This window comes from Pirellulales bacterium, from assembly GCA_035533075.1.
Taxonomy (GTDB): domain Bacteria; phylum Planctomycetota; class Planctomycetia; order Pirellulales; family JAICIG01; genus DASSFG01.
The window spans coordinates 1-42,268 of the sequence record DATLUO010000184.1 but is presented as its reverse complement, the minus strand read 5'-3'; the positions used below and the strand labels follow the sequence as shown (position 1 = coordinate 42,268).

35 protein-coding genes are annotated in these 42,268 nt (G+C 63.8%); 8 read left to right on the top strand and 27 right to left on the bottom strand.

Going from position 1 to position 42,268, the window contains the following annotated elements:
• Nucleotides 1–265: 265 nt before the first annotated feature.
• The gene (locus VNH11_22785) at nt 266–1,570 is read right to left on the bottom strand and encodes a DEAD/DEAH box helicase (protein HVA49208.1); all 1,305 of its coding nucleotides are present in this window, start codon (nt 1,568–1,570) and stop codon (nt 266–268) included.
• Between the two features lie 274 nt (nt 1,571–1,844).
• The gene (locus VNH11_22780) at nt 1,845–2,057 is read right to left on the bottom strand and encodes a hypothetical protein (protein HVA49207.1); all 213 of its coding nucleotides are present in this window, start codon (nt 2,055–2,057) and stop codon (nt 1,845–1,847) included.
• Nucleotides 2,058–2,358: 301 nt separating this feature from the next.
• On the opposite strand from VNH11_22780, the gene VNH11_22775 reads away from it, so the two are divergent.
• The 3 genes from VNH11_22775 (at nt 2,359) to VNH11_22765 (ending at nt 8,009) form a co-directional block, all read left to right on the top strand.
• Nucleotides 2,359–4,893: a hypothetical protein gene (locus VNH11_22775; GenBank protein ID HVA49206.1), complete on the top strand. Its 2,535-nt coding sequence runs from the start codon at nt 2,359–2,361 to the stop codon at nt 4,891–4,893.
• 301 nt (nt 4,894–5,194) lie between these two features.
• A complete protein-coding gene (locus VNH11_22770) occupies nt 5,195–6,646 on the top strand; it encodes a hypothetical protein (protein ID HVA49205.1) in 1,452 nt (483 codons plus the stop codon).
• A gap of 628 nt (nt 6,647–7,274) precedes the next feature.
• Nucleotides 7,275–8,009, top strand: coding sequence for a hypothetical protein (locus VNH11_22765; protein HVA49204.1), 735 nt, complete (start codon nt 7,275–7,277; stop codon nt 8,007–8,009).
• Between the two features lie 17 nt (nt 8,010–8,026).
• Here the strand turns inward: VNH11_22765 and VNH11_22760 are convergent, their stop codons facing one another.
• The 6 genes from VNH11_22760 to VNH11_22735 all read right to left on the bottom strand — a co-directional run bounded on the left by VNH11_22760 (nt 8,027) and on the right by VNH11_22735 (nt 18,825).
• Nucleotides 8,027–10,912: a PPC domain-containing protein gene (locus VNH11_22760; protein HVA49203.1), complete on the bottom strand. Its 2,886-nt coding sequence runs from the start codon at nt 10,910–10,912 to the stop codon at nt 8,027–8,029.
• Between the two features lie 206 nt (nt 10,913–11,118).
• Nucleotides 11,119–11,340 carry a hypothetical protein gene (locus VNH11_22755; GenBank protein ID HVA49202.1) on the bottom strand — a complete coding sequence of 74 codons (222 nt, stop codon included), beginning with the start codon at nt 11,338–11,340 and terminating at the stop codon, nt 11,119–11,121.
• A gap of 7 nt (nt 11,341–11,347) precedes the next feature.
• Entirely contained in the window at nt 11,348–13,855 is a 2,508-nt protein-coding gene (locus tag VNH11_22750) for a DUF1549 domain-containing protein (GenBank protein ID HVA49201.1), read from the bottom strand.
• A gap of 108 nt (nt 13,856–13,963) precedes the next feature.
• Nucleotides 13,964–15,625, bottom strand: coding sequence for a HEAT repeat domain-containing protein (locus VNH11_22745; GenBank protein HVA49200.1), 1,662 nt, complete (start codon nt 15,623–15,625; stop codon nt 13,964–13,966).
• Between the two features lie 15 nt (nt 15,626–15,640).
• On the bottom strand, nt 15,641–16,396 hold the full coding sequence (locus tag VNH11_22740) for a hypothetical protein (GenBank protein HVA49199.1): 756 nt from the start codon (nt 16,394–16,396) through the stop codon (nt 15,641–15,643).
• A 53-nt stretch (nt 16,397–16,449) separates the two neighbouring features.
• Nucleotides 16,450–18,825, bottom strand: a complete 2,376-nt coding sequence (locus VNH11_22735; GenBank protein HVA49198.1) for a dienelactone hydrolase family protein — start codon at nt 18,823–18,825, stop codon at nt 16,450–16,452.
• A 97-nt stretch (nt 18,826–18,922) separates the two neighbouring features.
• Between VNH11_22735 and VNH11_22730 the strand changes: the two genes are divergently transcribed.
• Entirely contained in the window at nt 18,923–19,840 is a 918-nt protein-coding gene (locus tag VNH11_22730) for a sugar phosphate isomerase/epimerase family protein (protein HVA49197.1), read from the top strand.
• A 195-nt stretch (nt 19,841–20,035) separates the two neighbouring features.
• Here the strand turns inward: VNH11_22730 and VNH11_22725 are convergent, their stop codons facing one another.
• The 3 genes from VNH11_22725 to VNH11_22715 all read right to left on the bottom strand — a co-directional run bounded on the left by VNH11_22725 (nt 20,036) and on the right by VNH11_22715 (nt 21,981).
• Nucleotides 20,036–20,536 carry a hypothetical protein gene (locus tag VNH11_22725; GenBank protein ID HVA49196.1) on the bottom strand — a complete coding sequence of 167 codons (501 nt, stop codon included), beginning with the start codon at nt 20,534–20,536 and terminating at the stop codon, nt 20,036–20,038.
• Complete coding sequence (locus tag VNH11_22720; GenBank protein HVA49195.1) at nt 20,533–21,207, bottom strand: hypothetical protein; 675 nt, start codon at nt 21,205–21,207, stop codon at nt 20,533–20,535. The genes VNH11_22725 and VNH11_22720 overlap by 4 nt, the downstream gene beginning before the upstream one ends.
• Nucleotides 21,208–21,312: 105 nt before the next feature.
• Complete coding sequence (locus VNH11_22715; GenBank protein ID HVA49194.1) at nt 21,313–21,981, bottom strand: redoxin domain-containing protein; 669 nt, start codon at nt 21,979–21,981, stop codon at nt 21,313–21,315.
• Between the two features lie 536 nt (nt 21,982–22,517).
• Here VNH11_22715 and VNH11_22710 point away from each other — a divergent pair.
• Complete coding sequence (locus VNH11_22710) at nt 22,518–24,266, top strand: ATP-binding cassette domain-containing protein (GenBank protein HVA49193.1); 1,749 nt, start codon at nt 22,518–22,520, stop codon at nt 24,264–24,266.
• 469 nt (nt 24,267–24,735) lie between these two features.
• Nucleotides 24,736–24,897, top strand: a complete 162-nt coding sequence (locus VNH11_22705) for a sigma factor-like helix-turn-helix DNA-binding protein (protein HVA49192.1) — start codon at nt 24,736–24,738, stop codon at nt 24,895–24,897.
• 38 nt (nt 24,898–24,935) lie between these two features.
• On the opposite strand, the gene VNH11_22700 is transcribed toward VNH11_22705, so the two are convergent.
• From VNH11_22700 to VNH11_22655, 10 genes are all read right to left on the bottom strand, one after another.
• Nucleotides 24,936–26,939 carry a UvrD-helicase domain-containing protein gene (locus VNH11_22700; protein HVA49191.1) on the bottom strand — a complete coding sequence of 668 codons (2,004 nt, stop codon included), beginning with the start codon at nt 26,937–26,939 and terminating at the stop codon, nt 24,936–24,938.
• A 366-nt stretch (nt 26,940–27,305) separates the two neighbouring features.
• Nucleotides 27,306–28,265, bottom strand: coding sequence for a lysylphosphatidylglycerol synthase domain-containing protein (locus VNH11_22695; GenBank protein HVA49190.1), 960 nt, complete (start codon nt 28,263–28,265; stop codon nt 27,306–27,308).
• Nucleotides 28,262–29,221 carry a metallophosphoesterase gene (locus VNH11_22690; GenBank protein ID HVA49189.1) on the bottom strand — a complete coding sequence of 320 codons (960 nt, stop codon included), beginning with the start codon at nt 29,219–29,221 and terminating at the stop codon, nt 28,262–28,264. The genes VNH11_22695 and VNH11_22690 overlap by 4 nt, the downstream gene beginning before the upstream one ends.
• 185 nt (nt 29,222–29,406) lie before the next feature.
• Nucleotides 29,407–29,604: a hypothetical protein gene (locus VNH11_22685; protein HVA49188.1), complete on the bottom strand. Its 198-nt coding sequence runs from the start codon at nt 29,602–29,604 to the stop codon at nt 29,407–29,409.
• Nucleotides 29,605–29,740: 136 nt separating this feature from the next.
• Nucleotides 29,741–29,986 (bottom strand): MoaD/ThiS family protein, encoded by a 246-nt coding sequence (locus VNH11_22680; GenBank protein HVA49187.1) that lies wholly within the window; start codon nt 29,984–29,986, stop codon nt 29,741–29,743.
• Nucleotides 29,983–32,943: an anaerobic glycerol-3-phosphate dehydrogenase subunit C gene (locus VNH11_22675; protein HVA49186.1), complete on the bottom strand. Its 2,961-nt coding sequence runs from the start codon at nt 32,941–32,943 to the stop codon at nt 29,983–29,985. The genes VNH11_22680 and VNH11_22675 overlap by 4 nt, the downstream gene beginning before the upstream one ends.
• 215 nt (nt 32,944–33,158) lie before the next feature.
• Nucleotides 33,159–33,578: a hypothetical protein gene (locus tag VNH11_22670; GenBank protein HVA49185.1), complete on the bottom strand. Its 420-nt coding sequence runs from the start codon at nt 33,576–33,578 to the stop codon at nt 33,159–33,161.
• A 106-nt stretch (nt 33,579–33,684) separates the two neighbouring features.
• On the bottom strand, nt 33,685–34,449 hold the full coding sequence (locus VNH11_22665; GenBank protein ID HVA49184.1) for a hypothetical protein: 765 nt from the start codon (nt 34,447–34,449) through the stop codon (nt 33,685–33,687).
• Complete coding sequence (gene folE, locus VNH11_22660; protein HVA49183.1) at nt 34,449–35,093, bottom strand: GTP cyclohydrolase I FolE; 645 nt, start codon at nt 35,091–35,093, stop codon at nt 34,449–34,451. Before folE ends, VNH11_22665 begins: the two co-directional genes overlap by 1 nt.
• Before the next feature lie 207 nt (nt 35,094–35,300).
• Nucleotides 35,301–36,908 carry an AAA family ATPase gene (locus VNH11_22655; GenBank protein ID HVA49182.1) on the bottom strand — a complete coding sequence of 536 codons (1,608 nt, stop codon included), beginning with the start codon at nt 36,906–36,908 and terminating at the stop codon, nt 35,301–35,303.
• A 453-nt stretch (nt 36,909–37,361) separates the two neighbouring features.
• On the opposite strand from VNH11_22655, the gene VNH11_22650 reads away from it, so the two are divergent.
• Both VNH11_22650 and VNH11_22645 read left to right on the top strand, forming a co-directional pair.
• Nucleotides 37,362–37,910, top strand: a complete 549-nt coding sequence (locus tag VNH11_22650) for a hypothetical protein (GenBank protein ID HVA49181.1) — start codon at nt 37,362–37,364, stop codon at nt 37,908–37,910.
• A gap of 140 nt (nt 37,911–38,050) precedes the next feature.
• Entirely contained in the window at nt 38,051–39,094 is a 1,044-nt protein-coding gene (locus VNH11_22645; protein HVA49180.1) for a cytochrome c peroxidase, read from the top strand.
• Nucleotides 39,095–39,661: 567 nt separating this feature from the next.
• On the opposite strand, the gene VNH11_22640 is transcribed toward VNH11_22645, so the two are convergent.
• From VNH11_22640 to VNH11_22615, 6 genes are all read right to left on the bottom strand, one after another.
• On the bottom strand, nt 39,662–39,865 hold the full coding sequence (locus tag VNH11_22640) for a hypothetical protein (GenBank protein HVA49179.1): 204 nt from the start codon (nt 39,863–39,865) through the stop codon (nt 39,662–39,664).
• Between the two features lie 331 nt (nt 39,866–40,196).
• Nucleotides 40,197–40,334 carry a hypothetical protein gene (locus VNH11_22635; GenBank protein HVA49178.1) on the bottom strand — a complete coding sequence of 46 codons (138 nt, stop codon included), beginning with the start codon at nt 40,332–40,334 and terminating at the stop codon, nt 40,197–40,199.
• A gap of 48 nt (nt 40,335–40,382) precedes the next feature.
• On the bottom strand, nt 40,383–40,595 hold the full coding sequence (locus VNH11_22630; protein HVA49177.1) for a hypothetical protein: 213 nt from the start codon (nt 40,593–40,595) through the stop codon (nt 40,383–40,385).
• Between the two features lie 99 nt (nt 40,596–40,694).
• Nucleotides 40,695–40,889: a type II toxin-antitoxin system PemK/MazF family toxin gene (locus tag VNH11_22625; protein HVA49176.1), complete on the bottom strand. Its 195-nt coding sequence runs from the start codon at nt 40,887–40,889 to the stop codon at nt 40,695–40,697.
• Nucleotides 40,890–40,901: 12 nt separating this feature from the next.
• Nucleotides 40,902–41,144 carry a hypothetical protein gene (locus VNH11_22620; GenBank protein ID HVA49175.1) on the bottom strand — a complete coding sequence of 81 codons (243 nt, stop codon included), beginning with the start codon at nt 41,142–41,144 and terminating at the stop codon, nt 40,902–40,904.
• Between the two features lie 502 nt (nt 41,145–41,646).
• The coding region (locus tag VNH11_22615; protein HVA49174.1) for a hypothetical protein at nt 41,647–42,268 on the bottom strand (622 nt) is incomplete at its 5' end.

Genomic DNA, 42,268 nt, shown 5'->3' with positions numbered 1-42,268 from the left:
CTTTCGCCGCCCTGCGTGGGCCGCGTCAGGACGTAACCAACGCAGCGGCAGGTACTTCCGGCAGGAGGTGCTGGCAGAACTCCAACGGGAAGTGTTACCCTGCTTTGAACCACGCCTATTTTTCACAAGTGTTTTAGATCGCGACGGTCTTCGCTTGGCTTGCCGGCGGGGACGGGGAACAGCCGATCAACTGTCAGAATCTGACAGTTGGCCCATTGGTGGGGTTAGCTCCGCGCGAGGTATACCATCGCCGGCGCCATGCCGATCAGGGGCTGATACGTGGGCGGTTTCGGCGGCGACGTTGGCCCGATGAGGATGGCGTTGCGGCCGTCACAGACTCTTGCGAGCGCCGCTTGCCGAAACCACGACGCTGGTCGCGGCCGCGTGATTCGGCCGGCTCGGGGGCGCGGATCACCGGCTCGGCACGCGTCGGGTATTGCGGCTGGTCTTTCTCGATCCGCAACGATTGCCGAATCAACCGCTCGATCGCCTTCAACTGCGAACGCTCCGCGCGGTCGCAGAACGAAACGGCCTCGCCCGAAGCACCGGCGCGGGCTGTGCGGCCGATGCGATGCACGTAGGCTTCGGCCACCAGCGGCATGTCGAAATTGACCACGTGCGAAACATCGTCGATGTCCAGGCCGCGAGAGGCGATGTCGGTGGCCACCAGCACGGGCGGCTGCTGCGACTTGAAGAGCCGCAAGGCGCGCTCGCGGGCCGACTGGCTCTTGTTGCCGTGAATCGCTTCCGCGCGAATGCCCGATTTCGCCAGGTGCCGAACGACCTTGTCGGCGCCGTGCTTGGTGCGCGTGAACACCAGCGTGCGCGCCGAGCCGCTGCTCTTGAGCCAATGCACGAGCAGGTGCGGCTTGTGCCGCTGATCGACCAGGTACACCGACTGGCTGATCCGCTCGGCCGGGGCCGACACGGCGGCCACCTGCACCGTCACCGGGTCGCGCAGCCAGCTTGCGGCGAGCTGCCGGATTTCCGGCGGCATCGTGGCCGAAAACAAGAGAGTCTGCCGGCTGGCGGGCACCTTGGCCACGATCCGACGCAGGTCGTGAATGAACCCCATGTCGAGCATCTGATCGGCCTCGTCGAGCACGAGCGACTCGACCTTCGAGAGGTCGACAAACCCCTGGTTCATCAGGTCGAGCAGCCGGCCGGGCGTGGCCACCAGGATATCGACCCCCTGGTTGAGCGCCCGCACTTGCGGGTTCTGGCTGACGCCGCCATACACCAACGAACAGCGCAGATGCAGATGACGGCCATAGGTGTTGAAGCTTTCGCCGATTTGGCTGGAGAGCTCGCGGGTGGGGGCCAGCACGAGCACGCGAATTTTGCGGCCGCGGCCGTTGACGTTCGATGGCTTCTGGGCCAGACGGTGCAGCAACGGCAGGGCAAAGGCGGCGGTTTTGCCGGTGCCGGTCTGGGCGCAGCCGATCAGGTCGCGGCCTTCGCGCACGGGACCGATGGCCTGGGCCTGAATGGGGGTGGGAGTGTGGTAGCCTTCGTCGCGGACAGCGCGAAGAAGGTGCTCGGCGAGGCCGAGATCGGAAAACTGAGTCATTAGTTCCTCAAAGTGAAGTCAGCTACGGCCGGCCGAATGATCCGGTGTGGCTGGAAACGCGGGCCCGTTCGGCTCATTGCCGAATTTACGGGGCCGAACTGGGGCGGGGGGGGCGAAGAGCAAAGTAACCTTGCCGAAGCCTGGGACTCGCAAGGGTTACCGCAGCGGAAGAAGCTGTTTTTCAGCACGCCGGGCGGAAAGCCTCACGGCGCTCTCGCATTCGCTGAGACAATTAAACGTTACGGCCGGCGCCGCGTCAAGACGAAATCCGAAGCTACGCTCCGCCGCGGGCCTGAGCGAGTGCCTCGACTTGAGCTTTTAGCCCCGTAAACGCGGCCACGGCTTCCGCGGTCTCACGCTCGAGCGCCGCTTTGTCGGCCAGCAGCGATTCGTGCTCGGCGACCAGCGCTTCCTGCTTTTCTCGTAGCTCGTCGCTTTTCGCTTGAATTGCGGCTGCACGCTGCCCAAGCAGTTGTATTCGCTCCATCGTGGTCCTGATACCTTCGAGAAGGTGGCTCGCTTCATCCATCGGAACCGGTGTCCTATATCGCGGAAGTAACGCTTGATGAGATCGTCCGCATTGTAACGGATGACGCCGACTTTCGGGCACTGCCCCAAAAACAGCGAGACAGCCCCTTTTTGCTGGCATAACGTGAGTCAGCCGGTTAGAATAACGCATGTTGTCCAGACGACGCATATTACCCATTGGCTCGGTGGACTTCGTCAACGCACGACAGCCGAGCGAACTGGCCGCGCGTGGTGGAAGTCCTCTTTTTCGGGAGCAACGCATGTCCAAGGTTTGTTGGTCGCGATCGGCATGGTGGGCCTGCCTGGTGCTCGGTGTGAGTTTGCACCAAGACAGCTTGCAAGGCACGTTCGCCGTAGAATCCAACGGCTCGCCGACGCCGGGAATCGTTTTTGAGACCTACGTCAAACCCGATGGGCCAGCTTATTTTGCAATCAAACTTTCGCCCCAGTTGGCGCAGCCGAAGACGCAGCCGCACGACGTCGTGGTGCTGTTCGATACGTCGGCCAGCCAGGTTGGTGCGTACCGCACGAAAGCGCTCGGCGTGCTGCGGGCCATGCTGGCCGGGCTGGCCGCCGACGACCGCGTGATGCTGCTGGCAGTCGACGTGACCGCCGCGCGACTGACGCCAACCTTCGTGCCGCCCAACGGCGACGCTTTGCGTCAGGCCCTGTCTGCGCTCGAGCGTCGCGTGCCGCTCGGCTCGACCGATATGCGCGAAGCGCTGGAGGCGGCGCTGGCCACATGGCCTGGCCCGAACGACGCGCGAAGTGCGAGGTCGGTTGTCTATCTCGGCGACGGCCTCAGCACCGCCGGTCCCGTGCCGGTCGAAGCGCTGGCGCGCATCGTCGGCCAATGTGCGGATCGCCGCGTCGCGTGTACCAGCTATGCCATCGGGCCCGTGGTCGAAGGCGGGCTGCTCGGCGCTTTGGCGAACCAGACCGGCGGCATGCTGATTGCCGATGACGTTCGCGCCGCGGACCGCCAGGTCGGCAGCTTGCTGGCGGCGATGGCGCGGGCCGCCGTCATTTGGCCGACCGGCACGAAATGGCCCGCGGCCTTCAAAGACATCTTTCCGCGCCGCATGCCGCCCCTGCGGTTCGACCGCGACAGCCTGCTGCTGGGAACGCTCGATCCGAAGGCGGCCGAAGCTGGCCAGCCGCTTTCCCTCAACGTAGCAGCCGAGCTGGCGGGCAAGCCGGTAACGCTCACATGGCAGGCCGTGCCCGAACGGCCCCTGGCCGAAAACGCGTATCTGGGCCAGGTGGTGGAACTGGCGGCGCTGACCGGCGGCGTGGCCCTGCCGACGGTGGGCAGCGCCGGCCTGAACGAGCTGCGCCGGCTGGTCACTTTCGGAGCGCAGCAGTTGGCCCGGCTTGGAGAACAGGCCCTGGCCATGGGCCGCACGGACGAGGCCGAGCAGCTTGCCCACGAAGCCGAACGCCTCGATCCCGCCAACGCCGAGGCCAATCTGCTTCACGCGGCCACGGCACGCCGAGGGGCATCGGCCGCTGACGACTTGCGCATGGCCCGCGACACCGCTTCCGCCGCACCGCCCGCCGCGGAGAACGGTGCCGCCGACGGCGCCCTGCTCGACAATCTGGAACGGCAACGGGGCATTGTCGAAGGCTTCTTGCAGGCCGAAGTGAAGGACACGCTCAGCCAGGCGAGCGCCACGATGAGCAACGACCCCGAGCTCTCGTGCAACCAGTTGAAGCTGCTGTTGGAAAAAGTGTCGCAGTCGGCCGAGCTCCGTCCTGAAGTCCGCTCGCAAATGATGGAGAGGATTGAAGGCGGTTTGCGGGCAGCCAGCCGCATGTCGAACGACAAAATCGAGCGCGATTTGCAACGGCAGCAGGCCGACGCCGCCGGCGAGTCGCGCGAACGGGCCAATCGCCAGCTCTTCGTGCAGGAGCAAAAGATCGATCAGCTCATGTCGCGGTTCGAGGCCCTGATGGACGAAGAACGCTATCGCGACGCGGAAGCCCTGGCCGTCATCGCCGAAGACGTCGAACCGGGCACGTCCGGTCTACGCGTCGCCGAGCTTTCCGCCCGCACGGTGGGCTATACGGCTTCGATCAACGCGGCGCGCGACATGCGCTACAAAGGTTTCACCGACAACTTGTTGCAGGTGGAGCTGTCGCACGTGCCGTTTCCCGACGATCCGCCGATCGTCTATCCCGGCCCCGAAGTATGGCAGTTGATCACCGAGCGCCGCAAAAAGTTCAAGGCGGTCGATTTGAAGGAGAACGGGCCGAGCGAGGTCAAAATTCTGGCGGCGCTGGACGACAAGACCGAGCTCGACTTCGCCGAGCAGCCGCTTTCCGACGTGATCGACTATCTCAAGAATCGCCACAACATCGAGATCCAGTTAGACAAGAAGGCGCTCGCCGACGCGGGCGTCGGCAGCGAAGTGCCGGTCACGCGGACCATCAAGGGCATCACGTTGAAATCGGCGCTCAAGCTGCTGCTGGGCGAGTTCGATCTCAGCTATGTGCTCCGCGACGAAGTGCTGATGATCACCAGCAAGACCGAGGCCGAGCAGATGCTCAGCAACCGCGTTTACCCGGTGGCCGACCTGGTGGTTCCCATCGCTCCTCCGCGCAACATGTCCGGGCCGGGCGGCGGTGGCATGGGCGGCGGCCTTTTGGGAATGCCGGGCGGCGGCAGCTACGGCATGGGCATGGGCGGCGGCATGGGAGGCATGGGCGGCGGCATGGGCGGGATGGGAGGCATGGGCATGGGCGGCATGGGTATGGGTGGCATGGGCATGGGCGGCGGCATGGGGTTCTTTTAACGGTCCGCAACGACGCGCACCGTCTGGCATCACACCTCGAACGGGACGCACCGCGCGTCTTTACGTGACGCGCCGGCGTGTTCAAGCGGGGCATCGCTTGGCCCCATCGCGATCTTGAACAGTCAGGCGGGGCCAGCCACCTCATCAGTGCTTGTGCGCGGCGCCTGCCGGAAAGCGGCGTTGTGGCGAGGCCACGGGCCACGATATAAACTTCTAGTGTGGGCAAAGCGGCCGCGCCGCGGCGAGTTCGCTGGCACGTGGCGACAAGAACTAGCGAAAAGAAAGTCGATCTAACCGCCGCATGACTGAACCGTCTCATAAAAGAGCGTCGCGGCTGGCGGTCTGGATCTCCAGGCTGGCGTCGTTCGCGGTCTTCGTGTTCGCGCTGGGCTACCTGCTGCACACCTCGCTCGATCCCGTCGTCTTCGGCAAATATGACCTGCCGTACGCGGCGTTTCTCGGTTTCCTGTTTCTCATCGCCCTGCCCGCGTTTCATGTTCTTGCCAGGTTCTGCGCCGTCACGCACGAGTTGAAACTGCCCTCCGGACGGACCTTGGCCGTGCGGCCGTGGCAGAAACTCGCGGCCATCTTCGTTGCCTCCCTGACTGCCTACGCGGCCACCGGCGCACTCGGCACGGGGCCGGCGATCAATCGGGTGATGACGTTTAACCTCGATATTTATCATCCCTATCTCCAGAACACGCACCTGCCGAACGATCCGATCGAACACGTGAATCGCTGGGGCTTTCGAGGCGACGACCTCACGCAGGCGAAAGGAGACGATGCTTTTCGGGTGTTCGTTCTCGGAGGCTCGACCGTCTATTGCGGCACGGTACTCTACGAGCAATCGCATTGCCGGCTGCTGGAAATGCGGCTGCAAGCGGCGTACCCGCAATACCACATCGAGGTCCAGAACCTCGGCGCCGACTGGCATGCCACCGAGCACGATACGATCAAGCTTCTGTTTCTCGGCCAGGACTTCTCGCCGGACCTGGTGATCACGTTTCACGGCATCAACGATCTGGTGCGAAGTCTCTCGCCGGACGCTCTCGGCGACGGACCCTACTGCTCGGATTACCGACATTATCTAGGCGCGACCGCCCACATGGCCGCCCGTTGGCAAAAGGTGTCCGCCTCGATGACCACCGGTCCCTGGTGCTCTGACTTGCGCTTCGATCAGGTCCGCCTTACCGGTCCTTACGGGCAAGGGCTGGGCGGTGTCAAGAGTTTTTTCGTTCCCAAGGCCCGGCCGGTCGAGATTAACGAGTGGCAGAGCCTGCCGGCCTTCGAGCGCAACCTCCGCGACTTCGTCGCCATCGCCCGCTCCAAGGGAATGCAGGTGCTGCTGGCCACTCAACCCTCGCTCTATCGCGACGACCTGACGGAAAGCCAGCAGCAATCGCTCGTCTTTCCGCTGACGCATTACTATGACGGCAAGCGTCCCTCGCTGCACTCGATGGTGGAGGGCATGCGCCTGTTCAACGATGCGACGCGGCGACTGGCGTCCGAGGCGGGCGTCGGCTTCGTCGATTTGGAGCGGCAAATGCCTAAGACGACGGACTATCTTTACGACGACGTACACTACACGCCCGCCGGGAATGAGCTGATCGCCAACGCCTTCGCCGACGACATTATCGAATCGAAGATGATCGACCGCGTGATGCAGGAGCGTCTCAACGGAACCGGACCCGTCGACAACGCCGAGCAAACGTCGGCTGCCCATTTGACCGACGGCCTGCGCCAAGCAAAGTAGAGCCGCGGAAACGACGTGACGCCGATATGCCGAGGATCAGGAGGTAGTTTCTGTGGAGACGTTCTGCCTTTCAGAAGAAGCTATGAGCTATCGTCTGCGCAGTCCGCGCCGTGGTAAGGTGGACCAAAGGGAGATTTTCCTGACGTGACAATCCATTTGCCAAACGATGTCCGCTATTGCGCTCGAGGAAGTGCTCGACTTCGACAGAACAAATGGATCCACCACCCAGAGGCGCTGCTTCGAGGGTCAGCCGCTGGGATGTTGCCCTAGCGATTCAAAGTTTTAATTATCTGACTTCTGCGACGGCTTTCAAGGCTTGCCGATAGCGCGCATTTGGCCGCGCAGCGCGTAAGATCCTTCGAGTGTCATCCCATTGTGCCTTTGGTGCCTTAGTGGAGTCAACCCTCGTAGTCGGTGATGCCTATCGTAGCCCCACCTCGATATGCGGGTCAACGCGCGCATCGCCCGACTGGCTCCGCCTCGTGTCACTCGCCCGGCTGTAGCAGGCGGCTATTGAACTTTTTCCGAATCGCGTCATGCTTCTATTGGGACCGCTGGCGCGGGCCTTCCCGTCGACGGTTGCTCGGCCGCGGCTCGAAAGACAAAACTCGCAAGTAAGGCAAGAACGATGGCCTCGACGAACGATTCGGTGCAGACGACGCTTCGCATTCCCGGCGCCTGGTCGCATCCGCGCGAGCTGCTGGCGCGCCTGCCGGCAGGCTTCAAGCTGACGGCCGAAAGTTTGGTGCTGCCGGACGGCAGCGCGATTGAATTCGTGCCGATTTCGCCCGACGAGCAGTTTGCGGAGATTTTCAAGTCGTCCTGCCGGCGGCCCGCGACGGACGAAGAACTGGCCATCGTGAGCCGCTATACGGCCAACATCGCCTTGAGCGGCCCCGGCGGTTCGCTGGATGCGGCGCGGACCATGATGCAGGCGGGCGCTTCAATCATCCGAGCGGGCGGGGCCGGGGTGTTTATCGATAACAGCGGCCTGGCCCATGGCGGCGGCGATTGGATCGCAATGGCCGACGACGGTTCTGCCGACGCCCTGAGCTTCGCCTTCGTTTCCATCGTCCGCGGCGAACGTGAAATAGGGACGATGGGCATGCACGTGTTGGGGTTTCCGGATCTCGTCATGCGCCGCGCGGCGGGCGACGCCGAAGCGATTGTCGACGTCATCCGCTATGTGGCGGCCGGCGAGAAGCCGATCGGCGACGGACACGTGCTGGCCGACGGCCGTGGTATGCCGCGCTTTCGGGTCGCGACGACATCCGGCGACGAGCTGACGGCCCGAAGCCCGATGGACAACCCGTTGGGCCGCTTGCGACTGACGAGCGTGAAGGAGATTGTGGAAAACAACTGAAAACGTCACGACGCTATCTACTTTTCAATCAGCACCATCACCGGCTGCTCGACGGCGAGCTGTTGGCCGTTGAAAGGGGCGATCGCTTTGATGGTAATCGCGTGCGTGCCCGGTGTCGCGTTGGCCGCGGCCTGCACGATCAGTTTCACCTCGGCCTGTCCGGCAGGCACGGGCAGCGGCGCGATCGTGACGCCCTGCACACCGCCGGGCAACACCGCCTGTACCTGCACCGCCTCGCCGAAGCCATACAGTCGCTCGATCTTGACCGGCACTTCGCCCTGCGCGCCCAGTTTGATGGCGGCCGCCGGCGCCGTGGCGGTCATGGTGATCGGCGCCGCCGTGATCTTGATGGCTGTGCTCGTCGAGGGCCAGAACAAGGCCACGTCTTTGGGCGCCGCGGCGTTGGCGGTGTCGGCCGCCCGTTTGTCGGCGGCCGGTTTCAACTCGGCGGCGGCCTTGGCCAACGCCGCCGCGTCGTCGGCGGCCTTTTCAGCGGCGGCCCTGGCATCGTTGGCGGCTTTCAATTTGGCTTCGGCCTCGGCCAGCGCCTTGTCGGCGGCTTCCTGCGTTTCGGCCGTCGCTTGCTGCTTGACGACCTGGGCCGCTTTGAGGGCCGCGTCGGCCTCGGCGGCGGCCTTGACGGCCGCTTGCTTGGCGGTTTCGGCCACTTGAGAGGCGGCTGCCAGATCGGCGGCCAGCTTTTCGATCTCCGCCTTGGTCTTGGCGGCGGCTTCCGCGGCGGCCACGTCGCGCCGGTATGACGCGGTCGTTTGCGCCTGTAAATAGAGCGAGAACTCGCCCAGCGGCGCCTGCGGGTTGATCTGCAACGCGAGCTTGCCTTCGTTGGTGTTGCCGTCGAGCGTCAACGGCTGCGGCTGCACGTTCGGCGGCATGCCCTGCGCGGTCAGCGTGATGTTGCCCTTGATCGTCCCGCGACGCGTGACCTTCACTGGGATTTCCAGCTTGCCGGCCCGCGACATCTCCCAGGTCTTGCCTTCGCCCAGCTCGACCGTCAGCGGCGCCGTGTCCGCGGCGGTGACCGCCAGCACCATGCTGCGGGCCAGCCGGGCATGCGCCGGAATGTTCTGCGGTGCGGCGTACAACACGGTGCCCGGCCGCGCGGCACGGGCCACGTCGGTCGCTCCCACTTTCGCCCGGCCGACGATCTGAATTGGCCCGGTCCAATCGGCCGCTTGATCGGATGCCGTGAGCGTGAGCGTGGTGGCATTCTGACCCTGCCCGATGATGGCCGGAGCAGCGGTCACACCGGCAGGCAGACCTTCGGCGGCCAGTTTCATCTCACCCGCGAAACCGTCGCGGCGGAAGGCCACCACGTCGATCCGCTCGGTGCTGCCGCGCCGCAAGAGCGGGTTCCAAGGCCGGGCTTCCGTCTTGTTGTTGGCCGGAAAGATCGGCACGGCGGCCAGGCGGAAGTCGGGCTGTTCGCGGTGGATCGACAAGCGATAGATACGCCGCGGATCGTTGCGCGGGTTGAGGGCCAAATCGCGAATCATTGCGCGGTAAGTGCCCTCGGCCGGCACGGCAAAGCGGAAGCTGCCGTCGTCGCTGGTGGTGTTGAACGACAGCCCGCCGACGTTCGCGCCGTGGTCGTCGAAATCGGTGATGTCGGCGGCTTGCTCTTCGCCTTTGTCGTTCTTGGTCACACGCTGGATGAGCACGGCGGGATCGGTGGGCAGCCCCAGCCGCTCCGAAATTGCTTCCAACCAATAGACCTCGCCCGCCTTGGCCTCGAACTGCAGCCAATCGGGATTGCCGCGCGGCCCAAACTCGCCGACGAACTCGCAGGGGAGCGTGACCACGTTGGCCTTGGCCGGCTCGTCGTTCGGTTCTTGCTCCAGCACGACGGGCGCCGCGGCGTAACCGATGAAGCAGGCATTGGAGGTGCCTTGCGGACTCACGAAGCGATATTCGAAACCGTCGAGCTCTGCTTCGTCGGGCTTGGCCAAGGTGCCGGGCGGGACGCGTTCGGTTGGCTTGTCGCCCGGCACGTCCATCTCCACCGCCAGTTTTTCCAGGGGGCGGCCTTCGATGGCGAGTCCATCGGCCGGCACGCCACCCGGCAGGTTGCGGCCATAAAGCGTGAAAGTGCCCTTCGTGCCCGGCAGTCCGCACGGCGGCAGAAGGTAGTCGACGTACGGACCGGTACTCACGGCAAAGCGATAGAAATGCTCGCCGCCGCCGCCGTAGACAAAGTCGAAGAGCTTAAGGAAATAATCGCCGTCGGCGGGCACGGAAAAGTCGATCAGCGGGTCGCGGCGATTGAAGTCGCGGCTGCGAGCAAGCTGTTTGCCCGCCGCGTCGTAAAGCTCCATCGTGGCGTCCATCCGCGAGTCGATGCGCTGGGCCCAGCAGTCGACGATCAGCCGCTGGCCGGCTTTGCCCGCGAACCTATACCAATCGGAATTGTTTCCGTCGGCCGTGCTGTTCACGGTCGTATTGAGTTCGATCGCCTGGGCCTTCTCGCGAACGTTGTTGCCGCTCTGCTCCTTCACTTCGGGCAGCGTGCCCACGACGAACGACCGTGGATTGGAGACGCCGAAGGTGCCAATTGCCCGCACGTCGTACACGCCGGGCGGCACGTCGGCCGGAATCGTCACGGTGAACTGATTGGCGATCGGCTCCGCGGCAAGCTGCGGCAGCTTGGGCGGAGACATTTTTTGAACGGCGGTGATGCCGGGATGCGAAAAGTAGAGTGCCTTCACGCCGTCGAGATCGGTGCCCGACGAGATGGCAACGTCGACCGTGCTGGCTTGCTTGCCGCCCGGTGGCGAGAGCGCGAAAAGCTGCGTGACGGGCAGTTGGGCGGAGGCGCTATCAGCTAGCGCGAGGCAGCTTAGCAGTCCGAAAAAGGGAACAAACGAGCGTGGCGAGGTATGCGGCATAGTGAAAGCTCCTGGGGCTGGAGCGGATGTTCTATTTGGTGGGCGGGGTCGTCGGCGAGCGACGGGCGGGGCAGCAAACGTAGGGTGGGACCAGCGAGCTTGCGAGCGCCGGCCCACCATCGGCGACGTCGTTTACGGTGGGCCGGCGCTCGCAAGCTCGCTGGTCCCACCCTACGGTTCTATAATAAATGCACGGCAGGCGTCCATCAAGCGTTTGCGAGCGTCGAATACCCTTCTACCGATTGGTCCTTGTCGACCTGGTATTCGTCGATGTGAAATCCAGCCGTAGCTTCAGAAAAGCCCGCACGCCGGCTGAGGCGCGTTATTGCCGCCTCGGCGTTTTCTCGTGAGGAATACGCGCCAATCATCTTCACATCTTCCGCACCACCTTCTAAACAATGCACGTGTTGCAAAAGATAAACTTTCATTTATCGCTTAGTGGTTGAACAAGAACTCCTTGGTATTCACCAGCGCCCACAAAATGTCTTCGTAGGCCTGCTGCTTGTTCTCCACTTTGTTGATGTGGGCCAAGGCCACCGACATCTCGTCGGCCACCGGCGGACGCGAAAACACCGACAGGTAAAGCCAACGCACCTTTTCTTCGGGCGGTTGTTTCGGGTCTTGCCCGAATTGGGCCGCACGGCCTTGCCCACCGGATAGTTTGGCCTGAATCTCCGACGAGTTCAACAAGTGCAGGCTCTGGGCCAGGTTGGCCTCCTGCGACCGCTCGCACTCGCAAGCGCTCGATCCTTCCGGACGGCCGAACACGGTCAAAAAGTAATTGTTCGCCCCGTTGTCGGGCAACTCGATGGCGTGCGTTCCCACCGGCAAGCCGGAAAACGACGTGCTCGAAGCCGTCACCGAGTCGATCGCGTCGAGCAGCACCTCGGCCGTCAGCCGCTTCGGGTAATAACGCGAAAAGTTCTGCTTGTCGTTCACGTTGTACTGGTTCGGATCGGCCGCGAGTTGATAGGTGCTCGACGTGCAGATCGTCCGCAGAAGGTCCTTCAGGTCGAATTTGTGAGCGATGAAGTGTTCCGACAACGCCGACAGCAACTCGGGGTTCGAGGCCGGATTGGTCACGCGCATGTCGTCTTCCGGTTCGACGATGCCTCGGCTGAAGCAGTGCTTCCAGTAACGATTGACCAGGGCCTTGGCAAAGAACGGATTCGAGGGGTCCGACAGCCAGTCGGCCAGCGATTGCCGCGGGTCGCGTTCCGGCGCGCCCTTGACCGGCTCAGCCCCCAGACCGGTCGGCAGCAGCCGCTCGCCCGTCTTGGGGTTCGTCGCGGCTGCTTCGCCGCGGCGATGGAAGATGCGCTGCTCGTCCGGTTCGTAGCCCGGCTTGCGGCCGACCTGCGAGAAGAAGGCCGCCATGCCGTAATAGTCGCGCTGGCTCCATTTCTCGAAGGGATGATGATGGCAGCGGGCGCACTGAATCCGCAGTCCCAGGAAAAGCTGGGCGGTGTCTTCGACTTGCTGATCGATTTCCTTCACCTCGCGATACCAGACGACGGGCGGATTGTCGCCCAACTCGCCGCTGGCCGCCACGATCTCTCGCACGAACTGGTCGTAGGGCTTGTTCTCATACAAGCTATCGCGGATCCAGCCGTGGAAGGCGTAGGAGCCGCGCATGTAGTTCGGTGTGCGCCGCTTGTTGCGAAGAATCGCGCCCCACTTGTTGGCGAAATAGTCGGCATACGACGGGCTATCGAGCAGCCGGCCGACCAGCTTGTTGCGTTTGGCCGGATCCTGATCGGCCACGAACGCCAGCGTCTCGTCCGGCGCCGGCAGCCGCCCGGAAAGGTCGATCGACACGCGGCGGATGAACGTGGCGTCATCGCAGACGGCCGACGGCGGCACGCCCAGCGTCTTCAGCTTCTTGAAGACCAACTCGTCGATAAAGTTCTTCGCCGCCGGGAGATTGTCCACGGCGATACCCAGCGGAATCGTGGCCCGAAACACGCCGACCTGACCCTGATAGCGGGCCATGATCGCCACGTCACCGGTCAGCTCGCGGGTGTTGACCAGCCCCGTCGGAAAGCATTCGGCCATCTCGCCGTCGTTGGAGTCGTAGGTGGCGACGCGGGTCACGTCTTCGATCGAGCCGTCGCTGTAGTGGGCCAGCGTGACGATCTGTTGCGAGCCGCCGCGCTGCATCGAGCGCTCACCGGGGATGACTTCGATTCGGACGACCTTGGGATCGTTGTCGCTGCCGTAGGGCATGCCCTGCACGATCCAGCGGCGAATGAGCTTGTACTCGTGCGAGTCGGCGTCGAGCCGCTGGCCGCCGCCGTGTGGGGCCGCGTTGATCGGCTTGAGCAACAGCAGGCTGCGGTCGGGATCGCCGGGGAACAAACGCCGTCCGCGGCCTTCTTTCACCAAGTGCTCGTAGTCTTCGCCCGGTTCGAAGCCGAGCAGCGAAAGCTTGAAGCCGTTCTGGCCGCTCGCCTTGCCGTGGCAGCCGCCGCTGTTGCAACCGAGCTTGGTGAAGATCGGCACAATCTGGTTGGGAAAGTTGATGGGCGTGTCGTGGATGGTGTTGGTCACCGCCAGATTGACGCTGGCCCGCACGCCTCCGGGGCCGACCGCCGTGACGGTCACCTGGCCATCGGTGATCGGCAGTACGAGGCCCGTGGCATCGACGGTGACGATGCCCGGCGGAGCGACTTCGTAGGCCACGTCGCGGGTCAAATCGCGGACCTGCCCGGAGCTGAATTGAGCGGCAACCAGCAGTTGCTGCTGCGAGTCTTGGCCGCGCAGGGTGGTGATTTTTCCATCGGGAAAGCCGGTTTCGACGACGAGCTTCGTCATCGTACCGGGGTCGCCCAGTCCGGGCGCTTCGATCTTGGCGGGCGTCGAGTCGGCGAACGACTCCAGCGGGTAGCATAACAACAACAGAACCGCAGCGGCCAAGGCCGAACGGCTGACGGGCAGGATCATGCGTGGCTCCTTCCGGGCAGGAAAGTTTAAGGAACCTAAAGGTGGGTTATGCTCGGATTATCGCATCAACGTCCGTGGATTGCAACTAGCCGAGCTTGGTTAGGCAGGTTAGCCCTTGCCGCCGTTGATCCGCTCGATGGCCTGCCTGGCCGCGTCGCTCACCGGTTGCTCGGGGTCTTCCGCCGCCTTCTTCAGTTCGGGCAGGGCCGATTTGGCCGCCGGCCCCAACTCGCCCAGTGTGGCGGCGGATTCCGCCCGAACCAGCGGACGCTCGTCTGAGAGGCCCTTGACGAGCGCCGGCACCGCGGCCGCCACCATCTTCGGATCCTTGGGGTCGATCCGCACCAACGCCCAAGTGGCGCCGAAACGGGCGAAGTCGTCGTCGCCGGCCAGCAGTTTGCGCAGCTCCGGCGAAGCGGCCTTGGCGGCGGGGCCGATCTTGCCCAAGGCATAGATCGCGCTGTTGCGGACGCGATCGTCGTCGCTGGAGAGCGACTTGATCAGTTCGGGCACGGCGGGGGCCGAATCAGCGCCAAACAGGCCCAGAACGTATTGTGCTTCGCGGCGGTAGTCGCCCGTGGCGTCCGCAAGCGTTTCGGCCAATGCCGGCGCGGCTTCCTTGGCGTCGGGGCCGATCTTGGCCAGCACGCGCACCGCATAGAGCCGCAGGTCTTTGTTCTTCAGCGCGTTGTTCGCCAGACGCGGCACGATCTTCGTCCCCAGCGAGGCCAAGGCGTCGACGGCGTTGCCGATGACCGAGGGGTCATTGTCGTGAATCGCCTTGATGAGCACCGGAGCAACCATTTCCGGCGGCGGGTTGATCTCGGCCAGCGCGCGGGCCGCCGCGCGACGCACGTCGACCTTCTCGGACTTCAGGCCCTCCAGAATCAATTTGGTCGCCTTGTCGTGCAGCGGCTGGTCGTCTTTGGCTACGCGGGCCAACGCCCAGGCCGAGACGATCTGCAAAAATGCGTCATCACTCTCAATTCCTTTGGCCAGCGCGGCGCGGGTCCGCTTGTCGCCGGCGCCGATTTGCCCCAGCGCGAAGGCGGCCGCGTAACGCACGCCCGCGTTTTTGTCGGTCTCCAGGCTTTTGACGATCATGGGCACCGCCGACTTCGCGGCCGGACCGATCTCGCCCAGGGCCACGAACGCTTGCAACCGCACGGTCGGCTCCTCGCGGTCGCGGAGTTTGGCCAGCTCCGGTACGGCGCTCTTGGCGGCCGGCCCGATGTCGGCCAGCGCCAGGCAGGCCCAATAGCAGGCCTCTTTATCGGCGAGGCACTCGGTGAGGAAGGGCACCGCCTCTTCGCCCGCCTCGGCTAGGGTCGATAGGATGGCGGCCGCGTCGGCCGGAGCGGCGCTCTTAAGCGCCTTGACCATCTTGGGCAGCACCACGTTGCGCGGCAGCTTGAGGCTTCGCAACGCGCGGATGGCCGTGCGACGCACGAGCGGATCACGGTCGCCGGCCAGCGAGAACAGCCCGGTGACCACCGCCGCGCGTTGGTCGCCGATCTGCCCCAGGGCGTAGGCGGCATGACCGCGGACGTTGGCGTCTTTGTCTGCCAGTGCTGCGACGAGGGCGGGAACGGCCGATTTGGCCTTGGGGCCGAGATCGGCCAGTCCGTCGGCGGCTTTGGCACGCTCGTGGGGGCTGGCGCCGGCCAGCGCTTTGCCGAGCGAAGCGGCGTCGTCGGCCGCCAGGGCCGCGGCCGCCCACAGCAGGGCGGCCACCGCCGGCAGCAGAGTCTTAAAAGGTTGGGGCGTCATCGATGGTTCCTCACATTACAGTTGTTGAGCCGCGTAGGTGAGGCTCTCGACGAAGTTCTTGGCCTGAATGTAATCGTTGGGGCGGTACTCTTTGATCCGCGACTTCAATAAGGCCAGGCACTCGCCGCTGGTTTCTTGAAGTTGGCTGTAGGCGTCGTAGGTGAAGGTTTGCGGATTCGCCACGGCATCGCGAAAGAACTTTTGGGACGTTTCACGATACGAGTCGAACGATTCGTCTCTCAGCACCAGCGGCCAGGAAATCGCCCCGGTGACGGGATCGAGCTGGCTGGGAGAGAGCGCCTTGGGCAGCCGCTGCTGCGAGATCCGATAGAGCTGCTCGGCCGAAGGCGGCGGCCGGCGCCGGGCCTCGCGTTGCGATTGCAAAAACCTTTGCCGCTCGGTGTAGACCTGCGTGTATTTGATTTGGTTGTCCATATACTTCGACCGGGCGTCTTCGAACGTGCTGGCGGCCTGGGCGGTCGCCTCGGCGCCCTTGCCGGCGGCCATGGTGGCCATGCCGGCCGAGCGGACCATGGCGGCCATGCCCAGGGCGGCGCCTTCGCCGGGCGTGGAGGCATAGCCGCCGTACGGCCAGAAGCCATACTGGCCGGAGGCGGAAGAAACGTGGCCGACGGAAACCGTCAGCGTCAATAAGAGCAGTGCGGCCAATCGCATGGTCGTCTCGCGGAGAAAGTAATCGGCGTCGTGCGTCCGGCGACTCGCCGCACGGGACGATGTACGCCGTAAGGGCTGAAACGTGGCAGGAGTCATTATCATTGCTCGCCCGGCGGGGTCAAGCGTTTGGCAGTAGAAACTCCGAGGCGCTATTTCGCGGCTGCCGGGACAGCCGGCTCCGGCCAGTTCAGATGCTGGTGCAAAAAGGCGAACGTCCCCACGCCGTGGATCGTGTGCGGGCCGTCGAAGAACTCGATCGTCGTCCGCTCGGGTATCTTCAAGTCGGAATAGAGCAGCCGCACTTTCGCGAACTCATAGGCCACCCACTCGTCGGGCGCCACGCCGTCGTGATGGCCGCGTTCGACCATGAAGGGCCGCGGGCAAATCAGCCCGGCCATCTCCGCGTAGTTGAAGGTGTTGCCCAAGTCGAACTCGAAGATTTCGTACTCCATCGTGCCCACGTAGCTGTAGGGCGAGCGGATCGACGTGTTCTTCCAGATCCATTCGTTGAAATCGGCCGAGCAGATCGACAACGCGTAGCGATCGACCAGCGCCGGAATGCGCATCGCCGACTTGCCGCCGTACGACAGCCCATAGAAGCCGATCCGCTTGGCATCGACCATCGGCAGCGAGGCCAGCCAGTCGGTGATCTGCTGGTGTTGCGGCACGATCGTCGAGAACAGCGTCTTGCGCAAGGGGTTGCTCTTGCGCTGCAAGGTGCGGAAGCGGTCCTTGAAGATATACGGGTTCTGAGGCGAGAAGGTGATGAAGCCCCGCTCGGCCAATCGAATGGCGAACTGGTTATAGGCGGGATTGTTGATCTTGGGATCGGCCACGTCTTGCGGGCGACCTTCCAGCCCATGCTGGCAAACCACCACCGGCCGCTGTTCACCCTGCTTGATGTCCTTGGGCACCAGCAGGATGCCGTAGGCGAAGACTTCCGGGAAAACGTCGAGCACCACGTCGTAGCCCGTGTATTTGGCCTCGTCGTACACTTTGCGGCTGCGGGGGTTCGGCGGCAGGCGGTCGAGTTCGAAGCGGCCGACGACCTCGTCGGCGAACATCTTGCGGTATTGGGCCGTGGTCTCGCGCCACGAATCGACCGACGAGCGGTTGGCTTTCGCCCAGAGCGCCTTTCGCGTGTATTCGCCTTCACGCATTAGCTGCTGCGTGTATTCGGTCATTTCGTCGAGCTGCCGCTTGAGGCGTCCTTGTGGATTGAAGCCGGGGCGATCGTAGGTGGGCACCTGGCCGGGTGAGGCAGCTTTTGCCCCAGCCAGTGTCTTCAAAAAGCCGCCAAGTGCCGCACCTAGCTCCACGCCGGGTTTTCCCTGCGCACTTAGCAGTGAAAGGTGCGATAACGCAGGATGTCGCTTTGCGACCCATTGCCGCACGCGGTCCCACTCCGCCTTCACGGCATCCGTGCTTGGGGATTCCCACCTGCCCGGCGCCGCGCCGCTTCGGCCGTCATGAGGTGCGCGCGGACCATCGATCCTCGGTGCAAGACTGGCCTCAATGATTAAAGCTCGTGGCGCGACCAGGCTGGCGATCTCCGCGTCACCGAATTCATCGAGCAGACCGAAGACGTTACGATAGATTGGTTCGCCCCACACCTGCTCACGCGGCCCAAAGTAGCCGCTCACGCAGGTCACGTCGATCCGCGTGTCAAGTGCCCCAGCGTAGAGCGCCAACAGCCCGCCTTCGGCGTAACCGTAGACGCCGATCTTGGCGTCGCCCCCTTTGGCCTCATTCGTGAACCAGTCGACGACCGCCAGAATCTTTTGCACCTCGTAGCCGATGATGTGCCGACCCATCTCGAATGCCTGGCGATAGATGAATTCACGGTGCGGCTGGTTGGTTGGCCGGGCACCGCCGCCGGCAATCGAAAACGTGTCGGCCCGGTCGATGAGCGTCGGCACCACCACACGGCAGCCGCTTTCGGCCAACCGCCGGGCAAACTGCGCCTCCGGCTCGACACCCGGCAGGAGGCCCACGATCATCTCTGGCGTCTGATCGGCGTCGGGCACCGCCACCACGTCGGCCACCGGCTTCTTGTCGACCGGCACGAGCAGCAGTCCTTCGCCCTTCATGCCGCGCAGCACCGGCCAACGGACGGCATAGACCTCGTATCCGTCGCCGCGGCCCACCAGCGCCTTGTGGCTGGTCGTTTCGATGTATTCCAGGGCCGTGACCGGTTCGCGCGGATCGAACGCGCCGATGATCTTGGCCAGGTGCCGGCGGTTCTCGGCCACCGATTCGTTGTATTTTTCGGCCGACGAGAAATCGCGTTTCCAGTAGCGCGAGCGGCGTTCGACCGAGGCGTCGATCTGGTTGAGTAATAAGCGGTCGATGCCTTGCACCATCAGGTCGGCCAGGTCGCCTTCGATCTCCAGCGGCTTCGTGCCGGCGAAGGGCTCGGCAGCGAAAAGCGGGGTCGTGAAGATTGCGACGCAGAGAAAAGTCCACAGTCCGAAGTCCAAAATCCAAAGTCGGGCCAGTGAGATTCCGCGTTGGGTCCGGGTCATGGCAGGCTTCTCCAGATGGTCGTCAAAAGGTTGAAACGGCGCAGCGCGTAGCTATACTCGACTCATCACTATAACTGCACCCCATCCTGGAACAACCATGCCGTCGCCTCGACCACTCGATCGTCGTAGTTTTTTGCACACCGCCGGCGCGACGCTGGCCGCGGCGGGGGCATTGTCTTCGGGCGCAAACTCGCTGGCCGACGGCACTGCCAAGACCATGAAAAAGGCTGTGAAGTGGGGCATGATCCAGATCGATGGCTCGGTGCTCGACAAGTTCAAGTTGATGAAAGAACTCGGCTTCGACGGAATGGAGCTCGACGCCCCCAACTCGCTCGACAAAAGCGAAGTGCTTCGTGCCCGTGACGAGACCGGGCTGCCGATCCACGGCGTGGTCGACTCGGTGCATTGGAACGACACGCTCTCGCATCCCGACGCCGCCGTGCGGGCCAAAGGCGTGAAGGCCCTGGAGCAGGCCCTGCGCGATTCCAAAACCTACGGCGGCACGACGGTGCTGCTGGTGGCCGGCAAGGTCGAGCGGGGCCGCGTTTCCTACGCCGACGTCTACAAACGCTCGCAGGAAGAGATTCGCAAGGCGCTGCCGCTGGCCGGCGAATTGAACATCAAGATCGCCATCGAAAACGTGTGGAACGATTTTCTGCTCAGCCCGATCGAAGAGGCACGTTATATCGACGAGTTCGAATCGCCCTACGTGGGGGCCTATTTCGACGTGGGCAACGTGATGCGCTACGGCTATCCGGAGGACTGGATTCGCGTGCTGGGCAAGCGCATTCTGAAGGTCGACATCAAGGAATTCAGCCTCAAGAAGATGCGCGAAGAGGGGCTGGGCAAAGGTTTTGGCGTAGAGCTGCTGGAAGGCGACAACGACTGGCACGCCGTGATGACGGCGTTTCGCGAGATCGGCTACCACGGTTGGGCCACGGCGGAAATACCCGGCGGCGGCCGCGAGCGGCTGCAGAAGATCGCCCTGCTGATGGATAAGATTTTCGCGAGCTGAGAGTCCTGGACCGGCTGAAAAAATTTTTTCCGGGGGGCTTGCAATCTTTGCGGCATCGGTTATTCTTAGGGCGTCGATCAGCAATGGTTGACGAGCCGCCCAGGTACCTGCCCCGCCTGCGACGGCTTTTTTTGTGCGCGCACTTCGGCATCGGATCCGCCCCACAGGCGTTTTCCGGCAGCGACTGACTTGTGCTTAGCGCAAATCCTTTTTTAACACCGCCGCGACCATTGCGCGGAACTTGGGATTGATTCTGGCGGCCAGCCCCAGCAAGTGGGCGACCACTTCGCCTTCACCCATGTCCGATGTGGTCCTGATTTGCGGTCCGGCGTCGGCCGAACGGTGGCCGTTTCCGCCGGCGCGGTCCGCCGGCCAAGTCGCGACAAGTGCCTTTTGTCCCTTGTCTTCCAGCCACTCCAGCACGATGTCGAGTTCCTCTTCCAGGGTAAGCTGCTTGCCTTGCCTTTCGCGGAGGTACTTGCGAACGACCAGGGCCAAGTCGGCGTCGAGCAGCGTCGATGCGCCGACAACGGACTTCCGGACGTCGTCCGCGGACATGTTCAGGGAGGCGCGAATGTCAAAGCTGTCGTCCAGCGGATTGCCGTCTTCGTCCCATCGCCCCCAGAGCACGACGGCGAATCGGCCATCTTCCTCTAAACGAGCCAGCAAGGGATCGATCTCGTGGGGTTGGGTCATAGCACGTCAAGCAGTAGGGCGCAAGTGTTGCTCATGGGAACGCGGCCGTCGGGCGATTGGGGATGCATGGTTCCCAAAAGCCGCACGTGGGCCACGATCGGGCCGGACCAATCTTTCGCGGCGCCTTGGCTCGTCGCCACCGAGTTGAAAGTGAAATCCATGTTGCCTTTGGGCGACAGGCGCAGCGGAGGGAAAGGGTAATGATAGCGGGTGGTGAGACAGCGGTCGCCCAACGCGAATGCCATCGACAAGCAGACCGTCCCTGAGAAATCGAACTCTTCGCGCAGCTCATATTCGACGCGCCCTTGAATCGGCTGATCGGGGCTGAGCCGGTCGGCGTGGTCAATGTGCAGTTCGCCGATGTCGATCGGCGGGCGAGCGCCTGGCGGAATCTCCAAGCTTGGCCCGCATTCGACGCATTCCATGGTATGATCGAGGGCATTGAAGCTCTGGGCCTGACGCTGGCTCAACTCGAACACGAAGAGTTCCCCAGAATAGCAGGAGAGCAGGCGAGGCTTTCTCGCCTTCGTCAGCTCTCGACCGATGGCAAACGTGCAATTCACCCCGCGCTGGACCGCATGGTCGAAGCTGGACAGCAAGTCGGCTTCGACGATCGGCGCGTTGGCCCGCGCCCATTCGGCCGCCAATGTTCGCAGTCTGCTTTGCAACATGAGTTTACTCCTTTCCTAGTAAGACCAGGGGATTCGCCGCCCCCCACTCTCTTCTGTCTTCTCTTAGCTTTCGCAGGTCGGCGTTTTGGACCTGTCGATTGCGCGTCAGTCTTGGCTCGTGCCACCGTGAGAACCCGTTGGCGCATTCTCATTCGCCTCCTTCTCCGCCGCTCCGATCGCTTGTATGCGGATCAACGGCACCCGTTCGTTGGCCTTCGCCAGCGACTCCAATTCATGCCGCTCCGCCTCGGTGAATCGACGTCCCTCCGGCCGGTCGAGGAGTTCGTCCAAACGGGATTCGTCCAGAAGCAGCCGCTCGATCGCCGACCGCATCTGTTCGTAGTCCGCGTCGCCTTTCACATACCGTCCGACCCGATGCACATGCCGGACGAAGCCCCGACGGTCGAGCAAAAAGGTCACGCTCCGGTAGGGGTCGCTGTATCCGCAGTCGTCGCCTCCCAGAGTCCACTGGCGGCGCGTGACGGTCTCCCGGTCGATGGCGACCGGGAATGCGTAGCCGTATTGTTTGACGATTTCTCGAACTTCATCGAGCGGCCGTTCGGAGTTGTGGAACATGCCCGCAACCACCAGCCCGGCGTCTCGGTAAAGCTCGTCGAATTCGCGCAACGCCGGCGCGGTGGCGGAGCAATCGGGGCAGGAGGGATCCATGAACCAGCGAACCAGCACCACCTTGCCCCGCAGATCGTCCAGCCGCAAAGGCCCACTGTTGATCCATTCGGTGACCTGCCATTCCCCTGGCCGAGTGCCGATCAAATCGGGCGCGGGCCCAAGTGAGCCACAGCCCTCACCAAAGGTTATTGTAAACGAAGGCCGGTCGACCGCGGCATTTTGGTGTTCGCCGCAACCGGGTAACGTCGACGCCACGAGAAAGGCGACGAGAGACTTCGAGATGGCATGTCGAGCGAGACTCACGTTCATCTGAGCGGCTCCCAATGGCTGGCCGCCGCGCCATGTCGTCAAGGCAAAGCGGTCATGGTTTTTGCGGTTGTGAAGGCATCCGATGCTCTTGTCCGGCCGTTGGCATTCACCATAAGCGTTCTCGCGGGCGATGGCAATGGTTCCCGTTGAAGATAATCTGACCGCCGGCCCGCCTTCTTGGCCAAGGCGGAAAGGCTCTTCCTGCAAGTCGTTCCTGCACCGGCGATTTTTTTTCGGGGGGCCATAAAAGTGCAGCACGAGGGTACGATAGAGTGCGTCGACTCCGAAACCGGCGCACGATTTCGGATTGAGTTGCCCGTTTGAGGGTTCATCCCTCATCCCTCATCCCTCATCCCAACCTGAACCCTCACGTGCCCGCTGCCGCCACCTACCTTGTCGAGGCCACGGCCCTCACCAAACGCTTTGCCGACCAGGCGAGGCCGGCCGTCGATCGGCTCGACCTGCGCGTGGCCGCGGGCGAAGTCACCGGGCTGGTCGGACCCGATGGCGCGGGCAAGACCACCCTCATGCGGCTCTTGGCCGGTCTGCTGCTGGCCGACGAAGGAACGCTCACCGTGTGCGGCTGCGACCCGCGAGCGGAAACTTGCGAGCTGCGGGAGACGATCAGCTACATGCCGCAGCGATTCGGGCTGTACGAAGACCTGACGGTCGAGGAGAACCTCAATCTCTACGCCGATCTGCGCGGCGTGACCGGCGCCGAGCGCGAGGAAACGTTCGCTCGGCTGCTCGACTTCACCACGCTCGAGCCGTTCACCGACCGCTTGGCCGGCAGACTGTCGGGCGGCATGAAGCAGAAGCTCGGTCTGGCCTGCGCCCTGATCCATCGGCCGCGGCTGATGCTGCTCGACGAGCCGAGCGTGGGCGTCGACCCGATTTCGCGTCGCGAGCTGTGGCGGATGGTGTACGACCTGGTCGAGGAAGGAATCGGCGTGGTCTGGAGCACGGCCTATCTCGATGAGGCCGAACGCTGCGCCTCCGTGCTGCTGCTCAACGAAGGCCAGGCACTCTACCACGGCCCGCCGAACGAGCTTACCCGTCGCGTGGAAGGCCGCAGCTTTCTGGTGAGCGATCATAGCCAAGGGCGGCGGGCCATTCTGACCGAGGCGCTGAAGCGGCCCGACGTGATCGACGGCGTCATTCAAGGCAGCAGCGCGCGTCTGGTCGTCAAAGAAGGCGCCCGCCCGCCTGACGCAAACGAGCTGGGCACGCCGGGTCTGCAAGTCCATCCGACGCCGCCGCGGTTCGAAGACGCCTTCGTCGATCTGCTGGGCGGAGCGCACAAAATCGAGTCGCCGTTAGGCAGCACCGTAAATCATCGCGACGAACGCCGGGCAGCCAACGGCCGGCAAATCCTGGTCGAAGCCAACGCGCTTACCAAGAGGTTCGGCGATTTCACCGCGGCCGACACGATCAGCTTTCAGATCGAGCGCGGCGAAATCTTTGGGCTGCTGGGGCCGAACGGGGCCGGCAAGTCGACCACGTTCAAGATGATGTGCGGCCTGCTCAAACCCACCGCGGGCTCGGCGGAAGTCGCCGGCGCCGACTTGTATCGGGCAGGCGGCGCCGCGCGGTCGCGGCTTGGCTACATGGCCCAAAAGTTCTCGCTCTACGGCGACCTCAGCCTGCGACAGAACCTCCGCTTTTTCGCGGGCGTCTATGGCGTGCCCAGGCGTCGCCGCGGCGAAACGATCGACCGCATGATCGAGACGTTCGGCCTGGAAGACTATCTGGAAGTGAACGCGGGCGCCTTGCCGCTGGGGTTCAAGCAACGGCTGGCATTGGCCTGCGCGGTGATGCACGATCCGCCTGTTTTGTTTCTCGACGAGCCGACTTCCGGCGTCGATCCGCTCACGCGGCGCGACTTCTGGTCGCACATCAACGCCATGGTCGAGCGTGGCGTGACGGCGATGATCACGACGCATTTCATGGACGAGGCCGAGTATTGCGACCGCATCGGCCTGATTTATCAGGGACACGTCATCGCCGAGGGATCGCCCGACGATCTGAAGCAGCGCGTCCGCCGCGACGAGCGCCAAGAGCCGACGTTGGAAGACGCGTTTATCGCGCTGGTTGGGCACTACGACGCAAAGACGTCGTAATGATCTCGGGCCGCGCCGCGGCCACGGAACAAAACTGTCGCTGAAGCGCCGAGTGTTCGTCGGTGCCTCGCTCGGATTTTTTGGTGTTGTGCGGCTTCCGTATCCGCCGCGTAGCGGCGCTGGAGTGCCAATATCGGACTTCCGCCACGCAAGGGCTAATCTCAAGGGCACGTTTGCGTGCCCGCGGGCCCATTTCCAATAAGGCCACGGCTCCGGCCGTGGATTGAAGCCAGGGCACAGTCAGTAAGGCACTGACCGGTTTCAACTTTCACAGGAGGATATTCCATGGCGGAGTCGAATCGCGCTGGCGATACGTGGGGACGGAATGGGTGGTGGAGCGGACTGAGCCTCGAAGAGCTTACGAACGAGCGGCAGTCGCTGCTCAATCAGGCGCATGGCTCGCGGGAGGCGCATGAGGCCTTGCTCGCCAGTTATCTGCCGATGATGCTGAAGTTCTTCGCTGCTGGAGTTGCCGGCCGACGAGCGGAACATCGTCAAATGGCATTGTTTCGACGGCCTGCCGTTGGCGGAGATCGCGCGCCGGCTGGGTTGGTCGCCCGACACGGTCGAGCGAAGCTTTCGGCGGTCCATCAAGGCGTTGAAGCGGCGGCTGCCCGCCGCCGGCAAATGACGGACCCGGAACCGCTGCAAGAGTTCTTCGCCTCACACTCAGCGGCGGGTCCGCGTCGGTCTCGTCCGTGGCTTTTCTTGCTGCGCGTGCGGCGGTTTTGCCGAATGCGCGCGATCGGCCTTGCCCAGCAACTCGAACAAAAAGCGGCTGGGAATGGTGGGCCGGCTCTTGCCCCATTTGTTGCGGTTCAAGGCCATCGTCAGCGTCAGCCGGTCCTTGGCCCGCGTCACGCCCACGTAGCACAGCCGCCGCTCTTCATCGATCGCCGCCCCTTCGGCATCAACCGAGCGGTGGTGCGGCAAGAGGCCCTCCTCCATGCCCACCAGGTAGACCTGCGGAAACTCCAGGCCCTTGGCGCTGTGCAAGGTCATCAGCACGACGGCGTTCTTGGCAAGCTGCGACTCCTTGTCTTGCTGGTCGTCGCGGCCCACCAACGCCACGTCGTCCAAAAAGCCGGCCAACGTCGGCTCCTCCGCCCGTTGCTGATAGCCGGCCAGCGAGTTGATGACTTCTTCCACTGTGTTCCACCGTGCCAACTGTTCCGCCGGCTCCTTATATTGCCGGTTGATCTCGTCCTGATAGCCGACGGTGTGAACCAGGCTGGCGGCCACATCGACCGGCGACTCCCGCTCGAGCCGCTCTCGAAACGTTTCCACGAAGCGGCGGAACTCGCCGACGGCCTTCACGGCGGCGTCGGGCAGGCCCTCGATCCGGTTCGCTTCCGGCAGAATTTCCCACAGCGGCCGACCCTGCGAGACCGCCCGTGCCAGCAGCGTCTCGACCGCGCGCTGGCCGATGCCGCGGGCAGGCGTGTTGATGATCCGCAACAGCGACACTTCGTCGCGCGGATGCACCAGCACCCGCAGGTAAGCCAGGATGTCGCGCACTTCCTTGCGGTCGTAGAACGACATGCCGCCGATCAGCGTGTAGGGCAGCTTCGCCCGGCGCAACTCCTGCTCGAAGGCCCGCGGCTGCTCGTTGGTGCGGAACAGAATGGCGAAGTCGCGCGGCTGGGCGATGCGGCGAAAAATCTGCGAGTTGATCTCTTCGATCACCTGGTTCGCTTCGGCCGTTTCGTCGGGATATTGCAACATGCGGGGCCGCTCGCCTTCTTCGCGGAATGCCCGCAGCACTTTGTCGTGCCGCTGGCGGTTGAAGGCGATGAGCGTGTTGGCCATCTGCAGGATGGCGCCGATCGAGCGATAGTTTTCTTCCAGCCGCACGACTTTGGCGTCGGGCCAATCGCGCTTGAACCGCAGGATGTGGGCCACCTCGGCCCCGCGCCAGCCGTAGATCGACTGGTCGTCGTCGCCCACCACGCACAGGTTGCGGTGCGGCGCGGCCAGCGCCTTCACGATGCGATACTGGGCGCCGTTGGTGTCCTGGTATTCGTCGATCAGCAGATGGTCGAAGCGGCCGGCCTCGGCGGCCAGCACGTCGGGCTGGGTGGCGAAAAGCTCTTCGGTGCAGAGCAACAGGTCGTCGAAATCGACGGCCCCGGCGTTTTTGAGGGAGCGTTGATAGCGGCGATAGGCCATGGCCGCCAGGTGTTCTTTGTCGCTGGCCGCGACGGCGGCGGCCTCATTCGGGCGGATGGCCGCCGTTTTCCAGCGGCTGATGATATTGATCAGGTCGCTGGGCCGCAGCACGGCGCCGTCCACGCGAATGTCGCGCAGCGCCGCGCGGGCCAAGCTTTCCTGGTCGCCGCGGTCGTAGATGGCGAACTGTGCCGGGTAGCCGAGCCGCGTGATGTGCCGCTTGAGAATCCGCACGCAGAGCGAGTGAAAGGTCGAGATTTCGGGCCGCTTGTCGCCTTTGCGTCGTTTGCCGAGCAGGCTGGCTGCCCGTTCCTGCATTTCGCCGGCCGCCTTGTTGGTGAACGTGACGGCCAGAATCCGTTCCGGCGAAACCCGGTGCTTGATCAGGGCGGCGATGCGGAACGTGACCACGCGCGTTTTGCCGGTGCCCGCTCCGGCCAGCACCAGCAGCGGCCCGGAAAGCGTCGACACGGCGTCTTGTTGCGCGGCATTGAGTCCGTTCATGGCAGCGGGGATGGTAACGGCTGGCAGGCGAATTGGCAATCCGCTCTCGTAGCCCGCTTGCTCCGCAAGCGGAAGGGCGCCGTTACCCCTTCGACGGGTCATACTTACGCACGGGCAGGAATGAGGCGTTTGCGGTGGCTGGGGCAGAGCTTGGCCGGGGCAACGGTCGGCACCTTTGCAGAGCGCGACGGCCAAGCGATGCCCAGGTGCGTCGGTTCCGGGGCATCGCGTGGCCGTCGAGCTGAATCAAAGATCAGCCTCGGCCTGGCCAAGCTCTGCCCCAGCCACCGAGGTCTCTCGGCGATCGAACGTTTTATTGCTACCAGTGTGCGGTATAAATCCTGTGAGTTGGGAGCGCCGTTCCGCTCACGGAGTGAGCGGGCTACGTTCGTGCGACGCATAGAGCAGGCTGGCGATGGCCAACTCGGCCACCGCCCAGACCAGACGCGACACGATCGAGGCCACCAGCGCGCCATCCGCGCCGTACCAGGGCGTGAGCAACTCCAACAGCGCCGCTTCGCGCGCCGCCAGGCCGCCGGGCAAGAACGACAAAAAGCCGCCGACGACCGCGATCGCCACCGCCGCCGTGCAAAAGGCGATTTCATCGAAGAGGCCCAACTTGGCCGGGAAGCCGGCCGAGCGGGCCGTGGCCCACAAGCTCAGCCCCATCAGCAGCCAGCCGGCGGCGATCTCGAACCAGCACCAGACCAGCGAGCCATAGCGCAAATGCGTCAGCCGATCGGCCATCTCCGGGTCGAGCTTGCCGGCGCCGGTGAACTTCACCAGGCGACGGAACACCGGCGGCGACGTGGGCGCCGACACGACGGCCCACAACACGACGGCCGCGCCAATCAGCCAACGATCGTCCGTGAATCGGACGGCCAGCAGAATCACCGCCATCGCCGCGCCGACGCCCATCGTGGTAAGCGTCTCAAAGAACACGGCCACCGTGGCGGCCGTGGCCGTAGTGCCGCCACCGCGCAGCAGCCCCGCGCGAATGACGATCACCATCGCCTTGCCCGGCGCATATTTGCCGACGTGGCCGATGTAATACGCCCGCAACGTATCCAGCGGGCGCGCAGGTTGGCCCAGCCAGCGGAGCGTGCGATACCAGAACCAGCCCGGCCCAAGCTGGCCGAGCAAGTAGAAGGCCGCGGCGGCGGCCAGCCAGCCGGGCCGCAGGTCGCTCAGCTTCCAATGCTCGTTTTCGAGCTTCTGCCACGCTCCCCAGAGCGTGCTGTGAACTCCCCAGGCGACCAGCGCCAACAGCCCGACCTTGAAGGTCCGCATGGCCCATCGCCGGAACTGGGGGTCGCGCAGGTTCACCGCTGGACCTTGCCCTTTTGCGCCAACGAACGATTCACCCGCCCGGCGGTTTCACTCGTCGCTCTCTCCGACAAACGGCGTTCCACGGTAAAGCGGTCGAGCTGCGCGCCGTCGAGGTCGACCACATGCACGTCGAGCCGATCGGCATAGACGTCGACCAGGCCATAGTGATTGACGCCGGCGTGAAAGGCCGCCGTAGTCCGGTCGGTGTCGGCGGGCGGATAAAGCTTGTGGCTGCCGCCGCCGCTGACCACGTAGGTGATTCCATCCAGCGGCTTGGTGCGGTCGTAATAATGGTGATGCCCGGACAGCACGAGCCTGGTCGGGCTATCGACCAGCCGGGCGTGCAACCAGAGTCGCCGCAAGAACTGATTGGCCAGATCGCGTCGCCCGCAGGTGAAAACCGGCCGGTGCAGGCAGACCACCGCGGTTCCCGCCAGCTCGTTCAACTCCGCGCCCAGAAAGCGGCCTTGCTCGGTCCAGGGCATGAGCGAACGTTCGGAATTGAGCATCAGAAACGTCAGCCCACCCTGCGAAAAGCGATAAAACGTGTCGGGCAGTTCCGGAAAGAACTCGCGGAAGCGGGTCTCGCCGCGATCGCTGGTTCCGACCAGCCGGTCGTGATTTCCCACCACGGGCCGCAGCCGGATGTGATGTTGCCGGGCCGCTCCCAGCACCTCCTGCCATTGCTTGTCAGACGCGGCATCGTCGACGATATCGCCCAGGTGCAGCACGAACTCAACGCCCGATGCTTCAAACCGCTCGAAGATGCGGTCGACGATTCCTTCGCCAAGCTGAGTATCTCCGACAAAGCCGAACGACCACAGCTTGCCGGCGGCCGGCGGCGGCAGGCGCGCGGGTTGGCCGACCTCGGGCGTGGCCAGCGACCACACATAAGCGGCGGTGAAGAGCAGGCCGATGGCCGGCGCGAGCCAACGATAGCAGGGGCGTTTCATGATGCGGCCAGGGTGTGGTGGGCCCGTCATGGTAGCGACCTGCCGGCCAGCGGAGTAGACGGGTGTTCGGCGGGATTAAGATCGTCGGCGACACGCGTGTCGCCGGTTGCCCAAAACGGGTTTCCGATCCGCCGCGTCAGCCCGTCGCAACGCCTTGCCGGTCAATGACTTGCGAATCGTTGTCGCTACAAGCTCCCGAACCAGGCGTCCTTGGCCGCCACCGCCGCCTGCGACTGGGCGCCGGCCGTCTGATAGTGGTCGGGCAAGGGCGATGCGCTGCCATCAGCCGGTGTGGCTGGATTGTTGGCGTACTCCGGCAGGTTCGTGATCTCCTGCTCGATTGTGCGGTCGGTGGCGCCGGCCTCCATCTGCGCGACGTACACGGCCAGGCGGCAGGTTCGGCTTCGAGTCGAGCACCGGAGTGCCGTCGGACTGCAAGGTGCCTTCGACGTGCTTTCACCCGACAAATATAAGCCTCAGTGGCCGAGGGGTCGAGAAAATAGGGAAGCAGGTGGGACTTCATCCCCCGCTCACCGGCGGAATACAGGCCAGCGCCACCGCCTCGGGAATCTTCGCACCGTCGCTCGCGTACTCCAGGTTCACGGCGATCATCACGTGCGGCAGAAGCGGCGCCATCCCCGGCACGGCCTCTGCCAAGGCGCGACGCAGGTCGGTCACGGTCGCGCCGTCGGGCAAAGTGAGCTCCACGAAATCGCGGCCCGCCAGTTCCTTGGCCCTCGCAAACATCTGCACCCGTGCGTTCATGTCACAATCAACTCCTTGCCGCGAGCGCTCAATAGCGACGCGATCTCAGGCATCAGGCCGTAGGACAGCGCCAACAGTTTCAAAGGATGGATCGTCGGCTTGCTCGTGCCCTGCTCCATCTGCATCTTGCAAGCGCTGCACTCGGTGGTGCCGGCCAGCCAGTTCGACTCGCGGATGGCCGAAATCAGCGGCCAGCCGGCACGCAGGCTGTTGCGATAGTTCTCTTTGCGCAGGCCGAACGTGCCGGCCATGCCCGAACAGCCTTTGTCGATGCGGTGCAGGTTCAAGCCGGGAATCAGCCGCAGCAGGCTTTCACCGGGCGAACCGATGCCCAGCGCTTTGACGTGGCACGGAGTATGATAGCCCAGCGTCGCGTTCACCGGCTTCAGGTCGAGCTGCAGCTTGCCCAGCAGGTGCATGTTCCAGAGATACGAGCAGGCCTCGCTGGTGTTCTGGGCGACCAGCCGGGCGTCGTCGTCGCCAAGCAGGTCGGGATATTCGCGGGTGATGCACAGGGCCGCCGAAGGCTCGCTGGCCACCACGGTGTATCCCTGGCGAACGGCCTCGGCCAGAAGGGCGACGTTGTGGGCCGCCACCTGCCGTGCCCGGTCGACGGCGCCCAACGACACCATGGCCATGCCCGATTGCCTTTGATCGGGATGAACGTAAACGGCCACGCCGTTATGTTCCAACACCGCGACCATCGCCTCGGCGAGCTGCGGGTCGTGGAAGTTGGCGTAGGTATCGATGAAGTAGAGCACTTTCCGGCCCGACCGCCGCGTGGGCCGCGTCAACCGGCGGCGATTGGCGCGGCGCATGAACGGCCGGGGAGCGAACCGCGGCAGCTTGCGGCCCTGAGCGATGCCGCCGACTTTTTCCAGCAGCCATCGCGCCTGGCGATTGCCCAGCGCCCAGTTGGCCAGCGAGCTGATGCGGCAACCCAGCCCGCTGAACAAGTCGAGCCGCGTCACCACCCAGTCGCGCAGCGGCAGGCCGTTGTTGGCCACGTAGCCGGCCTTGGCCTCGAGCATCAACTTGGGTATATCGACACCGGCCGGACATTCCAGCCGGCACTGCTGACAGTTGACGCACAGATCGGCCACGTCCTTGAAGTCGTCGGTCTTGATCAACTGCGGGTCGAGTTGGCCGGTGAGAATGCCCCGCATCAGGTTGGCCTTGGCCCGCGGCGAACTCTCTTCCAGTTGGCCGAAGCGAAAAATCGGACACATGCGGACGCTGGCATCTTGCGCCCGGCACGCCCCGCAGCCGTTGCAGCTCCGGGCGAGCTGCGTGATTTCACCCGGTTCCCAATGGAGCTGCAGCTCGAACAACTCCGCGGCTGGCGTGCCCTCCGCCGACAGTTCGGCAGTCTGGGGCGGCTTTACCGGCCGCAACGAGGCAATCAGCGGGGCCGGCGAATCACTCACAACCTTGCCGGGATTAAGGATGTTCTGCGGGTCGAACAGCCGCTTGATCTCCACGAACAACGGGTAGAGGTCGCCGTATTGTCTTCGCAGGTAGGGGGTGCGGCTCAAGCCGGCGCCATGTTCGCCGCTGATCGTTCCCGACACGCGGAACACGGCCTCGTAAAGCTCATCGGCCAGGGCCTGCATCGTCCGCAGGTGTTCGGGATCACCCAGATCGAGAAAAGGCCGCAGATGAAGCTGGCCGTGACCGGCATGGGCGAAGAGCGTCGCTGTCACCTGGTGCCGCTTCAAAATGTTCTGCATTTCCACCAGGAAGCCCGGCAGCGTCTCCGGCGGCACCGCCACGTCTTCGACAAACGGCAGGGCACGGGTCGAGCCTTTCAGCCGGTACAGCGTCGGCACCACTTTCCGGGCCAAATGCCAGTAGCGGGCCATTTCGTCGCGGGCAAACGCATGCCGGGCCTCGTAGGCCAGCCGCTTGCGCCTGCGCACGCGGTCGATCATCTGCCGCACGCGCTCGCGAAGCTCCAGGGGATCGTCGCTCTCGAACTCGACCAAGAGCAACGCCTCGGCCTCCGCCGGGAGCAGCGTGTCGTAGCGCGGGTCGGTTTCGCGGGCCAGTACCAAATGCCGGCGGTCCATCAGGTCGCAAGCCGCGGGGTCGAAGGCCAGCACTTCCGGCACCGCCCGGGCGGCCGTCTCCAGCCGGTCGAACAGCAACAGCGCCAGGCCTTGGTGGCGAGGCAACGGCTGCGTGGCCAGCGTCATTTCGGTGATCAAGGCCAGTGTGCCTTCGGACCCCGCGATCAACCTGGCGAGGTCGAGATGGCCGTTGCTCAACACGTCGGCCACCTGATAGCCGCAGCGATTGACGAGGCTCTTGGGCTGGTTCCGGCGGATCAGCTCTTCGTTTTGCCTCAGCAGCGAGGCGAGCGACGTCACCAGCTCGCGCTTCCGCGGGTTGGCATCGTTGCTGACGCCGTCAAGCAGCGGCTCCTGCCCGACGCTGAGCATGCTGCCATCGGCCAGCACGACCTCCAACCGGCAGACGTGTCGCCGGGCGGAGCCGTATTTCAACCAGTGGCTGCCGCAGCCGTCGAGCGCGACGACGCTGCCCATCGTGGTGACGTGGCTCATGGCCGGGTCGGGACCGAACTGCCGGCCGTGCAGACGCAGTTGAGCGTTGAGCCGTTCGTGAACCACGCCCGGTTGCAGCCGCACACGGTCGCCCTGCACTCCGAGTACGCGCCGGAAGTGGACGGAAAAGTCGATCACCAGCCCGGCGCCAAGCGATTCGCCGGCCAAACCGGTGCCGGCGCCGCGGGCATGCACGGGAAGCTGGTTCTCACGGGCGTACTCCACGGTTGCAGCCACGTCTTTGGTGGAGCGCGGCCGCACGACGGCCAGCGGCTTGACCTGATAGATGCTGGCATCGCTGGCATAGAGCTGCAAAAAGACGTCGTCGCAGCGGACTTCGCCGCGGACGAGTCCTCGCAAATCTTCTTGAATGCGTTCGCGCTGCTGGTCCATGTCAATTATATGTAGTCCCGTGGCTGCGGCAGAGCCTGGCCAGCTCCGGGTTGGAAGTGAAGGAAAATGCTTTGGCCAGGCGATGCCCCGAATTGAACCACCGGGGCATCGCGTGGCCACAGCGGTTCGCGGTAGCGCCCATCGTCATCTGGCCACGCTCTGCCCCAGCCACCTCTGGGATGAGGTTGAGCCATTCATGCGTTCCTGAAAGAGCACTAGCCACCAGCCTCTCGCAGACTGTCCGACGCCTGATCCCTGACGCCTGACGCCTCGTGGGCTGTCGCCGCCAGGCGCGCCGCCTGCTGCCGATGCCGTTCGTGCGTGTCGAGGCTGAATGCCTGATACGCTTGGGGCTTGGGCAGCCGGCGGTATTCGGCGTGGCAGCGGTAACAGACCACCGACTCGCCGACGATCAGGTACAAAACGAAATCCACCAGCGCCGTGGCAAACAGCACGGCGAAGGTGAGTGTAGTCCAATAAAAAAACCAAGTAACACAACTCAGTGCAAATCCCAGCACGACGATGGCCACCCCTAGGCGCTGTGGAAAGTCCTTCCGCACGAACAGGTCGGTGCCGGAGCAAACCAGGCAGCGCGTGAGATGGTCGCCGTCCCAGGCGTCGGCCGGCTGTTTCATCTCGAGGCCGCAATTGGGGCAAGCCCGCGCGGAACCGGTCGGCGAAGCCTCGATGCTGGCCGGCTGCTCGCACCGGGGACATGAAAAGCGGATCTGCATCACTCCATCATAGCGGAAACGCTTTGCCGCGCGACAGTAGCAGCGCCGTCAATTCACCCACGAAAGTGAGAATGACGCCGACGTAAAGGATTCCCGTGGCACTTTGGGTATTCGGGATTCTGAGAATCTGGCGGGCCATGATGGCCACGCCGATCGCCCCGACGATGCCGCTCAGCCAGCGCATGGCCGCGAACAGCGATTCGCTCAAGTCGACCGCCGTCGCCGTGCGGTATTCCAAGACCGCCCCGCATGCGGCGAACACGCCGCGCAGCACTAGCACCGCCACCAGCATCGTCACCAGTCGCCGGAGCGGGGACAGCGACATGCCGGGGGCATTGAGATACCAGTGGCCCAACAGCATGGCCGCCATGGTCACGCCCAGCACCGCGCCGCTGCCGACCGGATCGAGGGTCCAGAGAAGTCGGCCGGTTGGCGTGCCGGTCGTCGCAGGCACGAGTTGACTGAGCCAGGCACCGGTCAGGCTGCTGACGCTCACGACGGCCAACGCCAACCATCCCGGTCCCGCTTTATCATAGAGCCAGGCTGCCGCGCCGACGTAGCTGGCGGCGGCGGCGAGCGCGGCCGGCCATAACGACATGTTCGACTCGGCCGGTGCCAACCAGACGAGCAGCGAGGCGAGCACGTTGAGTCCCAGCAGCACGTAGAGGTTGTTGCGGTAATAGCCGCTGGTCACCTGGCGCGGCGAGACGCACAGCATGGCGGCCGCCATGCCGAACGACAGCCGAAAGATGAACTGAACGAGAAGCTGCATTATGAGCGTCGGTCGCCGTAGATCAAATTCATGATCTCCGAGCGGCTGGAAAGGTGCGAGCGGAACACGCCGCGCATCGCGGAGGTGACGCACAAACTGCCCGGCTTGCGAATGCCGCGGATGGTCATGCAGGTGTGCGTGGCCTCGATCACGACCGCGACGCCCTTGGCTTCGAGTTCATCGACCAGCAGGTCGGCGATCGTCTCGGTCATTCGTTCCTGAACCTGGGGTCGCCGGGCGACCATTTCGACCACGCGTGCCAGCTTGCTTAGCCCGATCACCTTGCCGGCGGGCAGGTAGCCGATGTGGGCCTCGCCCAGGAACGGCAGCATGTGGTGTTCGCACATGCTGTTGAAACTGATGTTCTTGACCAGCACCACTTCGTCGTACTTCTCGGTGAAAAACTTCCGCAAATGCTGCCGGGGGTCGTCGTGCAGTCCGGAGAAGAGTTCGGCATACATCCGCGCCACACGCGCAGGCGTCTCGCGCAGTCCCTCGCGGTCCGGATCTTCGCCGATGGCGGCCAGGATTTCGCGCACGGCCCTTTGGATCCGCTCCTGATCGACGCTGGAAACGGCCAGCGACGCGGCGATATCGTCTTCGCCGTTGGTGCAATAGGGAGTGGTGCTGGATCGTTCGGGCATCAGGTGCGTTCCAAGGTGCGTGCCAATCTGATCTTAGGGACGCCGCCGAGGGCGGTCAAGTAACGCGGTGGCCCTGGCGCGCGCCGCAGGCTCGCGGTAAGCCCCTCTCATTTCGCCTCGGGTTGGCGGGAACTGCCGTGGATGTCGCGCTCTGGTGTGGACGCGTGATGTAAGGTGGGCCGGCGCTCGCAAGCTCGCCGGCCCACCCTACGCCAGCCGGCGGCGCAGAGCCTCGATGACCTCCGCTTCTTGCAGCCGCAACGTGGCCGTCGTATCGACTTCGATGGAACCGTCGGCGGGCCGCGGCTCTTCTTCCGCCTGCTGCGCCGAGTAAAGCTCGGCACGCGCTTCCGACAAGCTCGGAGCCGCCGCGCGGATTTCGATTCGCTCCTGCGCGACCGCCGCGGGACACGCGCAATGCGCCACCAGCGGCACGGCGCCGGCGGCGTGCGCCAGCGCCATGGCGGCGGCGCGCTGCGATGCCGTCAGAAATGCGCCGTCGAGCACAACGCTCACCCGCTGGCGCAGCAGCAACTCCGCCCGGTGCAACAATTCGCTGTAGATGTGTTGGCGAAGGTCGTGGGAATAGTGGCCTTCATTAAAGCCGGCCGGCGCCGGCGAAGGACCGAGCATTTCGCGGCGAACGGCGTCGGTGCCGAGGCAATCGCTTCCCAAGCGGTCGGCCAAGGCCGTGGCCAGCGTCGTTTTGCCCGATCCCATCAGGCCGCAAACCAAGATCAGCGTCGGTGGTCCAAGCTCAGCGGCGTAGCGCTCGGCGAGATGAAGATAGGCCAGCGAGCGCTGGTGCGCGGCGTCGCCGGGCGGTGCCGACGTTTGCGCGGCGGCCAACGCGGCCACCTTCGACCGCACGCAAGCGCGATAACACTTGTAAAAGTTCCAGAGGGCCGCCGAAAAAAAGTCGCAGCCGACGCGCCGATACACCGCCTCAATCCTGGCGCCCAGCGCCTGTGCGCCCAGGTAGTCGCATTCCATCGCCAAGAAGCCGATCTCATCGGCCACATCCACGCGCCGCAGCTCATCGTTGAACTCGATGCAATCGAAGACCACCGGTTCGTGCTCCAGGCAGATGTGCTCCGGCCGCAGGTCGCCGTGTCCATCGACAATGCGGCCATCGCAGACACGATGATCGAGCTGCGCGTGTTCCAACGCCAGGAAGCGCAGTTGCGCCGCATGGCAGCGCTTGACGACTTCGGCGGGCAACCGATGCTCCCCGCGGAGCAACTCCGCCCGATTGTCGCGGACGTGCTGCTCGATCTTCTTGCGATACTCTTCGGCGCCCAGGCAGAGCGGCGACAAACGCTGATAGTATTTCGCCAGCCACGTCGCGAGCTGTTCGATGTCGGCTGCGGACAATTGCCCGTTGCGGATCAGTTCGTCGAGCATCCGATCGGCCGGCAGTCGTCGCATCTTGACGACCCAGTCGACGGTCTGTCCGCGTCCATTCAAGGCCAGCCGGCCGTCGCCCGTTTGCGTCACGGGCAATACGCCGAGGTACACGCCCGCCGCCAGTCGCTGGTTCAAGTCGCACTCGTCCTGGCATGCGCGGCGGCGTGCTTCGGGCGTACTGAAATCGACGAAATCGAAGCGGACCGGCTTCTTCAGCTTATAGACGAAGCGGTCGGTGACGAAGACCCACGAGATGTGCGTTTCAATCAGTGATACCTTCCTGGGCCGATCGGGATAAGCGGCCGGCTGCTTGAGCGTTTCGACGGCCGCGGCCGAGGTGCTGAAGTTGCTGGTCGTCGTTGGCGGATTTGCCGCGGCACGGGCCGGAAATGCGGTAGGCGCGATCATGGTCGTCCTTTAGGATCGCTTGCAAAGCGTTCACTTGAGTATGGGGTTACATCCAACGAGACAGGGCTACGCAAAAGCGGGGCCAGAAGCGGAGGGGACACGGCGACTGGCGTCAAATGGCGAAAATGTCGGTTTTGGCGACTCGCCTTGTGGCCGACCTGTGCGGTGCTGCACACTGAAGGCCGGCAACGCACAGGCGTAGGGTGGGACCAACGAGCTTGCGGGCGCCGGCCCACCGATTTGAGGCATCAGGCATCAGGCGTCAGGTTTCAGGCGTCAGGACAAACACCCTGACGCCTGACGCCTGGACCCCTGACCGCTGACCCCTTAATCGCGTCCCCTCTTTCGGCCCTCTTCCCACTTATTTTTCAGTGACTACAATCGGGGTGGCTTTATTGGCCGGGATTTCCTCGTTTTGACCTACGTTTGCTCACGCCTTGAAGGAGATTGCTCATGTCACGACCCACGACGCAACGTCTTTGCCGGACGGCAGCCTTTGCCGGATTCGTTCTCATCGCCGGACTCGCCGCCGACAAAGGCAAAGGGATTCTCTTTCCCGACTGGTCGAAGCCGACCAAGGGCAGCTACGACAAGCCGGCCGCCGAAATCGGCAAGAAAGCGACCCAAGACCAGCCCTGGTCGGTCACCACCGTCACCTCCTCCATCAGCGGTAAGCCGGTGTCGGGCGAGCCGGTCGTGGCGGTCGGCGAAATCATCGACATCTCGTGCTATCTGCAGGTCGGCAAGCACGGCGACAAGCACCGCGATTGCGGCCAGAAGTGTGCCCGACACGGACAGCCGATCGGATTGCTGACCGAAGAGGGCAATGTTTACACGCTGATCGATGAAGAGCACGATCCGCGTCGCGACGGCGACACCGAGCTGCGCGACGAGCTGATCGACCACATGGCCGAGGTCGTGAAGGTGCATGGCACCATGACCGAAGTGGCCGGCCAGAAGGCGATCTACATCACCGGCACAGCGAAGCCGAAGAAGAAGTAAGAGCATAGGAAATAGGGATCTGTAGGGTGGGACCAGCGAGCTTGCGAGCGCCGGCCCACCGTTGGCGACGTCGATTACGGTGGGCCGGCGCTCGCAAGCTCGCTGGTCCCACCCTACGCACTACCTCGGGAATTTGCACCATGATGCGCACTTCGCTTTCTGCTTGCTGGCTGACGTTGCTGTTGGCGGGCGTCGCCTTGGCTCAAGACTTTCCAGAGAAACCGCCCACGCCGCCGCTGGGGCTGCCGAAGGTGTTTTGGCCGGAAGACGACGCTTACTCGAAACACAAAGCCGAGCTGGGCTGGTTGCTCTACTTCGATAAGCGGCTGTCCGGCGACTCGAGCGTTTCGTGTGCAAGTTGCCACGCGCCGGAAAAGGCGTTCACCGACGGGCAGGCCGTGTCGATCGGCATCAAGGGTCAAAAAGGCGGCCGCAGCGCGCCGACCGTCATCAACCGGGCCTACAGCACGCTGCAATTCTGGGACGGCCGGGCGGAATCGTTGGAAGAGCAGGCCAAAGGCCCGATCGCCAACCCGTTGGAGATGACGCTGGAAAAAGAGGCCGACAAGGCGCATGAGGCCAGCGTCGCCCGCTTGAAGGCCGTGCCCGGCTACGTCCGCCGCTTCAAGAAGGTTTTTGAGAGCGACAAGCTCGACATCGACCAGGTGGCCAAAGCGATCGCCACGTTCGAGCGGACGATCTATTCGGGCAACGCGCCGTTCGACCGTTACCAGGAGGGCGACAAGAAGGCGATGAGCGAGGCGCAGGTCCGCGGCATGGACGTCTTTTACAACAAGGCGACCTGCGACGCCTGCCACATCGGCTTCAACTTCACCGACGGCTCGTTTGCCAACATCGGCATCGGCATGGACAAGCGCGGTCCCGACCTGGGGCGTTATCTCGTCACGGGCCGCGAAGAGGAGCGGGGCGCGTTCAAGACGCCGACCCTGCGCGAGATCGAGCACACCGGCCCTTATATGCACGACGGTCGGTTCAAGACGCTGGAGCAGGTGATCGAGCACTACGACGACGGCGGCATCAAGAACAAGTATCTCGATCAGCGCATCAAGCCGCTGAAGCTCACGAAACAAGACAAAAGCGACCTGGTGGCTTTTCTCAAGGCGCTCAACGGCGAGGGCTGGCGGCACGTCAAAGAGCCGACCAAGGAGCAGTTGCCGCGGTAGCCGCGGCCGCCTGCGCAAAATCGTCGATTTCGGCTGGAGGTCGACGAGAGCTGGCTGGCCGAGTTGCCCGCTCCTGAAGACGACGCTTGGGAAGAAGAACATCGCCAACTTCTCGTTTCCCGCGCGGCCCAGATGATGCAAGCGAGTTTTCACGAGACCACCAGGCGGGCCTGCTGGGAAACCACGGTCAACGAGTTTGCACCGCCCTGCGAGCGACCGCTCTGCCGGAGATTCTTCCGCCCCTTCCTGCCGACCACTGGCCGCCACTCTTGATTCACGGCATTGGCTCCCGACTGGCCGCCAAAATGGCCCGATTCTGACCGCCACTGACAACCAAAGACAATCAAGGCCACGGATGAAACACGGATTGAACACGGACCGGTGTTTCATCGGTGTTCCATCCGTGGCTGAAATCCCTGAACCCCGAACCCTGAACCCCGGACCCTTTGGTGGGCCGGCGCTCGCAAGCTCGCTGGTCCACCCTACTCCTACAGAAAATCTTGCGTGATGGTGACATCGCGAATCTGGCGGCTGTCGGGATCGTAGACGCGAAATGTAAGGCCGCGTTCATTGCGGTTGATCGTCCGAGTGTCTAAGCGAGAGCCGGGCTTTGGAATGGGCCAGGGAGAGGAAGTTGCCGACATGCACGTAGCTTTGCAAGTCGCTCCGTTCGGCGTCGGTCAATTCGCCGGCGTTGTTCCGCTCGGCCAGGTCGCGCATGTGCGCCACCTGCTCCGGCGTGAACTGCAAATCGAGCACAAGCTTGGCCAACTCCGGCGGCCACGTCGGTTCATTCGGCGCAATACGACCGCCAAAATCTCGGCTTCGGTTACGGGCTGAGCGTGGATCGCCATGTCGGGCTCCTGCTGAGGATGACATTGAATTCTATCCCGGGCCGCGATGTGCTTCCAGCACGATGCCGGGCAGAAGTTCATCCGTGGCTGACCAAACGCGCGGCGCGAGGTGTCAGGCATCAGGCGTCAGGAACGAGGCAAACACCCAGCACCCAACACCCAACGCCCAAGACCCAAGACCCAAAGTCCTGAACCCTGAACCCTGAACCCTTTGGTGGGCCGGCGCTCGCAAGCTCGCTGGTCCCACCCTACTGCCACAGAAAATCTTGCGTGATGGTGACTTCGCGAATCGGGCGGCTGTCGGGGTCGTAGACGCGAATCTTGATCTGAATGCCCTTCAGCCGCACCGGGTACGGCACCGGCGATGGCGACGACCGCTGTTTCATACTCTCGCTGCACCGCACGAAGCCGGCGGCTGCGTTCCTCGCGTTTCTTCACGCCTTGGTCGCCAGCGATGCGACGGCTTTGACGAAGGCGTCCTCGGACCACGGCCTGGCGCGACCGGCGCCGTCCGGCAGCAACTGCCAGTCGTTGTCGCGCCTCACGATGGCGACGCTATGATAGGAAGGAAAGACCGCGAGATCGACGCGCCCTTCGGCTCCCACGACATATCGCGCGATCGGCTCGACGATGAGCCTGGCCGTCATCTCAATCTCCTTGTCGCTGCAGCAATGATAGCCGCAAGAATCTCCGCTTCGGTTACAGGCTGGGTGTTCATAGCCACCGTCGATCTCCTGCAAGCAACCCTAACGGTATTCTATCGTCACTCGTGCCGCACTTCCACCGGGGGTGAAGGGACTGCTGCTGGTGATGAGCGCCAGAATGGTGTCGTCGAGTTTTTGGTTGAGCGCATCGGCCTGCACCACCGGCGCCGGGCGGAGCTTGCTGCCCGTCTGGTCGCTATAGGGAAAATCGACGATGACGACGTCGCCTCGCTTCATGTTGGCCATCGTCTACGGCAATTCGCGGTTGTAGATATCCATTTCGGGGTCGTCCCAACCTGCGCGAAGTCCTGCCTCGACAAGCAACCGGGTTTTCTCGTCGGGCGACAACGGCTCGTCATCGTAAAGCAGCGTCTTGATTCTCTCGAAGACATCGGCGCGGACGACGAAGCAATCGGTGCCGACCTCCGGCGCGTCGATGCGGACCGGCTCACCCTGTTTAATAGCTTCGATTTGCGCTGTGGAGAGGTTCATGGCGTTCCTGCAAGGATGACAAGGATGACATTGAATTCTGTCCCGTGCCGGGCTTCCACCACGACGCATCCCGGCAAAAGGGCGGCGAGGTTCGCCTCACGCTATTCTATCCCGCCCCGGGCGGTCGGCACAGATGAAGTCAGCGATCCCGCGGTCGGAACAGAAGGCCGCGAAGGAAACGAAGGGAAGAACGTCCCAGCCTTCGTTTCCTTTGTCCCCTTCTGTTCAAAAAGGAGTGCCGAGCGATGCACCATCACGACGGAGCGTGATGCCTACGGTACGCCCGGAAGGGGCTGGGGGTTGGTGATTAGGGGTTGGCGACGGACCAACGCTCAATCGAAAATCCAAAATTCGAGGGGTGCCAAGGATGAAACACAGAGCGAACACGGACCGGTGTTTCATCGGTGTTCCATCCGTGGCTGAAGAACCCTGAACCCCGAACCCTGAACCCCGAACCCTTTGGTGGGCCGGCGCTCGCAAGCTCGCTGGTCCCACCCTACTCCTACAGAAAGTCTTGCGTGATGGTGACTTCGCGAATCTGGCGGCTGTCGGGGTCGTAAACGCGAATCTTGATCTGAATGCCCTTCAATGGCACCCGATAGGGCATCGGTCCCTCGATCTCGGTCGCGTCGTCGACGCCGCCGATGCCGTTGTCGTCCAGCCCGTTGGTGAACTCGTCGATGATCCCGTTCTGGTTCTGATCGATGCCGTCGTTCTCGTAGTCGAAACAACCGGTGTCGTAGGTCATTCCCAAACCGCTGCCCGTGCGGTACGTGGTGCCAAACTGCGCCATGCCGGGACCGGCGAATGTCGACACGCCGGCCAGGGCCTGCGCCATCGCATAGTTGCCGCCGGCAATATACGGTTGGACCACCGGCCCAAGATAATTGAGATCGACGTAGGCACCCTGCGCGACGATCGTACCTGAACCGCCGGATGTGACCGGTTGCAAGTACCCCTGCAACGTGCTGACGCCAAGACCGGCCCAGGCGTTGATGATCTGCACATAGCCTGGGTCGCCCGGCATGTAGGTGCCGGCCGGAATGCCGCCAAAGGCCGCAGCCGTCTGAATCGTGGGGGCCGTCGCATCCCAGGCCTTGACGTCGAACGACAGCACGTGCGTG

Bases quoted from the DNA above. Each gene is read 5' to 3' on its own strand.
- VNH11_22665 (HVA49184.1), bottom strand. From the start codon at position 34,449: ATGCAGCTTCTCGTTCAGTTCATCTTTCGGCTGTCGTTCGGCATGGCG.
- VNH11_22755 (HVA49202.1), bottom strand. From the start codon at position 11,340: ATGAAAGTTTATCTTTTGCAACACGTGCATTGTTTAGAAGGTGGTGCG.
- VNH11_22760 (HVA49203.1), bottom strand. From the start codon at position 10,912: ATGCCGCATACCTCGCCACGCTCGTTTGTTCCCTTTTTCGGACTGCTA.
- VNH11_22680 (HVA49187.1), bottom strand. From the start codon at position 29,986: ATGAACGCACGGGTGCAGATGTTTGCGAGGGCCAAGGAACTGGCGGGC.
- VNH11_22625 (HVA49176.1), bottom strand. From the start codon at position 40,889: ATGAAGCGAGGCGACGTCGTCATCGTCGATTTTCCCTATAGCGACCAG.
- VNH11_22785 (HVA49208.1), bottom strand. From the start codon at position 1,570: ATGACTCAGTTTTCCGATCTCGGCCTCGCCGAGCACCTTCTTCGCGCT.
- VNH11_22670 (HVA49185.1), bottom strand. From the start codon at position 33,578: ATGAAACAGCCGGCCGACGCCTGGGACGGCGACCATCTCACGCGCTGC.
- VNH11_22745 (HVA49200.1), bottom strand. From the start codon at position 15,625: ATGACGCCCCAACCTTTTAAGACTCTGCTGCCGGCGGTGGCCGCCCTG.
- VNH11_22655 (HVA49182.1), bottom strand. From the start codon at position 36,908: ATGATCGCGCCTACCGCATTTCCGGCCCGTGCCGCGGCAAATCCGCCA.
- VNH11_22690 (HVA49189.1), bottom strand. From the start codon at position 29,221: ATGAAACGCCCCTGCTATCGTTGGCTCGCGCCGGCCATCGGCCTGCTC.
- VNH11_22765 (HVA49204.1), top strand. From the start codon at position 7,275: ATGGCCTCGACGAACGATTCGGTGCAGACGACGCTTCGCATTCCCGGC.
- VNH11_22620 (HVA49175.1), bottom strand. From the start codon at position 41,144: ATGAACCTCTCCACAGCGCAAATCGAAGCTATTAAACAGGGTGAGCCG.
- VNH11_22775 (HVA49206.1), top strand. From the start codon at position 2,359: ATGTCCAAGGTTTGTTGGTCGCGATCGGCATGGTGGGCCTGCCTGGTG.
- VNH11_22750 (HVA49201.1), bottom strand. From the start codon at position 13,855: ATGATCCTGCCCGTCAGCCGTTCGGCCTTGGCCGCTGCGGTTCTGTTG.
- VNH11_22700 (HVA49191.1), bottom strand. From the start codon at position 26,939: ATGAACGGACTCAATGCCGCGCAACAAGACGCCGTGTCGACGCTTTCC.
- folE (HVA49183.1), bottom strand. From the start codon at position 35,093: ATGCCCGAACGATCCAGCACCACTCCCTATTGCACCAACGGCGAAGAC.
- VNH11_22770 (HVA49205.1), top strand. From the start codon at position 5,195: ATGACTGAACCGTCTCATAAAAGAGCGTCGCGGCTGGCGGTCTGGATC.
- VNH11_22635 (HVA49178.1), bottom strand. From the start codon at position 40,334: ATGAAACAGCGGTCGTCGCCATCGCCGGTGCCGTACCCGGTGCGGCTG.
- VNH11_22650 (HVA49181.1), top strand. From the start codon at position 37,362: ATGTCACGACCCACGACGCAACGTCTTTGCCGGACGGCAGCCTTTGCC.
- VNH11_22735 (HVA49198.1), bottom strand. From the start codon at position 18,825: ATGACCCGGACCCAACGCGGAATCTCACTGGCCCGACTTTGGATTTTG.
- VNH11_22630 (HVA49177.1), bottom strand. From the start codon at position 40,595: ATGACGGCCAGGCTCATCGTCGAGCCGATCGCGCGATATGTCGTGGGA.
- VNH11_22720 (HVA49195.1), bottom strand. From the start codon at position 21,207: ATGTTGCAAAGCAGACTGCGAACATTGGCGGCCGAATGGGCGCGGGCC.
- VNH11_22725 (HVA49196.1), bottom strand. From the start codon at position 20,536: ATGACCCAACCCCACGAGATCGATCCCTTGCTGGCTCGTTTAGAGGAA.
- VNH11_22675 (HVA49186.1), bottom strand. From the start codon at position 32,943: ATGGACCAGCAGCGCGAACGCATTCAAGAAGATTTGCGAGGACTCGTC.
- VNH11_22780 (HVA49207.1), bottom strand. From the start codon at position 2,057: ATGGAGCGAATACAACTGCTTGGGCAGCGTGCAGCCGCAATTCAAGCG.
- VNH11_22740 (HVA49199.1), bottom strand. From the start codon at position 16,396: ATGACTCCTGCCACGTTTCAGCCCTTACGGCGTACATCGTCCCGTGCG.
- VNH11_22645 (HVA49180.1), top strand. From the start codon at position 38,051: ATGATGCGCACTTCGCTTTCTGCTTGCTGGCTGACGTTGCTGTTGGCG.
- VNH11_22730 (HVA49197.1), top strand. From the start codon at position 18,923: ATGCCGTCGCCTCGACCACTCGATCGTCGTAGTTTTTTGCACACCGCC.